Annotated in this window: 51 protein-coding genes (1 of these 51 only partly in view); 32 read left to right on the forward strand and 19 right to left on the reverse strand. The window is 66.9% G+C overall.

Annotation, left to right across the window (positions count from 1 at the left end):
• Positions 1-3: 3 nt before the first annotated feature.
• Genes hyfE through TSH64_RS20465 form a run of 5 tightly spaced genes read right to left on the reverse strand, consistent with a single transcriptional unit; the run spans position 4 to position 5,723 of the window.
• Entirely contained in the window at positions 4-657 is a 654-nt protein-coding gene (hyfE, locus tag TSH64_RS20445; protein ID WP_042694840.1) for a hydrogenase 4 membrane subunit, read from the reverse strand.
• A 14-nt stretch (positions 658-671) separates the two neighbouring features.
• On the reverse strand, positions 672-2,135 hold the full coding sequence (locus TSH64_RS20450) for a hydrogenase 4 subunit D (RefSeq protein WP_109447748.1): 1,464 nt from the start codon (positions 2,133-2,135) through the stop codon (positions 672-674).
• Positions 2,136-2,154: 19 nt separating this feature from the next.
• Complete coding sequence (locus tag TSH64_RS20455) at positions 2,155-3,093, reverse strand: NADH-quinone oxidoreductase subunit H (RefSeq protein WP_109447750.1); 939 nt, start codon at positions 3,091-3,093, stop codon at positions 2,155-2,157.
• Positions 3,094-3,105: 12 nt separating this feature from the next.
• Entirely contained in the window at positions 3,106-5,133 is a 2,028-nt protein-coding gene (hyfB, locus tag TSH64_RS20460; protein ID WP_109447752.1) for a hydrogenase 4 subunit B, read from the reverse strand.
• Complete coding sequence (locus TSH64_RS20465) at positions 5,130-5,723, reverse strand: 4Fe-4S dicluster domain-containing protein (protein ID WP_109452866.1); 594 nt, start codon at positions 5,721-5,723, stop codon at positions 5,130-5,132. The genes hyfB and TSH64_RS20465 overlap by 4 nt, the downstream gene beginning before the upstream one ends.
• Positions 5,724-6,287: 564 nt before the next feature.
• Here TSH64_RS20465 and TSH64_RS20470 point away from each other — a divergent pair.
• From TSH64_RS20470 to TSH64_RS20535, 14 genes are all read left to right on the forward strand, one after another.
• Entirely contained in the window at positions 6,288-6,833 is a 546-nt protein-coding gene (locus TSH64_RS20470; protein WP_109447754.1) for a 4Fe-4S dicluster domain-containing protein, read from the forward strand.
• A 69-nt stretch (positions 6,834-6,902) separates the two neighbouring features.
• Positions 6,903-9,074, forward strand: a complete 2,172-nt coding sequence (gene fdhF / locus TSH64_RS20475) for a formate dehydrogenase subunit alpha (RefSeq protein WP_109447757.1) — start codon at positions 6,903-6,905, stop codon at positions 9,072-9,074.
• A gap of 76 nt (positions 9,075-9,150) precedes the next feature.
• A complete protein-coding gene (locus TSH64_RS20480; protein ID WP_109447759.1) occupies positions 9,151-9,393 on the forward strand; it encodes a hydrogenase maturation nickel metallochaperone HypA in 243 nt (80 codons plus the stop codon).
• A 155-nt stretch (positions 9,394-9,548) separates the two neighbouring features.
• Complete coding sequence (locus tag TSH64_RS20485; protein WP_109447761.1) at positions 9,549-10,448, forward strand: LysR family transcriptional regulator; 900 nt, start codon at positions 9,549-9,551, stop codon at positions 10,446-10,448.
• A 173-nt stretch (positions 10,449-10,621) separates the two neighbouring features.
• Positions 10,622-11,233, forward strand: a complete 612-nt coding sequence (locus tag TSH64_RS20490; protein ID WP_109447763.1) for a glutathione S-transferase — start codon at positions 10,622-10,624, stop codon at positions 11,231-11,233.
• Positions 11,234-11,321: 88 nt separating this feature from the next.
• Positions 11,322-13,406, forward strand: coding sequence for a pyridoxamine 5'-phosphate oxidase family protein (locus tag TSH64_RS20495; protein ID WP_109447765.1), 2,085 nt, complete (start codon positions 11,322-11,324; stop codon positions 13,404-13,406).
• Between the two features lie 95 nt (positions 13,407-13,501).
• Positions 13,502-13,966, forward strand: coding sequence for a DUF1348 family protein (locus tag TSH64_RS20500; RefSeq protein WP_109447767.1), 465 nt, complete (start codon positions 13,502-13,504; stop codon positions 13,964-13,966).
• A gap of 388 nt (positions 13,967-14,354) precedes the next feature.
• Complete coding sequence (locus tag TSH64_RS20505) at positions 14,355-16,286, forward strand: sugar phosphate isomerase/epimerase and 4-hydroxyphenylpyruvate domain-containing protein (protein WP_109447769.1); 1,932 nt, start codon at positions 14,355-14,357, stop codon at positions 16,284-16,286.
• A gap of 40 nt (positions 16,287-16,326) precedes the next feature.
• Positions 16,327-16,776, forward strand: coding sequence for a type II 3-dehydroquinate dehydratase (aroQ, locus tag TSH64_RS20510; RefSeq protein ID WP_109447771.1), 450 nt, complete (start codon positions 16,327-16,329; stop codon positions 16,774-16,776).
• The gene (locus tag TSH64_RS20515; RefSeq protein WP_109447773.1) at positions 16,773-17,675 is read left to right on the forward strand and encodes a shikimate dehydrogenase; all 903 of its coding nucleotides are present in this window, start codon (positions 16,773-16,775) and stop codon (positions 17,673-17,675) included. Before aroQ ends, TSH64_RS20515 begins: the two co-directional genes overlap by 4 nt.
• Before the next feature lie 55 nt (positions 17,676-17,730).
• A complete protein-coding gene (locus TSH64_RS20520) occupies positions 17,731-18,345 on the forward strand; it encodes a TRAP transporter small permease (RefSeq protein WP_109447775.1) in 615 nt (204 codons plus the stop codon).
• 12 nt (positions 18,346-18,357) lie between these two features.
• Positions 18,358-19,638: a TRAP transporter large permease subunit gene (locus tag TSH64_RS20525; RefSeq protein ID WP_109447777.1), complete on the forward strand. Its 1,281-nt coding sequence runs from the start codon at positions 18,358-18,360 to the stop codon at positions 19,636-19,638.
• Between the two features lie 35 nt (positions 19,639-19,673).
• Positions 19,674-20,693 carry a TRAP transporter substrate-binding protein gene (locus TSH64_RS20530; protein WP_109447779.1) on the forward strand — a complete coding sequence of 340 codons (1,020 nt, stop codon included), beginning with the start codon at positions 19,674-19,676 and terminating at the stop codon, positions 20,691-20,693.
• Positions 20,694-20,815: 122 nt separating this feature from the next.
• A complete protein-coding gene (locus TSH64_RS20535) occupies positions 20,816-21,493 on the forward strand; it encodes a TetR/AcrR family transcriptional regulator (protein ID WP_109452868.1) in 678 nt (225 codons plus the stop codon).
• Positions 21,494-21,524: 31 nt separating this feature from the next.
• Here the strand turns inward: TSH64_RS20535 and TSH64_RS20540 are convergent, their stop codons facing one another.
• Positions 21,525-22,463 (reverse strand): LysR family transcriptional regulator, encoded by a 939-nt coding sequence (locus TSH64_RS20540; RefSeq protein ID WP_109447781.1) that lies wholly within the window; start codon positions 22,461-22,463, stop codon positions 21,525-21,527.
• A 93-nt stretch (positions 22,464-22,556) separates the two neighbouring features.
• On the opposite strand from TSH64_RS20540, the gene TSH64_RS20545 reads away from it, so the two are divergent.
• The 6 genes from TSH64_RS20545 (at position 22,557) to TSH64_RS20570 (ending at position 27,930) form a co-directional block, all read left to right on the forward strand.
• On the forward strand, positions 22,557-23,024 hold the full coding sequence (locus TSH64_RS20545; protein ID WP_109447783.1) for an ester cyclase: 468 nt from the start codon (positions 22,557-22,559) through the stop codon (positions 23,022-23,024).
• A gap of 296 nt (positions 23,025-23,320) precedes the next feature.
• Positions 23,321-24,517, forward strand: coding sequence for an ABC transporter substrate-binding protein (locus TSH64_RS20550; RefSeq protein ID WP_109447785.1), 1,197 nt, complete (start codon positions 23,321-23,323; stop codon positions 24,515-24,517).
• A gap of 33 nt (positions 24,518-24,550) precedes the next feature.
• Positions 24,551-25,483, forward strand: a complete 933-nt coding sequence (locus tag TSH64_RS20555; protein ID WP_109447787.1) for a branched-chain amino acid ABC transporter permease — start codon at positions 24,551-24,553, stop codon at positions 25,481-25,483.
• Complete coding sequence (locus TSH64_RS20560) at positions 25,480-26,469, forward strand: branched-chain amino acid ABC transporter permease (RefSeq protein WP_109447789.1); 990 nt, start codon at positions 25,480-25,482, stop codon at positions 26,467-26,469. Before TSH64_RS20555 ends, TSH64_RS20560 begins: the two co-directional genes overlap by 4 nt.
• Entirely contained in the window at positions 26,462-27,217 is a 756-nt protein-coding gene (locus TSH64_RS20565) for an ABC transporter ATP-binding protein (RefSeq protein ID WP_109447791.1), read from the forward strand. Before TSH64_RS20560 ends, TSH64_RS20565 begins: the two co-directional genes overlap by 8 nt.
• Positions 27,217-27,930, forward strand: coding sequence for an ABC transporter ATP-binding protein (locus tag TSH64_RS20570; protein WP_109447793.1), 714 nt, complete (start codon positions 27,217-27,219; stop codon positions 27,928-27,930). The genes TSH64_RS20565 and TSH64_RS20570 overlap by 1 nt, the downstream gene beginning before the upstream one ends.
• A gap of 69 nt (positions 27,931-27,999) precedes the next feature.
• On the opposite strand, the gene TSH64_RS20575 is transcribed toward TSH64_RS20570, so the two are convergent.
• Positions 28,000-28,728, reverse strand: a complete 729-nt coding sequence (locus TSH64_RS20575) for a GntR family transcriptional regulator (protein WP_109447795.1) — start codon at positions 28,726-28,728, stop codon at positions 28,000-28,002.
• Between the two features lie 125 nt (positions 28,729-28,853).
• Here TSH64_RS20575 and TSH64_RS20580 point away from each other — a divergent pair, with 125 nt between their 5' ends.
• From TSH64_RS20580 to TSH64_RS20610, 7 genes are read left to right on the forward strand one after another with little or no spacing between them, the layout of a single operon-like run.
• Positions 28,854-30,239, forward strand: a complete 1,386-nt coding sequence (locus TSH64_RS20580; protein ID WP_109447797.1) for a M20/M25/M40 family metallo-hydrolase — start codon at positions 28,854-28,856, stop codon at positions 30,237-30,239.
• On the forward strand, positions 30,236-31,810 hold the full coding sequence (locus TSH64_RS20585; protein ID WP_109447799.1) for an ABC transporter substrate-binding protein: 1,575 nt from the start codon (positions 30,236-30,238) through the stop codon (positions 31,808-31,810). The genes TSH64_RS20580 and TSH64_RS20585 overlap by 4 nt, the downstream gene beginning before the upstream one ends.
• 4 nt (positions 31,811-31,814) lie before the next feature.
• Positions 31,815-32,762: an ABC transporter permease gene (locus TSH64_RS20590; RefSeq protein WP_109447801.1), complete on the forward strand. Its 948-nt coding sequence runs from the start codon at positions 31,815-31,817 to the stop codon at positions 32,760-32,762.
• Entirely contained in the window at positions 32,755-33,585 is an 831-nt protein-coding gene (locus tag TSH64_RS20595; protein ID WP_109447803.1) for an ABC transporter permease, read from the forward strand. The genes TSH64_RS20590 and TSH64_RS20595 overlap by 8 nt, the downstream gene beginning before the upstream one ends.
• Positions 33,582-35,168: an ABC transporter ATP-binding protein gene (locus TSH64_RS20600; RefSeq protein ID WP_109447805.1), complete on the forward strand. Its 1,587-nt coding sequence runs from the start codon at positions 33,582-33,584 to the stop codon at positions 35,166-35,168. The genes TSH64_RS20595 and TSH64_RS20600 overlap by 4 nt, the downstream gene beginning before the upstream one ends.
• 18 nt (positions 35,169-35,186) lie before the next feature.
• On the forward strand, positions 35,187-36,413 hold the full coding sequence (locus TSH64_RS20605; RefSeq protein WP_109447807.1) for a M20/M25/M40 family metallo-hydrolase: 1,227 nt from the start codon (positions 35,187-35,189) through the stop codon (positions 36,411-36,413).
• Complete coding sequence (locus TSH64_RS20610; protein ID WP_109447809.1) at positions 36,410-37,549, forward strand: Xaa-Pro peptidase family protein; 1,140 nt, start codon at positions 36,410-36,412, stop codon at positions 37,547-37,549. Before TSH64_RS20605 ends, TSH64_RS20610 begins: the two co-directional genes overlap by 4 nt.
• A 74-nt stretch (positions 37,550-37,623) precedes the next feature.
• Here the strand turns inward: TSH64_RS20610 and TSH64_RS20615 are convergent, their stop codons facing one another.
• Positions 37,624-39,117, reverse strand: a complete 1,494-nt coding sequence (locus TSH64_RS20615) for a M20/M25/M40 family metallo-hydrolase (RefSeq protein WP_199237617.1) — start codon at positions 39,115-39,117, stop codon at positions 37,624-37,626.
• Between the two features lie 214 nt (positions 39,118-39,331).
• Complete coding sequence (locus TSH64_RS20620; RefSeq protein ID WP_109447813.1) at positions 39,332-40,057, reverse strand: SDR family oxidoreductase; 726 nt, start codon at positions 40,055-40,057, stop codon at positions 39,332-39,334.
• A 147-nt stretch (positions 40,058-40,204) separates the two neighbouring features.
• On the opposite strand from TSH64_RS20620, the gene TSH64_RS20625 reads away from it, so the two are divergent.
• Positions 40,205-41,113: a LysR family transcriptional regulator gene (locus TSH64_RS20625; RefSeq protein ID WP_109447815.1), complete on the forward strand. Its 909-nt coding sequence runs from the start codon at positions 40,205-40,207 to the stop codon at positions 41,111-41,113.
• An 8-nt stretch (positions 41,114-41,121) separates the two neighbouring features.
• Here TSH64_RS20625 and TSH64_RS20630 read toward each other — a convergent pair whose 3' ends face one another.
• Entirely contained in the window at positions 41,122-42,027 is a 906-nt protein-coding gene (locus TSH64_RS20630) for a LysR family transcriptional regulator (protein WP_109447817.1), read from the reverse strand.
• Positions 42,028-42,132: 105 nt separating this feature from the next.
• Between TSH64_RS20630 and TSH64_RS20635 the strand changes: the two genes are divergently transcribed.
• Together TSH64_RS20635 and TSH64_RS20640 are read left to right on the forward strand one after the other, a co-directional pair.
• Positions 42,133-42,999 carry an NmrA/HSCARG family protein gene (locus TSH64_RS20635; RefSeq protein ID WP_109447819.1) on the forward strand — a complete coding sequence of 289 codons (867 nt, stop codon included), beginning with the start codon at positions 42,133-42,135 and terminating at the stop codon, positions 42,997-42,999.
• A 67-nt stretch (positions 43,000-43,066) separates the two neighbouring features.
• Positions 43,067-44,008, forward strand: a complete 942-nt coding sequence (locus tag TSH64_RS20640) for an HAD-IA family hydrolase (protein ID WP_247873062.1) — start codon at positions 43,067-43,069, stop codon at positions 44,006-44,008.
• A gap of 72 nt (positions 44,009-44,080) precedes the next feature.
• Here the strand turns inward: TSH64_RS20640 and dctA are convergent, their stop codons facing one another.
• Together dctA and TSH64_RS20650 are read right to left on the reverse strand one after the other, a co-directional pair.
• Entirely contained in the window at positions 44,081-45,460 is a 1,380-nt protein-coding gene (gene dctA / locus TSH64_RS20645; protein WP_109447823.1) for a C4-dicarboxylate transporter DctA, read from the reverse strand.
• Positions 45,461-45,489: 29 nt separating this feature from the next.
• A complete protein-coding gene (locus tag TSH64_RS20650; RefSeq protein ID WP_109447825.1) occupies positions 45,490-46,626 on the reverse strand; it encodes a 4-oxalomesaconate tautomerase in 1,137 nt (378 codons plus the stop codon).
• A 142-nt stretch (positions 46,627-46,768) separates the two neighbouring features.
• On the opposite strand from TSH64_RS20650, the gene TSH64_RS20655 reads away from it, so the two are divergent.
• Positions 46,769-47,659 (forward strand): LysR family transcriptional regulator, encoded by an 891-nt coding sequence (locus tag TSH64_RS20655; RefSeq protein WP_109452870.1) that lies wholly within the window; start codon positions 46,769-46,771, stop codon positions 47,657-47,659.
• 14 nt (positions 47,660-47,673) lie between these two features.
• Here TSH64_RS20655 and TSH64_RS20660 read toward each other — a convergent pair whose 3' ends face one another.
• The 7 genes from TSH64_RS20660 to TSH64_RS20690 form a co-directional block, all read right to left on the reverse strand.
• Positions 47,674-48,054, reverse strand: coding sequence for a ribbon-helix-helix domain-containing protein (locus TSH64_RS20660; RefSeq protein WP_109447827.1), 381 nt, complete (start codon positions 48,052-48,054; stop codon positions 47,674-47,676).
• 63 nt (positions 48,055-48,117) lie between these two features.
• Positions 48,118-50,199: a sigma-54-dependent Fis family transcriptional regulator gene (locus TSH64_RS20665; RefSeq protein WP_109447829.1), complete on the reverse strand. Its 2,082-nt coding sequence runs from the start codon at positions 50,197-50,199 to the stop codon at positions 48,118-48,120.
• A gap of 227 nt (positions 50,200-50,426) precedes the next feature.
• Positions 50,427-52,067 (reverse strand): molecular chaperone GroEL, encoded by a 1,641-nt coding sequence (locus TSH64_RS20670; protein WP_109447831.1) that lies wholly within the window; start codon positions 52,065-52,067, stop codon positions 50,427-50,429.
• Positions 52,068-52,155: 88 nt separating this feature from the next.
• Entirely contained in the window at positions 52,156-52,512 is a 357-nt protein-coding gene (locus tag TSH64_RS20675; RefSeq protein ID WP_085086548.1) for an MmoB/DmpM family protein, read from the reverse strand.
• Between the two features lie 34 nt (positions 52,513-52,546).
• Positions 52,547-53,686: an aromatic/alkene monooxygenase hydroxylase subunit beta gene (locus TSH64_RS20680; RefSeq protein ID WP_109447833.1), complete on the reverse strand. Its 1,140-nt coding sequence runs from the start codon at positions 53,684-53,686 to the stop codon at positions 52,547-52,549.
• Between the two features lie 45 nt (positions 53,687-53,731).
• Complete coding sequence (locus tag TSH64_RS20685; RefSeq protein ID WP_109447835.1) at positions 53,732-54,790, reverse strand: 2Fe-2S iron-sulfur cluster-binding protein; 1,059 nt, start codon at positions 54,788-54,790, stop codon at positions 53,732-53,734.
• A 118-nt stretch (positions 54,791-54,908) separates the two neighbouring features.
• Complete coding sequence (locus TSH64_RS20690; RefSeq protein ID WP_109447837.1) at positions 54,909-56,573, reverse strand: aromatic/alkene/methane monooxygenase hydroxylase/oxygenase subunit alpha; 1,665 nt, start codon at positions 56,571-56,573, stop codon at positions 54,909-54,911.
• 510 nt (positions 56,574-57,083) lie between these two features.
• Here TSH64_RS20690 and TSH64_RS20695 point away from each other — a divergent pair.
• On the forward strand, positions 57,084-57,450 hold the 5' portion of the coding sequence (locus TSH64_RS20695; protein WP_109447839.1) for a c-type cytochrome. It continues 26 nt past the right edge of the window; 367 of the gene's 393 nt are visible here — the first part of the coding sequence; it begins with the start codon at positions 57,084-57,086; its stop codon lies beyond the right edge, outside the window.

The following is a 57,450-nucleotide window of genomic DNA, read 5'->3' on the forward strand; positions in this document are numbered from 1 at the left end:
CGGTCATCCCTTCAGGCTCGTGAGCTGGCGCGCGTCGAGCGTGTGCAGCGTGTCGAAGATCCGCGATCCCAGCGCCGCCATCACCACCACCGCGAAGATGGCGTCGGTGGCGATGCCGATCTCCACCAGCTCCGGCGCGTTGGGGGCCAGCAGGGCCAGGGTCAGGTGCGACCCATTCTCCATCAGGCAATAGCCGAACACCTGCTTCAGGATGTTCCGCTGCGCCACGATGCAGGCGAGGCCGATGAAGAAGAGGGCGAGCGACACCGCCAGCGCCGGCTTGATGGCGTCCGCCGCCGGCAGCGTCACCTTGGACGCCACGACGAAGCAGAGGATGAGGGCGACCGCCGCGCCGACGATGGACAGCGCCGTCGGCATCACCGCACCCGTGCCGATGGCCGGGTCGCTCAGCCGGCGGAAGGCACGGTACATGATGGCCGGGACCAGGATGACCTTGGTCAGCAGCGCGGTGAAGGACCAGAGATACAGCTCGCCCGACCCGGTGGCCCCCGCCAGCGCCACGAACAGCATCACCAGGATGAAGCTCTGCAGCGCGTAGAAGCGGGCGGAGTTGGCCGGATTGCCGGCGAGCGTGACCAGAAGGGAGCTGACGATCAGCAGGCCCGACAGGCCGTTGACGATGAGAAATCCGTTCATGACCGTTCCCTCCCTCAACCGAGCCACGAGGCGGCGATGGAGCTTGAGACCACCGTCATCGCCACCAGGGCCACCAGCACGAACTTCATGCCGGCCGGCAGCGGCGCCGCCGCGGCCATGGTGGTGGACGGCTTGCCGGGCACCGAATGGCCGAGCCATTTCAGGAACCAGGCGAAGGAGCCGACCGATTCCGCCAGTGCTATAACGACAAGCAGCATCAGCGCCCAGTGATGGGCCCCGACCTCGAACCCGCCGGCGAAGATGGCGAACTTGCTGAAGAAGCCGTTGAAGGGCGGCACGCCGGTGATCGCGAGCGCGGCGCAGACGAAGGCGACGCCCAGCAGCGGCGATTTGGTGACGATGCCGCGCAGCGACGGCAGCAGCCGGGTGCCGGCGGTGTAGCTCAGCGCACCGGCGACCAGGAAGAACAGCGTCTTGGCGAAGGCGTGGTTGAAGATGTGGGCGATGGCGCCCTTGAAGGCGAGGTCGGAGCCGAAGACCGACAGCGACAGCGCCAGCAGGATATAGGCCAGCTGCGTGATCGTCGAATAGGCGAGCAGGCGCTTCAGGTCGACCTGCGGCAGATACATGAAGAAGCCGTAGACCAGCGTCAGCACTGCCATGATCGAGCCGACCCAGCCGACGATCTCCGGCGCGCCGCCGGCCGACATCAGCCCGCGGGCGAAGATGTAGACGCCGACCTTCACCATGGATGCCGCATGCAGGTAGGCGCTGACCGGGGTCGGTGCCTCCATGGCGTCGGGCAGCCACATGTGGAAGGGCAGCTGGGCCGACTTGCCCCAGGCGGCGACCAGGATCGCCAGCAGCACGGTCGCCTTCATCCCCGGCGACAGGTCGGCGATGGCGGTCAGCGAGAAGGTGCCGGTCGACAGGAACAGCAACGCCGCCGCGACATAGAGGCCGAGCGAGGCGACATGGGTGACCAGCAGCGCCTTCGCCGCCGAGCGCAACGCCTTGGGCGATTCGTAATAGCCGATCAATGCCCAGGAGCAGGCGCCGGTCAGCTCGAAGAAGGCGAGCTGGCCGACCACTGTGGAGCTGAACACCAACCCGGTCATGGCGCCGATGAACACCAGCAGGAAGGCGTAGAAGCGCCGCCGGCCGATGTCGGGATGCTCGCGGTTGCCGGCATTCAGATAGGCGGCGGAATAGATCGCCACCAGGAGGCCGATGGAGATCACCGCCAGCGCGATCAGCACGCTGACGCTGTCCACCACCAACCCGAGGATCGAGACCGATCCGAAGGAGATCAGCTCGAAGGTGCCGCCGACCTTGCCGTCGCCGAGCAGCGACATCGCGAGGATGGCGATCACCGCGACGGTGGCCGCGGCGAAGCCCTGGCACAGCCATTTGGCCGATGCCCGTTCCGATGCCGCGATGGCCGCCGCACCGCCGAAGGGGACGAGGATGGCGGCCAGCGCCAACAGTCCGAGCGGTTCCGTGGGAAGTGTTATCATGATGCTGCCCCTCGCCGGCTCACAGGCCGACCAGATAGAAGACGAAGGCGAGCGAGGCGGCGCCGACCCCGACCCAGCTGTGCTGGGGGGTCAGGCGGAAGCGGACGCGCGCGACGCTGTTCTCGACCACGCCGACGGCGGCGAAGATCAGGACCAGCTTGATGGCGAAGGCGACCAGCCCGAACAGCAGCCCGAAGACCGTCATTTCGGGCGCGCTGCCGAAGGGCAGGAAGACGCCGACGAACCAGGCGACGACGACCGTCTGCTTCAGCGCCATCGCCCATTTGATCAGCGCCAGCGACGGGCCGGAATATTCGGTCAGCGGGCCTTCCTGCAGCTCCTGCTCAGCCTCCGCCATGTCGTAGGGCAGCTTGCCCAGCTCGATGTAGATGGCGTAGGCGAAGGACAGGGCGGCGATCACCGTCGCGGTCGCCGACCGCACATGGCCGTCGGCGATGGCACTGCCGATGGCGCCGAGGTTGGTCGAGCCGGCCAGCAGGGCCGCCACGAACAGCGACAGCAGCATCACCGGTTCCACCAGCACGCCCATGGTCAGCTCGCGGCTGCCGCCGATGCCGGAGAAGGAGCTGCCGCTGTCGATGCCGGACAGCGAGAAGAAGAAGCGGGCGAGCGCGAACAGATAGATGACCGTGATCAGGTCGCCGATGGGCGCCACCGGCGTGAAGCGGGTCAGCATCGGGATGCCCGTGGCGATGACCAGCACCGTCGTCAGCATCACCGCCGGCATCGATCGGAAGGCGAAGCCGCTGTTCGGTGGGGTCAAATCCTGGCGGGTCAGCAACTTGGCGATGTCGCGATAGTCCTGCAGCAGGCCCGGCCCGTGGCGGGTGTGCAGCTTTGCCCGGACCATGCGCGACAGGCCGGAAACCAGCGGGGCCGCGGCGAGCAGGAGGAGCGCCTGGAACAGTCCCAGGATCAGGTGTGAGAAGGTCAGCATGGCGTCCTCCCGTCAGACGGCCAGCGCCAGCAGCGCGATCAGCGCCGCGACGATGTAGAGGCAGTAGATGCGGAAATCGCCGGCCTGGATGATCTGCAGCCACTTGCCGCTGGCATCGACCGCACCGGCGATCGGGGCGATGACGCTGCGGTCGGCCAGCGGTTCGGTGCGCCGCGCCAGCGTGACCACCCGCTCGAAGCCGTGGGCGATGCCGGTCCAGCGTCCGGCAATCGCTTGGCGCATGGTGTAGAGCGGGGCGAAGAACATGCGGATCGGCTGGGCGAAGCCGCCGGCGCTGGCGGACATGTGCTGGTCCGGCAGATAGCCGGCCGCCCAGGGGGCCGCCACCTTGCGGTCGCCACCGCGCTTGGCGGCGAAGACCGCCTTCAGCCCGATGGGCAGGAAGGCCATGGCGATCAGCAGGATGGCGATCAGTGGGGTGGACAGCGTCGCCTGTTGGGCATCGCCCGGCAGCAGGGTGGCGCCGACCGCCAGCGTCACCGGAGCGGTGCCGATGGTCGCCGCCGCAATGCGGCCCATCACCGGCGCCACCAGCGGGGCCAGCAGGCCGAGTGCCACGCAGGCGACGGCCAGCACCGCCATGCCGGCGACCATCGCGGCCGGCGCCTCGCGCGCCTCTTCCGCATGATGGCTGCGCGGTGCCCCGGCGAACATGATGCCGTAGGCCTTGACGAAGCACATCACCGCCAACGCGCCGGTCAGCGCCAGCATGACGGCGGCGATGGGGGCGGCGAACTTCACCAGCGGGGTGCCGTCCAGCGCCGCGGCGAACAGCGCTTGGTAGGTGTACCATTCAGACACGAAGCCGTTCAGCGGCGGGATCGCCGAGATGGCCAGCGCACCGACCAGGAAGGACAGGGCGGTCCAGGGCATGTTGCGGGCCAGCCCGCCCATCTCCTCCATGTCCTTGGTGTGCGTGCGGAAGATGGTGGAACCGGCGCCGAGGAACAGCAGGCCCTTGAACACCGCATGGTTCAGCAGGTGATAGAGGCCGGCCATCAGGCCCAGCACCGCCAGCACCGGCTGGTGCAGCGCCATGCCGATCATGCCGGTGCCCACACCCAGCAGGATGATGCCGATATTCTCGACCGAGTGGTAGGCGAGCAGCTTCTTGATGTCGTGCTCGGCGAGCGCATAGACGACGCCCAGCACCGACGACACCGCGCCGAAGGCCAGCGCCAGCAGGCCCCAGCCCAGCATCGCCGGCCCGGCGCTGGCGCCCAGCAGGTCGATGCCGACCTTGACGATGCCGAAGACGCCGATCTTGATCATCACGCCCGACATCAGCGCCGAGGCGTGCGACGGGGCGGCCGGATGGGCGCGCGGCAGCCAGATGTGCAGCGGGATCATGCCGGCCTTGGCGCCGAAGCCGATGAAGGCCAGCAGGAAGGCGACGCTGTCCAGCGGGGCCGGCAGCGGATGGGCGCGGAAGGCGGCGAAATCGAAGCTGCCGGCCTGGTTCGCCATCAGGAAGAAGGCGGCCATGATCAGCACCGAGCCGCCATGGGCGACCAGGAAATAGAGGAAGCCGGCGCCCACTGCCTCGTCGTCCTGGTCGAAGATGACCAGGAAATAGGAGGCCAGCGACATCATCTCGAAGAAGATGAGGAACCAGAAGCCGTTGTCGGCCGCCACCACCAGCATCATCGAGACGATGAAGGCGTTCATGAAGAAGCCCATCGCCCCGACGCCGCGCCCGGCATATTCGCGCACATAGGCGAAGCCGTAGATCCAGGCGACCAGCGACAAGAGCGAGATGACCGCGATCATCAGCCCCGCCAGCGGGTCGAGCCGCAGGACGAAATGGGCGAAGGGGTAGGGGCCGGCGGCGTCGAGCACGGCCGGCTGGCCGGCGCCGATGGCCGTCAGACCGGCGCCGAGCCCGGCGAGTGCCGCGGCGATGCCGACGCCGCTGCCGCCAAGACGGATGTCCCCCTCCCGATGCTTCAGGAGGAGGCAGAGGATGGCGCCGCCGCAGGACAGCAGCAGCGACATGATGAGCAGGGAGAGTGGAATCATGGGTCCAGCCCCTCCAGCGAGGCGAGCGGCGTTTCATGACTGACCGGTGCCGCCGCGGCCAGCGTGCGCTTGACGGCGGCAGCCTGGCGGGTGGTATCGGCGTCTGCCGCGTAAAGGGCGGCGGTCGGGCACACGCGCACGCAGGCCGGGCCATCGCCGGAGAAGGCGCAAAGGTCGCATTTCACCGCCACGCTGCGCACGCCGATGTCCCAGGCCAGCAGCGGATCGAGTGCCGCCGAGTGGCTGGGCGTCGCCACGGCGATGCCGGCAACCCCGGCGATCCCGGTGCCGCTGGGCGTGATGGCGCCGAACGGGCAGGCCAGCGCGCACATCTTGCAGCCGATGCAGGCCTGCTCATCCAGCAGGATGCTGTCGGCGGCATGGGTGATGGCGTTGACCGGACAGACGCGGGCACAGGGAGCGTCCTCGCACTGGTGGCAGAGGACGGGGCCAGTGTCGTCGCCGATCCGCATGACGGTCAGCCGGGGATGCGCCTGCAGCCCCTGTTTCTTGTGTGCCTCGGTGCAGGCCGCCATGCAGGTGTTGCACCCGATGCATTTTCTCGGTTCCGCGATAACGAAGCGATTCATGTCCAAACCTCCGGCTTCCCGGGCGGGTGCGTCGAATCGGTCGATCAGGAGTTCCTTGGCAAAGCCCGGCAACAGGGAAAGCCCGATAAGAAAAGCTGATCGCCCAATAAGAAGACAGTATTGGCTCGCGCACGCCCCCACGCCGCCTGTTGTCACGGACGGTGTGGCGGAAGGAGAGCCAGCTGTTGCGAATCTTTGTCAAAATGGAGACCGCTTGTGCGGTCACTGTTGACTTGCTCACGCTATTCCTGTGGCTGACGTGATGTCAACTAGACACATAAAAAAAGTGGGTATAAGGTGCGCGACACAAAGACCGGGGGTCTGTGGGTGTTTTGTTTGGCAAAAGACATCCGGTGAACTCTGATAAAAAAGACAGGATACTCGATAGGATCGGCTTATCGGCATCGATTACTTTTAAATATCGGGCGATAAGCGATTTCAATCGGACGTGAAGCCACCGGTGCCCGCAGCGGCCAACCGGCGCGTAACGCCAGGGAACAGTGTAGCGATGCCGGGGCGGCTCCGTCCGACGGCCCCCTCCGGCTGCCAACAAGGACGACGGGAATGAACAAATTCGTCACTGCCAACCCGAGCAAGTGCATCGGTTGCCGCACATGCGAGATCGCCTGCGCGCTTGCCCATTCCGAAGGAGCCGGCGTCGAAGGACTGGCGCCGGGAAGCTTCAAGCCGCGCATCCGCATGGTGAAGACGGCCGACGTTAGCACTGCGGTGATGTGCCACCATTGCGAGGACGCGCCCTGCGTCAACGCCTGCCCGAACAACGCCATCGTCTACCGCCAGCACAGCGTGCAGGTGGAGCAGGAGCGCTGCCTGGGCTGCAAGAACTGCGTGCTGGCCTGTCCGTTCGGCGTCATGGACGTGGTGACGGTGCCGGCGGTCCGGCAATTCGCCGGCATGACGCTCAGTCTGGGCGTCAAGGCGCAGGCGCACAAATGCGACCTTTGCATCGAGCGCGGCGACGCCGGCCCGGCCTGCGTGTCGGTCTGCCCCACCAGCGCCCTGACCCTGATGGACCGGGAGGCGATGGACGAGACCCTGCGCCGCCGGCGCGAGCGCGCCGCGCTGGAAGCCGCCGAAGTCGCGGCCTGATCCACGGTCACCACCCCATCAACGCGGCCGGCGCACAGCCGGCACAATCGAGCGAACACCGAGGTCGAGATGGAAAAGCATATGGCGGTCTGCCCCTACTGCGGTACGGGCTGCAAACTGAATCTGCTGGTCGAGGGCGGGAAGGTCGTCGGTGCCGAACCCCTCAACGGCGTCACCAACGAAGGAGAGCTCTGCCTCAAGGGCTATTTCGGCTACGACTTCATCAACGACACCAAGCTGCTGACGCCGCGCCTGCGCAACCCGATGCTGCGCCGCTCGCGCGATGCCGCGTTCGAGGCGGTGTCGTGGGACGAGGCGATCCAGTACGCGGCGAAGAAGCTGGGCGAGATCAAGGCCAAATACGGCCCCGATTCGATCATGACCACCGGCTCGTCGCGCGGCACCGGCAACGAGACCAACTATGTGATGCAGAAATTCACCCGCGCGGTCCTCGGCACCAACAATGTCGACAACTGCGCGCGCGTCTGCCACGGCCCGTCGGTCGCCGGATTGCAGGTGACGCTGGGCAACGGCGCCATGAGCAACTCGATCCCCGAGATCGAGCACACCAAATGCGTCCTGGTCTTCGGCTACAACGTTGCCGACAGCCATCCGGTGATCGCCAAGCGCATCATCAAGGCGAAGGAGCGCGGCGCCAAGATCATCGTCTGCGATCCGCGCAAGATCGAGACGGCGCGTCTGGCCGATCTGTGGCTGCCGCTGAACAACGGTTCCAACATGGCGCTGGTCAATGCCTTCGCCAATGTCCTGATCAATGAAGGGCTCTACAACAAGGAATATGTCGCCAGCCACACGGAAGGCTTCGACGAGTACAAGAAGATCGTCGACAAATACACCCCCGAATATGCCGCGGCCATCACCGGCCTGCCTGCCGACGACATCCGCGAGGCGATGCGCATCTATGCCGCGGCACCCTCCGCCACAATCCTGTGGGGCATGGGCGTCACCCAGTGGAGCCAGGGCGTCGATGTGGTGAAGGGGCTGTCGGGGCTGGCGCTGCTTACCGGCAATCTCGGCCGTCCGAATGTCGGCGTCGGCCCGGTGCGCGGCCAGAACAACGTCCAGGGCAGTTGCGACATGGGCGTGCTGCCGACCGAGTTCCCCGGCTACCAGAAGGTTACCGACCCGGAGATCCGCGAGAAGTTCGCCAAGGCCTGGGGTGTCGACTCGCTGCCCGGCGAGATCGGCTACCGCCTGACCGACGTGCCGCATCTGGCGGAGACCGGCAAGCTGAAGGCGATGTATGTGATGGGCGAGGATCCGGCCCAGACCGAGCCGGACCTGACCCAGGTGCGCAAGGGCTTCGAGGCGATGGAGTTCGTCATCGTCCAGGACATCTTCATGACGAAGACGGCGATGTTCGCCGACCTGATCCTGCCGGCGACCTCCTGGGGCGAGCATGAGGGCGTGTTCAGCGCCGCCGACCGCAGCTTCCAGCGTTTCACCAAGGCGGTGGACGCCAAGGGCGACGTCAAGCACGACTGGGAGATCATCAGCCTGCTCGCCACCGCGATGGGCTATCCCATGCATTACAACAACACCAAGGAGATCTGGGACGAGCTGCGCGAGTTGTGCCCGATCTTCTATGGCGTCACCTACGAGAAGATGGAGGGGCTGGGGGCGGTTCCCTGGCCGTGCCGCGACCTCGACTCGGCCGGCTCAAAGTATCTCTATGAGGGCAACGTCTTCCAGCGGCCGGGCGGCAAGGGCCTGCTGTTCGCCACTGAATGGCGCCCGCCGCAGGACCAGTTGACCGAGGAGTTCCCGCTGATCCTCTGCACGGTGCGCGAGGTCGGCCATTACTCCTGCCGGTCGATGACTGGCAACTGCGCCGCCCTGCAGACGCTGGCCGACGAGCCGGGCTATGTCACCATCAACCCGAAGGACGCCAAGGCCCTGGGCATCCGTGACCAGGAGCTGGTCTGGGTGTCGTCGCGCCGCGGCAAGGTCATCACCCGCGCCAGCGTCACCGACCGCACCAACAAGGGGGCCGTCTACATGACCTACCAGTGGTGGATCGGCGCCTGCAACGAGCTGACCATCCACGCCGTCGATCCCATCGCCAAGACGCCGGAATACAAATACGCCGCCGTCCGGGTCGAGGCGATTGCCGATCAGATCTGGGCGGAGAATTACGTCCAGCAGGAATACGCGAAGCTGAAGGGCGGCCTCAGCAATGCGGTGACCGGTGCGGCGAAGAAGGCACCTGCCTACGCGTAAAGCTGGCGGGATTGCACACAACTCTCTTCTCCCCCAGGGGGAGGAGAGAGTTGTCCTGTTCTGAAGGACTCCTCCCATGCATGAGATCGCTCTGTGCCAATCGCTGCTTGAACAGGCGATGAGGGCGCGCGAGGCCAACCCCTTCGACCGGGTGGTGCGCGTCACCGTGTCGGTCGGTTGCGCCAGCCGGGTGCAGCCCGATGCCTTGCGCCATGCCTTCGACCTGCTCAGCCGCGACACCTTCCTGGAGGGGGCCGATCTGCGGATCGACCGTCCGCCGGGCGAGGCGTTCCGGCTCGTCGAGATGGAGGTGTCGTGAGGATAAAGCTTCGTGAGCCTACGATGCGTCGCATTGCCGCTGCGGCAGCCCGCGCGGAGACGCGGACACGTGATCGGTATCAATGATGTTGCTCGGGTCGTGATCGATACGTTCCCGATCCACGCTGCGCAAGACGTGGTGGGAGGAGACCCGGCATGCAGGAAAAACTCGAATTTCTGATCGCGCTGGCGACCGAAAAGCATTTCGGCCGCGCGGCACAGGTCTGCGGGGTGTCGCAGCCCAATCTGTCCGCCGCGATCAAGCAGCTGGAATCGACCATGGGCGTGCCGCTGGTCGACCGCGGCGCACGCTTCATCGGCTTCACCCCGGAAGGGGAACGGGTGCTGGAGTGGGCCCGGCGCATCGTCGGCGACTACAAGGCGATGCGCGCTGATGTCGAGACGATGAAGCAGGGGCTGACCGGCACGCTGCGGTTGGTGGTGGTGCCGACGGCGCTGCCGATGGTCCAGCGGCTGACCGCCACCGTCTGGTCGATGCATCCCGGCATCAAGATCACCATCGCTTCCCACAGCTCCACCGAGATCCTGTCCAGACTGGAAAATCTGGAGGCGGAAGCCGGGATCACCTATCTCGACAACGAACCGCTCGGCAATGTCGACGAGGTGCCACTCTATCACGAGCGCTACCATTTGATCACCTCGGCGGACAGCCCGTTCGGCACGCGCGACAGCGTGACCTGGGAAGAGGCGGCGACACTGCCCCTCTGCCTGTTGAACACCACCATGCAGAACCGGCGGATCATCGACCGCGCCTTCGCCGAGGCGGGAGTGCATGCCGAACCGATGCTCGAATCCAATTCCATCGTCGTGCTGACCAACCATCTCTGCACCGGCGTGTGGTCGACGATCATGCCGCGGATCATGGCGGATTCGCTGCTGCTTCCCCCATCGATCCGCGCCATCCCCATCGTGGCGCCGGAACTGTCGACCCTGATCGGCCTTGTGGTGTGCAGGCGCGATCCGCAGCCGCCGCTGACTGCGGCGCTGATCGCCGACGCACGCCGTCTCGCTCCCGAACTGGCGAATGCCGCCTGACGGCATCGCTCCGCCCGTGAAAGAACGCTCGCGGCAGCGGGTCGAGCCGGCGATTATTTCATTTCAGGCAAGAATGAACTGCGTAAGCCGGGCATTCTCTCAGCGGCGATGATCCAGCACTCTGGTGATGCGGAACGGGAATGCCCCCGTCCGGCAGATCACCGGAGCTGGACATGAAGCTGTATCATCATCCCCTGTCGGGCCACTCGCATCGCGCACGTCTGCTCGTCTCGCTTCTCGGCCTGCCGCATGAGCTGGTGGAGGTCGACCTCAAGGCCGGTGCGCACAAGAGCCCCGACTTCCTGAAGCTCAACCCCTTCGGACAAGTGCCGGTCCTGGACGATGCGGGCGTCATCGTCGCCGACTCCAATGCGATCCTGGTCTATCTCGCCAAGCGGGCAGGGCGGGGTGACTGGCTGCCGGAAGATGCCGCCGGTGCGGCGGCGGTTCAGCGCTGGCTTTCCGTGGCGGCCGGAGAGGTGGCCTACGGCCCGGCGGCCGCTCGGCTCATCACGGTGTTCGGGGCGGCCTTCAACGCCGACGAGGTCATCGGCCGGGCGCATACCCTGCTGGCCCGGCTCGAAAGCCACCTGAGTGCGCAGGACTGGCTGGTCGGCGATCACCCGACAATCGCGGACGTCGCGATCTACAGCTACGTCGCCCAGGCGCCGGAAGGCAACGTCGATCTCTCCGGCTACCCCTCCGTCACGGCGTTCCTCGGCCGCATCGAGCAACTGCCGGGCTTTGTTCCCTTCGTAAAGACGCGGGTCGGGCTGGCTGCCTGATCCATCGGGGGAGCCGGGGCGCTAACCCCACGGCCACATCCCGCCTCTGGACACTCCATCCGACCGCCCCCACCATGGGACACCGACCATGACCGCGACACTGAAGACACTGCCGCCCTGGCATGAGGGTGAGACGTTCATCCAGCGGAAGCTGGGGGTGGCCGAACGGATGGAGGCCGTCGGTCAGCGCGTGATCCGCGACCACATGCCCGACCAGCATCGCGACTTCTATGCCCAACTACCCTTCATCGTGCTGGGCAGCGTCGACCCTGCCGGCGATGCATGGGCAACGCTTCTCGTCGGCAAGCCAGGCTTCCTGTCGTCGCCGACGCCGACGAGGCTCGACATCGCCGCCCATGCCGATCCCGGCGATCCGGCGGGGGAGGGCATGCGGGACGGCGATCCCGTCGGCCTTCTGGGCATCGAGATGCACACCCGGCGCCGCAACCGCATGAACGGACTCGTCACCGCCATCGGTTCCGGTTTTCGGGTCGATGTCGACCAGAGCTTCGGGAACTGTCCCCGCTACATCCAGCTTCGCGATGTCGATTATGCGCGGGATCCGGCGGAACCGTTCACCGGCGTGGTGGAGGTCCTGCCGCAGTTGGACGAACAGGCGCGGGCCATGATCGGGGAGGCCGATGCCTTCTTCGTGGCCACCTATGCGGACCGGGCCGAGCGCCGTCAGGTCGACGTCTCCCATCGCGGCGGCAAGGCGGGTTTCGTCCGGGTCGCGGAAGACGGCACCCTCACGGTGCCCGACTTCAACGGCAACCTCTTCTTCTCGACCCTCGGGAACATCGTTCTCAACGGCAAGGCCGGGCTCGTCTTCGTCGATTACGGCAGCGGCGACATGCTGCAAATGACCGGCGATGCCGAGGTGATCCTGGAATCGCCCGAGATTGCAGCCTTCCAGGGGGCCGAGCGGCTGTGGACCTTCAAGCCGCGCCGCATCCTGCGCCGGGCCGGAGCACTGGCGCTGCGCTGGTCGTTCCGCAAGGAGGGCTGGTCGCCCAGTTCGCTGATGACGGGGGATTGGACGGAGGCGGCGGCCCGCATGCAGGCCAGCGAGTTGGCGACACGCTGGCGCCCATACCGGGTGACGAAGATCGTCGATGAAACCCCGGCGATCCGCTCTTTCCACCTGCAACCGGCCGACGGAGCCGGCCTTCTTCCCCATGCCGCCGGTCAGCATCTGCCGATCCGCGTGACGGTTCCAGGGTCGGACAAGCCGGTCATCCGCACCTACACCCTGTCGGCCGCACCGTCGGATGGCCTCTACCGGATCAGCGTCAAGCGGGAAGGGCTGGTGTCGCGCCACCTGCACGACCGCGTCCGAGCCGGCGACCTCATCGAGGCGCGCGCACCCGACGGCGCCTTCACCATCGACCCTTACGGGACAAGGCCGGCGGTCCTGCTGGCCGGCGGCATCGGGATCACGCCGCTGCTGGCGATGCTGCGCCACATCGTCTACGAAGGGCTGCGCAAGCAGCGGATGCGGCCGACCATCCTCATCCAGGCTGCCCGTTCGATGTCCGAGCGTCCTTTCGAGCGGGAGATCGCCGAACTGGTGAACACGGCGCAGCTTGCGGCAGGGCAGGGTGCCGTCAGATGGATCCGCGTGCTCAGCGAGCCCGGCACGGCCAGGGAAGGCGTCGACTATGAGGCGGCCGGCCGCATCGACATGGCCCTGCTGACCCGCTTCCTGCCCGTCGACGACTATGATTTCTACCTGTGCGGACCGCCGGCATTCACGCAGGCGCTCTACGACGGGTTGCGGAACCGAAACATCGCCGACGGGCGGATCCACGCTGAGGCATTCGGGCCGTCGTCCTTGCAACGCACGGCGGAAGTCGGAACCGCATCCCTGCCGGCCCGTCCCCTGCCGTCGAGCAAGCCGGTGCCTGTGGCCTTCATGACCTCGCTGAAGGAGGATCGCTGGATGCCGTCATCCGGCACGTTGCTGGAGTTGGCGGAAGCGCGCGGACTGGAGCCCGAATACAGTTGCCGGGAAGGCACCTGCGGAACCTGCCGGACCAAGCTGCTAAAGGGTGCCGTGACCTATATCCGCGAACCGGGTGCCAGCGTCGCCCCCGACGAGGTCCTGATTTGCAGCGCCGTGCCTGCCGAAACCGGCCCCGATGAGGAAAACAGCATCCAACTCGCCCTGTGAGCCTGTCACCGGCCACGCCTGACACGGGTCGCGTCCCGCCGTTCTCTTCCTTCCACCTTTTCCCGTGTCGTTTCATCTTCAAGAAGGAGCATGCCATGTCCCGTCCGCCGCTTCCCCCCTTCACCACTGAGTCCGCCATCGAGAAGGTCCGGCTGGCCGAGGATGGCTGGAACAGCCGAGATCCGGCCAAGGTCACTCTCGCCTATAGCGAGGACAGCCGCTGGCGCAATCGCGCCGAATTCGCGACTGGTCACGCCGAGATCCAAGCCTTTCTCACGCGCAAATGGAACAAGGAGCTTGAATACCGGCTGATCAAGGAACTCTGGGCCTTCGCCGGAAACCGCATCGCGGTGCGTTACGCCTACGAATACCGCGACGACAGCGGCCAATGGTATCGCGCCTACGGCAACGAGAATTGGGAATTTGCTGAGGACGGGCTGATGCGCGCCCGGCATGCCAGCATCAACGAACATCCCATCTCCGAGGCCGACCGCAAGTTCCACTGGCCGCTCGGCCGCCGGCCCGACGACCATCCCGGTCTCAGCCACTTCGGCTTCTGACGCCGGGCTTTCCGACCCGGAAACCCGATAGGGAAAGGCAACTGCTCCCAGACGCGACGAGGCCGTTCACAGCGACGGCCTCGTCACCATTTGTTATTGCCAGCGTTGCAAATCCGACGGAAGACTGACAGTTCTATGTTGCGAGGGACTGACATTCTGACATTGCGCTTACAAGAATAAAACGCATAACTTTCGTTATGGAAATTGAGCCGGCCGTCATGCGACGTCGCATGTCCACAGTCGGTGGATATCGGTTTGTCCAGCTCGCCCAAACCAGCGATGTTGTTCGATGTGCCGATCATTGGCAATCAAAGCGTCTTGCGCCAAAATGTACGAACTGGTACGTTTGTTGATATCTACGAACAATGCCGCTGCCGAAGGGGCTCCCATGCCGTCCAGCGCCTTTACCTTCAAAAAGTCGATTGCCACCGTTTCGCTGAGCGGCACCCTGCCGGAAAAGCTCGAGGCGGCGGCGGCCATCGGATTTGACGGGGTCGAGATTTTCGAGAACGACCTGCTAACATTCGACGGGTCGCCGGCCGATGTCCGCCGCATTGCCGAAGGCTTGGGACTGGAAATCACCATCTTCCAACCATTCCGCGATTTCGAGGCGATGCCGGATCCGATCCGTGCCCGCAACCTCGACCGTGCGGAACGCAAGTTCGACGTGATGCAGGAGTTGGGCACCGACCTCGTGCTGGTCTGCTCCAACGTCCAGCCCGCCGCCATCGACGATCCGGCCCGCGCCGCCGCCGATCTCGCCGAAATGGCGGAGCGGGCGCAGTGCCGGGGCTTACGTGTCGGTTACGAGGCGCTAGCCTGGGGCCGGCATGTCAACCGCTGGCGCCAGGCCTGGGACATCGTGCAGCGCGCCGACCATCCGGCGCTGGGGCTGATCGTCGACAGCTTCCACACGCTGGCCCTGAACGACGACCCGTCCGGCATCGCCAACCTGCCGGGCGACCGCATCTTCTTCGTGCAGCTGGCCGACGCCCCGGCGCTGTCGATGGACGTGCTGTCCTGGAGCCGCCATTTCCGCAATTTCCCCGGTCAGGGCCAGTTGCCGGTCCGGCGCTTTCTCGATTCGGTGCTGGCATCGGGCTATCGCGGTCCGCTGTCGCTGGAGATCTTCAACGACGAGTTCCGCGCCGCCCCGGCCCGCCTGACCGCTCTCGACGGGCTGCGGTCGCTCATCCATGTGGAGGCCGAAGCCGGCTTCGGTCCTGGCCTGCCGGCGCCGCCGGTCTGCCATGGCGTGGAGTTCCTCGAATTCGCCGTAGATGCGGCGTCCCGCGACCGGCTGTCCGCCCTGCTCGGCAGCCTGGGGTTCCGGCATGCAGGACGCCACCGCTCCAAGGATGTCGACCTCTACCGCCAGGGCGGCGTCAATCTGGTGCTGAACAGCGAGGAGGACTCTGCGGCATCGGAGCATTTCCAGATGCATGGCCCATCGGTCTGCGCCATGGCCTTCACGGTGGATGACGCCGCTCGCACCATTGCCCGTGCCGAGGCGTTGCGCTGTGTGTTGTGGCGCGAGCGGGTCGGCGACGGCGAACGCAAGATCCCGGCGCTGCGGGCCCCCGACGGCACACTGATCTATCTGGTCGACGGCAAGGAAGCCCGCCGCAGCATCTGGGAGGACGACTTCCACCTGTTCGCGGAGGAACCGGCCGGGCAGGAGTCCAACCCACCGCGTCCACATGGCTCCCCCCTGCTCGGCATCGACCACATCGCGCAGGCCCTGCCCTTCGGGCGGATGGACAGCTTCGTGCTGTTCTACCGCGCGGTTTTCGGCTTCGTGCCGGAAAGCCTGTGGGAATTGCCCGACCCCTACGGCCTGATCCGCAGCCGGGCGCTGGTCAGCCCCGATGCCGAGCCCGGCCGAGGCGTGCGGCTGCCGCTGAACATCTCGGAAAGCCGACGGACCGCCACCGGCCGTTTCGTCAGCGCCACCGCCGGTGCCGGTGTCCATCACATCGCCTTCGCCACCGCCGATGCCGAGGCGCTGGTGACGAACCGTCTTGCAGCCGGCGCCCCCTTCCTGCCGATCCCCGCCAACTATTACGACGATCTGGCGGTCAAGCACCCGCTGGACGATGCGACGCTGGCGACGCTGAAGGACCGCGAGCTGCTGTACGACCGCGACGAACAGGGCGAGTTCCTGCACGCCTACACCGACAGCTTCGATGATCGCTTCTTCTTCGAGGTGGTGGAACGGCGTGGCGGCTACCGGCAGTTCGGTGCGGTGAACGCCGCCGTGCGCATGGCGGTGCAGGCCCAACTGCGCGAAGGCGCCCGGCCCGAACTCTATCTCGACTGAAAATGAACGAAACAGTGCGTTTGTTTGGAGACGCCCAATCATGAGCCGCCCGATCCTCGTCCTCAACGGACCGAATCTCAATCTGCTGGGCAAGCGCGAGCCACACATCTATGGCCATGAGACATTGGCCGATGTCGAGGCCGACTGCCGCCGCACCGGTGAGGCGCTGGGCCTTGCCGTCGATTTCCGGCAATCCAACGCCGAACACGTGCTGATCGACTGGATCCACGACGCGCGGGAGACGATGGCCGGGCTGGTCATCAACCCGGCCGGCCTGAGCCACACCTCGGTGTCGCTGATGGATGCGCTGTCGGCCTGCGCCTTCCCCATCCTGGAAGTCCACATCTCCAACATCCACCGGCGCGAGGAATTCCGTCATTTCTCCTACGTGTCGCGCGTCGCCGCCGGGGTGATCTGCGGCTTCGGCACCCAGGGCTACACGCTGGCCCTCCAGCGCATGGCTCGGCTGCTGGAAAGTGCCGCGAAATGAACGCCTTGTCCCGGCCGGCCCCCGCCGTCGGCGATTCCGTCCTCGTCGGCCTGATCGGCGCCGGCATCCAGGCCTCACGCACCCCGGCGATGCACGAGCGGGAGGCCGACGCGCTCGGCCTGCGCTGCATCTACCGGCTGATCGACCTCGACCGCCTCGGCCTCAGACCCGATGCCCTGCCGGAACTGCTGTCGGGCGCCGAGCGCATGGGCTACACCGGGCTGAACGTCACCTACCCGTGCAAGCAGGCGATCATTCCGCTGCTGGACGAGCTTTCGGACGATGCTCGCGCCATCGGGGCGGTCAACACTGTCGTGCTGAAGGACGGCCGGCGGGTCGGCCACAACACCGACTGTTCGGGCTTCGCCGAGGGCTTCCGCCGTGGGCTGGCTGGCGCGCCGATGGACCGGGTGGTGCTTCTCGGCGCCGGCGGGGCCGGAGCGGCGGTCGCCCACGCCGCCTTCCATCTCGGGACCGGCCGGCTGGACATCTTCGACGCCGACCCGGCGCGGGCGGCGGCGCTGGCCGACCAGATCGACGCGCGCTTCGGCGACGGACGGGCCATGGCGATCCCCGACCGGGAGAGCCTGCGCGCCGCCGTGGCGGCGGCGGACGGGCTGATCCATGCCACGCCCACCGGCATGGCGAAGTTCCCCGGCCTGCCGCTTCCGGCAGAGATGCTGCACCCGCGGCTTTGGGTGGCGGAGATCGTTTATTTCCCGCTGGAAACCGAGCTGCTGCGCGCCGCGCGGTCCATCGGCTGCCGGACTTTAGATGGCGGCGGCATGGCGGTGTTCCAGGCGGTGGACGCCTTCCGGCTGTTCACTGGGGTTTCCCCCGATGCCGAACGCATCCGCGCCCATTTCGCGTCGATGGACGCCGGCCGATCCGCCGCCTGATACTGGCCCCAATCGATACAATAAGCCGGCGGGGCGCCGGCACCGGGAGGACCGCATGAGACAGCTGGTCGAGGCCTATTTCACCCTCATCAAGATTCTGATGGCGCTGTGCATGGCCGGCATGGTGGTGCTGGTGTTCGGCAATGTCGTGCTGCGCTACGCCTTCAACAGCGGCATCACGGTATCAGAGGAGATGTCGCGCCTGTTCTTCGTCTGGATGTGCTTTCTCGGCGCCATCCTTGGCTTGCGCGAGCGGGCTCATCTCGGCGTCGATACGCTGGTGGCCCGCCTGCCGCGGACCGGCAAGATGGTCTGCGCGGTGCTCAGCTGCGGCCTGATGCTGTGGGTCACCTGGCTGGTGCTGCAGGGAAGCTGGACGCAGACCCTCATCAATTGGAGCGCGCAGGCACCGGCCACCGGCCTGTCGATGGGGCTGCTCTACGGCATCGGCGTGGTGTTCGGACTGTCGACCGGCGCCATCCTGCTGCACGAGATGTACCTGCTGCTGACCGGAAAAATCTCCGACGACGATCTCGTGATGGTCTCTGAATCGGAGGATCTGCCGGAGGCCACCGCCCACGGAGCCCACACCGGCGGCCACCGGACGCACCAGAGCACCAACCGGACGGAGGCATTGCCGCTGCCTCCCCGCACCGTCTCCAGCCGCTGAGGGCGCCGGACCATGACCATCACCATTTTCCTCGGCTCCCTGCTGGGCGCCATGGCCATTGGGATGCCCATCGCCTATGCGCTGCTGCTGTGCGGCGTGGCGCTGATGATCCACCTCGACCTGTTCGACGCGCAGATCGTGGCGCAGAACCTGATCAACGGCGCCGACAGCTTTCCCCTGATGGCCGTGCCCTTCTTCATGCTGGCCGGCGAGATCATGAACACCGGCGGTCTCGCCAAGCGCATCGTCAACCTCGCCATGGCGATGGTCGGCCACATCCGCGGCGGGCTCGGCTATGTCGCCATCCTGGCGGCGACGGTGATGGCCAGCCTGTCCGGCTCCGCGGTGGCCGATGCCGCGGCGCTGGCGACCCTGCTGGTGCCGATGATGGTGGCAGCCGGCCATGACCGCAACCAGTCCGCCGGCCTGGTCTCGGCCAGTGCCATCATCGCGCCGATCATCCCGCCCTCCATCGGCTTCGTCATCTACGGCGTGGCCGGCAACGTCTCGGTCACCAAGCTGTTCCTGGCTGGCATCTTCCCCGGCATCCTGCTGGCCATCGGCCTGTGCGGCGCCTGGTGGTACGTGTCGCGCAAGGAGAACCTGTCGCCGCCGCCGCGCCGCTCCATGCGCGAGGTGCTGGCGATCCTGCGCGAGGGCGTGTGGGCGCTGATGCTGCCGGTGATCATCATCGTCGGGCTGAAGTTCGGCGTCTTCACTCCGACCGAGGCCGCCGTGGTCGCCGCCGTCTATTCGCTGTTCGTCGCCGTCTGCGTCTATCGCGAGATGTCGATCGCCGACATCTACCCTGCCCTGCTGGGAGCGGCGAAGACGACCAGCGTCGTCATGTTCCTGGTCGCAGCGGCGCTGGTGTCGTCCTGGCTGATCACCGTCGCCAACCTGCCGGGGATGGTGACCGATCTGCTGGAGCCGCTGATGGACAACCAGACCCTGCTGCTGCTGGCGATGATGGCGCTGGTGGTGGCGATCGGCACCGCGATGGACATGACGCCTACCATCCTGATCCTGACTCCGATCCTGGTTCCGGTGTGCAAGCAGGCCGGCATCGATCCCGTCTATTTCGGCGTGCTGTTCATCATCAACAACGCCATCGGCTTGATCACCCCGCCCGTCGGCACCGTGCTGAACGTGGTCTGCGGCGTGTCGAAGGTCAGCATGGAGGGTGTCATCAAAGGCGTCTGGCCCTTCATGCTCGTCCAGTTGGTCGTCCTTTTCCTGCTGACCCTGTTCCCGTCGCTGGTGATGGTTCCGGCGGCATGGCTCAGCCACTGATCCCATTCCGTAAGAAAAAACCCGGAGGAAACCCAATGAAGACGCACATGAAATCCCTGCTCGCCGGCCTGCTGCTGCCCGGCCTGCTGTTCGCGGGTGCCGCCGCCGCCGCGGACTACAAGGACCGTTCGGTCAAATTCGCCTTCCAGAACGTCAAGGAGCATCCGCAGGGCCAGGGTGCGCAGAAATTCGCCGACATCGTCGAGGCGAAGAGCGGCGGCAAGATCAAGGTCAAGCTGTTCCCCGGCGGCACGCTCGGCGGCGACGTGCAGACCGTGTCGGCTTTGCAGGGCGGCATCGTCGAGATGTCGGTGATGAATGCCGGCATCCTGGTGTCCCAGGCCAAGGAATTCGCGCTGGTCGACCTGCCCTTCCTGTTCAACAGCGCGACCGAGGCCGACGCCCTGCTGGACGGTCCGGTGGGCGAGCAGCTGATGGCAAAGCTGCCGGAAAAGGGCTTGGTCGGGCTCGGATTCTGGGACCTCGGATTCCGCAACCTGACCAATAACCGCCGGCCGGTGAAGACTGCCGCCGACATCGCCGGCCTGAAAATCCGCGTCATCCAGACGCCGATCTACATCGACATCTTCAAGGCGCTGGGCGCCAACCCGGTGCCGCTGGCCTTCCCCGAACTCTACAGCGCGCTTGAAACCGGCACCGTCGACGGGCAAGAGAACCCGGCAAAGACCATCGAGTTGACCAAGTTCAACGAAGTCCAGAAATACATGACGATCACGCGGCACATCTACAACCCGCAGTCGCTGATCATCTCCAAGAAGTTCTGGGACACGCTGAATTCCGACGAAAAGGCCCTGTTCCAGAGCGCTGCCGCTGAAGCCACCGTCTTCCAGCGCAAGCTGTCGCGCGAGCAGGAGGCTGACGCGCTGGCGTCGCTGAAGGCGAAGGGCATGACCATCGACGAACTGCCGGCCGACGAACTCTCCAAGATTCGCGAGAAGGTCAAGCCGGTGGTCGACAAGTACAAGGCCGAGATCGGCGATGCACTGGTCACCCAGGCCTATGCCACCATCGAAAAGAAGCGCGCCTCGAACTGACCGGCGAGTTCAAAGTGGAGCGTGTCCGCACGCTCCACCACTCCGCCATTGAGCTTTCTATCATGTTCGTCCATTACCTCCGTTGAAGGCGCTTTCTGCGCCGCATGAAAATGGAACAGGGCATGACGGCGGACGACGCGACCGGAACAACTCCAAAAGCCAAGCCGAGCCGCAAGAACGATCCGGAAGGCACCCGCCAGGACATCCTTGAGGTGGCAACGGAGGAGTTCGCCTCGCTGGGATTCAGCGGCGGCCGGGTCGATGCCATCGCAGCACGCACCCGCACCACCAAGCGCATGATCTATTATTACTTCGGCGGCAAGGAGGAGCTGTATCTTGCCGTGCTGGAGAAGGTCTATGGCGACATCCGCGCCATCGAGAACCGGCTGAACCTCCAGAATCTGGACCCGGAAGCGGCGATCCGCGCCTTGATCGATTTCACCTTCGACTATCAGGAGCAGCACGAGGATTTCATCCGGCTGGTCAGCATCGAGAACATCCACCGCGCCGAACACATGAAGAAGTCAAAGGCCATCGCCAATTTGAACATCACGGTCATCGACACGCTGGCCCGCATTCTGGAGCGCGGCCGGGCGGTGGGTGTGTTCAAGGCCGACATCCAGCCCATCGATCTGCATCTGATGATCAGCGCCTTCTGTTTCTTCCGGGTGTCGAACCGCCACACCTTCAACCTGATCTTCCATCAGAATCTCGCCGCCACCGACACGCGCACCCGGCACAAGCGCATGATCGCGGATGCCATCGTCAGCCTGCTCAAGACGGAAGCGGCAGGCTCCTGAACCGGCCTCGCCGAACAGGCTCACCGCCCGATCAGATAGCCGTCTCGGCAGAGGGACGAAGTCCGGCGCGGTGCGGAACCGACGCCAGCAGGTCGCGGAACCAGCGCTGTGCCGGGTGAACGTCGTTGCGGCGGTGCCAGGACAGGGCGAAGAGAATCGGCGGAAGGTCGAGCGGGGCCGGCATGATGCAAAGCCGCTCCGCATGTCCCGAGGCGGCGACCACGCCTTCCATCAGGGTGGCGATCAGGTCCGTTTGCGCCACCAGGGCCGGAGCGGCATAGAGTTGCGGCAGCGTCAGGGCCAGCCGGCGCTTCAATCCCTGCTTTGCCAGGGCTGCATCGACCACCCCGTAACTCTCATTCTCCGGCGACACCAGAAGGTGCGACTGCGCCAGGAAACCGTTCAGTTCGAGCGGCGGGCGTACAGTCGGGTGCCCCCTGCGGACGACGCAGACGAAACGCTCCTCGAACAGGATGCGGCTGAGAATCCTGCCGCTGGAGGTCGGCGGCACGCCGACCGTCAGATCGACCTCGCCGGCGTCCAGCATGCCGATGGCATCGTCCCGTGCGATGAAGTTGCGGATGCGCAGGGTGACGCCCGGCGCCTGTTCGCGCAGGATTTCCAGCAGGGCCGGCAGCAGGGCAAAGGTCGGGTGATCCGACAGGCCCAGGGTAAAGCTGGCGGTGGAGGTCGACGGGTCGAAGCTCTGCGTGAACGCCAGTGCCTGCTGGAGTTCGGTCAGGGCCCGGCCGATCGGTTGAGCCAGGTCGAGCGCCAGCGGGGTCGGTTGCAGCCCATGCGGCCCGCGGACGAACAACTCGTCCTTCAGCAGCCCACGCAGGCGGGCCAACGCGGCGCTCATGGCCGGTTGGGTCCGGCCGATGCGGGCCCCGGCCCGTGTGACGCTGCGCTCCGCCATCAAAGCATCGAAGGCGACGAGCAGGTTCAGGTCGATGCCATGCAAATCCATGGTATGGATGTTTTCATATATTGAGGATCGATTTCAAGCATGTCGGGTCATCGGGTAGCGTCCCCTCATCGCATCCCCGAAAGGACAAGCCCCATGGCACCGCAGGACGACACCGTGACCGGAACCGGGCTCACGCCGCAGGAACTCCGCGCCGTCGAGACGCTCTACCGCGCCTTCAGCGACGGCAACCCGGACCTTCTCGACGAGGCGGTGACCGAGGATTGGCAGGACATTCCCCTCAATCCCGGCCAGCAGCCGGGCCGCGAGGGAATGAAGCCGCTGATTCGCGGATTTCTCGCAGCGTTCCCGGACGCCAAAATCGAGGTTCTGGACATCATCGGTGCACCCGGCCGTGCCGCCGTGCGGGCGGTGATGACCGGAACGCACAGCGGCGACTGGTTCGGGATTGCCCCGACCGGGCGGTCCTTCCGGGTGGCGATCCACGAATTCCACCGAATCGCCGACGGCAGGCTGACCCACACCTGGCATCTCGAGGACTGGTTCGGCTGGATGAACCAGATCGGAGCCCGCCCCGTTCTTGCGGAGGAGGCCGGACAATAGCCTTCTGAGCCGGCATTCCTTCTGCCGGCGACAGTTGGAACGGGTTTCTCCCGCGTTCTTTTCAGTGTCGGCATGACGGCGCGCTGGCCAGGGCGAAGCATTTGCCCCCCGTAACCGGGCCATCGCCGCCATCGGGCGTCCTTCCAGACAGTCCGGTCCGGTTCGGAAGAACCGGATTTCGGATCTGGACAGTTCGCTTCCCACCACGGACAACCGGCGCACCGCACAGACACGGATGCCAAAAGCCGGACTGCGAGGGTATGCTTCCGACACATCAGGAACAGGGAAATCCATCAATGAATCGTCGCAGCTTTCTCACCACGACCGCATCAGCCGCAACCGTCGCCGCCGCCGGGGGATTCGCGTTCGCACCGTCCATCGCGCGGGCGCAGAATCAGGCGGTGAAGGTGGCTTTCGTCGGCACGCTGTCCGGTCCGGGGGCGGCGCTGGGGACGCATCTGCGCGACGGCTGGCTGGCGGGGGTGACGCGGCTGAACAACCAGCTCGGCGGCCGGGCGGTCGAGACGCTGGTGATCGACGACGAGCTGAAACCCGACGTGGCGGTGTCCAAGGTCCGCGCCGCGCTGGAGCGCGACAAGGTCGATTTCGTCGTCGGAGTCGTGTTCAGCAACATGCTGCAGGCCATCGTCCGCCCGGTGACGGAGAGCAACACCTTCCTGATCACCGCCAACGCCGGTCCCTCCACCCTCGCCGGCAAGGGATGCAGCCCCTTCCTGTTCAGCAGCGCCTACCAGAACGACCAGCCGCACGCGACCATGGGGCAGGCGGCGCAGGACCTGGGCTACAAGCGCGTGTTCATCCTGGTGCCGAACTATCAGGCCGGCAAGGACGCGGTGGCCGGCTTCCGCAGCCGCTACAAGGGCGAGGTGGTCGACGAGGTCTATGTGCCGCTGAGCCAGCTCGACTTCTCGACCGAGGTCACCAAGATCGCCGCCGCCAAGCCGGACGCCATCTTCACCTTCATGCCGGGCGCGCTGGGCGTCAATCTGGTGCGGCAGTACCGTCAGGCCGGGCTCGCCAACATCCCCTTCCTGTCCACCTTCACCGTCGACGAATCGACCCTGCCGGCCCAGGGCGAGTCGGCTCTCGATTTCTACACCGCCGCCACCTGGGCGCCCAACTTCGACAACCCGCACAGCCGCCGCTTCGTGCAGGAGTTCGAAGCGGCCTACGGCTATGTCCCGTCGAACTTCGCCGCCCACGCCTATGACGCCGCCCACATGCTGGACGCGGCGATCCGCCGGACCAAGGGCGACGTCGCCGACAAGGCGGCGCTGCGCACGGCGCTGGAGGCCGGCGACTTCCCGTCGGTGCGGGGCGCGCTGCGGCTGGGGCCCAACCATTTCCCGATCCAGGATTTCTGGCTGTGCAAGGTCGCCAAGCGCGCCGACGGCAAGTTCCAGACGGAAACCGTGCGCAAGGTGCTGAGCGCCGATGCCGACGGCTACGCCGCCTCCTGCAAGATGGGGTGATGGGCGGGACGGGCTGACGGGGGGGCTTTCGCGATGTCCATGCTTCTGGTGCAGGCTCTCAACGGCCTGCAATTCGGGGTGCTGTTGTTCCTGGTGGCGGCCGGACTCAGTCTGGTGTTCGGCGTCATGGATCTGATCAATCTGGCCCATGGCGTCCAATACATGCTGGGTGCCTATGTCGCCGCCACGCTGGGGGTGTGGACCGGCAGCTTCTGGCTGGGGGCGCTGCTGGCTTTGCCAGTGGCGCTGCTGGTCGGGCTGGCGCTGGAATGGCTGGTGTTCCGCCATCTCTACCGCCGCGACCATCTCGCCCAAGTGCTCGCCACCTTCGGGGTGATCCTGACGGTGGAGGAGGCGACGCGGGCGCTGTGGGGCAGCGCGCCGCAGACCGTGCTGGAGCCGTCCGGGCTGACCGGCGGCCCGATGGGCGGGGTGGAGATCGTGCCCGGGCTGCTCTACCCGACCTATCGGCTGGTCATCATCGGCATCGGCATCGTGGTGCCGCTGCTGCTGTGGTTCCTGGTGGAGCGGACGCGCGCCGGCATGCTGGTGCGGGCGGGGGCGACCCACCCCGCCATGGTGTCGGCGCTGGGGGTGGACATCCGCCGCCTGTTCACCGTCGTCTTCGCCTTCGGGGCGATGCTGGCGGGCTTCGCCGGGGCGCTGGCCAGCCCAATCTTCCCGGTGGCGCCGGGCATGGGCGACACCGTGCTGATATTGTGCTTCGTGGTGATCGTCATCGGCGGCGTCGGTTCCATCCGCGGCGCCTTCATCGCCGCCTTGCTGGTCGGACTGCTCGACAGCATCGGACGGGCAATGCTGCCCGACCTGCTGCGGCTGCTGCTCGACCCGTCTGCGGCCCGGCAGACCGGGGCGGCGCTGGCCTCCATGCTGGTCTACATCGTCATGGCCACCATCCTGTTCTTCCGTCCGGCCGGGCTTTTTCCGGGAGGACGCGCGGCATGACCGCCCCGTTCCGCAAAACCTTCCGCAAACATGGTCTGGCCCTGGTCACGCTGCTTGCCCTGGCGGCGGCCCCCTTTTTCGGCTTCGGCGACGGCTTTGCGCTCAGCCTGCTGGCACGCGCGATGATCCTGGGCATGGCGGCTGTCAGCCTGTCGCTGCTGGTCGGCGGCGCCGGGCTGGTCAGCCTGGGACATGCCGCGACGATGGGGATCGGCGCCTATGCCGTGGTCGCCTTCGATGCCGCCGGGGTCAGCGAGGGGCTGATCGTCTTCCCCGCCGCCATCGCCGCGGCGGCCGTCTATGCGCTCGTGACGGGAGCGGTGTCGCTGCGCACCAGCGGCGTTCATTTCATCATGATCACGCTGGCCTTCGGCCAGATGGCCTTTTTCACCACCTCCTCCTTCTCCAGCCTGGGCGGCGACGACGGCTACACGCTCTATGCCCGCACCGAGTGGCTGGGAAGCCGGATCATGGACAGCCGGCTGACCTTTCATTTCCTGTGCCTGGGCCTGCTGGCCCTGGTGTGGGTAGGCGGCACTCTGCTGCTGGGCAGCCGGTTCGGCCGGGTGCTGCGGGCGGCGCGGGAGAATCCGCAGCGGGCGCTGGCGGTGGGTTTCCAGCCCTACCCCTACCGTCTGGTCGCCTATGTGATGGCAGGGGCGGTCGGCGGTCTGGCCGGCGCCCTGCTGGCCAACGCGACGGAGTTCGTGTCCCCTGCCCTGCTGTCCTGGACCCGGTCGGGGGAGTTGCTGTTCATGGTCATCCTCGGCGGTGTCGGCCAGCTCGGCGGCGCGATCCTGGGGGCGCTCGCCATCGTGCTGCTGGAGGAAACGCTGTCGCACCTGCTGGTCTATTGGCGGCTGGTGTTCGGGCCGCTGCTGGTGCTGTCGGTGCTGTTCCTGCCGGACGGGTTGGTCGGCGCGCCGCTGCGCCTGCGCGCCGCCTTCCGGTTCGCCTCGCCCAAGCGGAGGAGCGCCGATGCCTGATCCGTTGCTGGAACTGCACGGCCTGAGCAAGAATTTCGGCGCGCTGACCGTGACCTCCGACGTGTCGCTGACCGTCCTGCCGGGGGAGATCCATGCGATCATCGGCCCCAACGGGGCGGGCAAGACCACGCTGATCCACCAGATCAGCGGCACGTTGCGCCCGGACCGCGGAACCATCCGCTTCGCCGGCCAGGACGTGACCGCCCTGCCGTTCGAGCGCCGCGCCCGGCTGGGGTTGGCCCGCAGCTTCCAGATCACCAGCATCGTTCCGGGCTTCACCGCGCTGGAGAACGTCGCTCTGGCGGTGCAGGCGCGCAGCGGCTCCTCCTTCCGCTTCCTGCGCCCGGTCGCGACCGAGAAGGCGCTGAACGAAGAGGCACGCGCGGCGCTGGACACAGTCGGGTTGGGACGGGTCGCCGACCGCACCGCCGCCGCCCTGTCGCATGGCGAGAAGCGGCAGCTCGAACTCGCCATCGCCATCGCGATGAACCCGCGCCTGCTGCTGCTCGACGAGCCGCTGGCCGGGGCGGGGCCGGAGGAGACCGAGCGGCTGATCGGTATCCTGCGCGAACTGCGCAGCCGCTACGGCATCCTGCTGGTCGAGCATGACATGCAGGCAGTGTTCGCCCTGGCCGACCGCATCTCCGTCCTGGTCTATGGCCGCGTCATCGTCACCGGCACAGTGGACGAGATCCGCGGCCACCCGGAAGTCCGCACCGCCTATCTTGGAGAGGACGCGCTGGCGTGATGCTGAAGATCGACAATCTCACGGCGGGCTACGGCCAGAGCCAAGTGCTGTTCGGCGTGTCGCTGTCCATCGAGGCCGGGCAGGTGCTGGCGCTGATGGGTCGCAACGGCATGGGCAAGACGACCACCATCTCCGCCGTGATGGGGCTGATCCCGCCCTGGGGCGGCACTGTCAGCTTCGACGGCCAGGGCATCGGCCGCATGCCGCCGCACCGGGTAGCGCGGCTTGGCGTCGGGCTGGTGCCGGAAGGCCGCCAGATCTTCCCGACCCTGACGGTGGAGGAGAACCTGGTCGCCACCGCCGCCGCCCGTGGGAATGGCCCAGGCGCCGGGGCTGCGCGCTGGACGCTGGAGGCGGTGTGGGAGCTGTTCCCCCGCCTGCGTGAGCGCCGCCGCAATCTGGGCAACCGGCTGTCGGGCGGCGAGCAGCAGATGCTGGCGATCGGCCGGGCGCTGATGACCAACCCGCGCCTGCTGATCCTGGACGAGGCCACCGAGGGGCTGGCACCGGTGATCCGCGCCGAAATCTGGGCGGTGCTGGAGACGCTGAAGCGCGAGGGCCAGTCGATCCTGCTGGTGGACAAGAATTTGTTGGCGGTTCTGCGCCTCGCCGACGCCTGCGCGGTAATCGAGAAGGGCCGCACGGTGTGGAGCGGCAGCAGCGCGGATCTGGGTCGGGCGGCCGACATTCAGGAAACATACCTGCACATCTGAAGCGTCGGGCGCTCCCGCACCGCGGGATATCGGTCAACCGCTGTCGACGGTGCCATGCCCTCTCGTCCGTCAGCGCACTTCGTTCACATAGCGGTGCTCGTCCGTCAGCGTCCTGTGGTGGCTGATGATGGTCAGGGTTCCGGTCTGGTCGAACGCCTCCTCGTCGATGACCAGAAGCGGCGTCGGGTCGGGGACGCAGAGGTCGGCGCGATCCTCGGCCGTGGCGAGCCCGGCCGAGACCCGCTCGCGCACGGCGGAAATGCGGATGCCGTGGACGTCGAGCAGGTGGAGGTAGAGCCGCTGCGGCACCAGTGACGGTTCCAGCGGGAAATCGGGCACCCGGCGGGCCACCAGCGCGATGTGCGAGCGCATCACCGCCCGCCCCTCCACCCGGCGCAGCCGCGCGATGCGGATCAGCGGCTCGCCCGGTGCCTCGCCCAGCAGGGCGGCCTCGTCTGCGGTGGCCGGGCTATGCCCGACCTCGGTCACCACCGCCTCGGACAACAGCAGTTGGCCGTCCCCGCCATGCAGGCGGTAATATTGGAAGAAGAAGCGCAGGCTGTGCTGCGGCGTGCGCCCGGTGACCACCGTCCCGGTCTTGCGCCTGCGCATCAGCATGCCATCCGCGGTCAGGTCGGCCAGCGCACGGCGCATCGTTCCCACCGCAACCCCATAATCGGCGGCCAGCGCGACCTCACCCGGCAGCACCATGCCGGGCGGCCATTCGCCCAGCAGAATGGCTTCCGCCATGCGGCGCTTGACGTGCTCGTAGAGCGGGATCGGCAGGTCACCCGCCATGTTTGCCGTCTTTTTGTTCACTACCGCCTCGAAAATAGCCAGAAATTGCTCGAATCTTGACGATTGACAAAGATTTGTGCGCCGGTCACATTTCTTTATAGAATATAGAAAACAGCGAGCCTGTCATGGACAATCGGCACGGAAGCGGCCAGACCACCGGCGACGATGGCCTCGATGCGGCGATGGCCTGGATCGCGCGGTCGGCGGAACCCGCCGTGGCCGATCTCGCCCGTATGATCGCTGTCGACACGTCCTTTCCCCCCGGTGCCGGCTACGACGCTTTCGCCGACCTGATGGATGAGCTGATCGCCCCGCTGGGCTTCCGCTCCAGCCGGGTCGTCGTCCCCGACGCCCTTTGGCGGGTGCCCGGCGGGCCGGCGTCCGGCCGGCGCACCAATCTCATCGGCGAACGCGAGACGGGCAAGCCGGTTCTCGGACTGTATTTCCATGTCGACACCGTGCCCGCCGCCGCCGGCTGGGACAAGGACCCGCTTCGCCTGACCCGCGAGGGCGACCGGCTGTACGGGCTGGGCGCCGCCGACATGAAGGGCACCATTGCCGCCGTGCTGCTGGCGTTGCGCGCCGCCAAGGCCTGCGGCCTGCCGCTCGCCTACGACCCGATGCTGCTGTTCTGCACCGACGAGGAGGGCGGGCTCTATCCCGGCGTGCGCTACCTTGCCGAACAAGGACTGCTGAAGGGCCATGTCCTGAATTTCAACGGCAGCGCGGCACCGCGCATCTGGTCGGGCTGCTTCGGCCTGTTCAACCTGATGATCCGGCTGCACGGCCACACCGTCCATGCCGGCGAGGGCAACAAGTCCGGCTCCGGCGCCAACGCCATCGAGGCGGCGCTGCCGCTACTCCAGGCGCTGACCGACCTCAAGCCGGTGGTGGCGCAACGGACCTCGGCCCTGCCGCCGCCGCCGACCGCCTCCGGGCCGCTGGCTGCCCGGCTCGACATCGCCGCCGCCCATGGCGGCATCTGCGGCGGGCAGGTCCCCTCGCTGTTCGAGATCCTGGTCTGCCGCCGCTATGCGCCGGAAGAGGATTACGAGGAGGCGCGGGCGGAGATCGAAACGGCCGTCGCCCGTGCGATGGCAGCGAGCCCCGGCATCGCGGTGGACATCCAGCTGGTCGGCCATCTCGCCCCGACCGGCGATCCGACCGGCCCGCACTGGTCGCGCTGGCAGGCGGCGCTGTCGGCCGGCTTCGGCTACCGCCCGGACGAGTTCCGCGCCTGGGGGGCGGCCAGCTGCTCCGACTTCGGCTGGGTCCAGCGCACCGGCATGCAGGAAGTGCTGCTGACCGGGCTTGGCCGGCCCGAGAGCAACGTCCATTCCCCCGACGAACACACCACCGTCGCCGACATCGTGGCGTTGGCGCAGAGCGTGCTGGCCTATCTGGCCGCCGGCTTCGCCCCCGACCTGATCCCCGAAAAGACCGACCAGAACACCTATCCGAACGCCGTGCCGACCCCAGGCCGCGGCCCGCAGAAGGAGTCCGACCGATGAGTTCCGTGACCCGCCGCCTCTTCCTCGCCGGGACCGCCGCCGGCCTCGGCACCCTGCCCGCCTTCAGCCTGACCGGTGCAGCACCGGCCTTCGCCCAGCAGAGCGCCGCGCGCCGCGGCGGCGTGCTGCGCATTTCGGTCGATCAGGCCGCCAGCGTCATCCACCCGCTGCGCACCCGCGTGAACCCGGAATATCTGGTGGCCGAGCTGCTCTATTCCGGCCTGACGCGGCTCGCCGCCGGCATGAAGGTGGAGCCGGACCTCGCCGAATCCTGGTCGCCGGATCAAACGCTGACCGAATGGACCTTCGTCCTGCGGCCGGGCCTGACCTTCCATGACGGCTCGCCCTGCACCGCCGCCGACGTGGTCGCCACCTTCACCGCCATCCTCGATCCCAAGACCGCCTCGCCGGGCCGCACCAATGTCGGCCCGATCAAGGAGGTGACGGCCAAGGATGAGCGGACCGTGCTGTTCCGCCTGACCTCGCCCTATGCCGACCTGCCGGTTGCGCTGGCCTACACCAACGCCCGCATCGTCCCGGCCAAGGTGATCGAGACCGACCTCGACAGCCTGTCACGCAGCGCCGTCGGAACCGGCCCGTTCAAGCTGGTCTCCTTCGAACCCGACCGCAAGATCGTGGTGGAGCGCAACCCGGCCTATTACGACCCGGCGCGCCCCTATCTCGACCGGGTCGAGGTGCTGGTCTATCCCGACCGCACCGCCGAGGCCTCGGCGCTGATCTCCGGCGACATCGACCTGATGCTGGGCACCGCCCCCGGCGAATACCAGCGGCTGGAGAAGGCCTCCGGCGTCAAGGCGCTGCGGGTGCCGTCGGGCCAGTTCCTGAACGTCAACATGGGCTGCGACCAAAAGCCCTTCTCCGACCCGCGCGTCCGCAAAGCGCTTGCGCTCGCCATTGACCGCGAGGCGATGGTGGGCTTCGTTGCCGGCGGCTACGGCACGCCCGGCAACGACACGCCGATCAGCCCGGCCTACCGCTTCTACCGCGAGCAGCCGCTGCGCAAGGCCGACATCGCCCAGGCGAAGAAGCTGCTGGCCGAGGCCGGCTATCCCAACGGCGTCGACCTGACCATGATCGCGTCGGACAAGCCGGGCACCCGCACCGAGCTGGCGGTCGCCATCCGCGAGATGGCGAAGCCCGCCGGCTTCCGCATCCAGGTGCAGACCATGCCGCACGCCACCTACCTGGATCAGGTGTGGAAGAAGGGCAATTTCTACGTCGGCTTCTACAACATGCAGGCGACCGCCGACGCCGTCTTCTCGCTGCTCTACACGTCCGACGCCGCCTGGAACGAGACGCGCTGGAACAACAAGGCGTTCGACGCCATGGTCGCCGAGGCGCGGACCAAGACCGACGAGACCGAGCGTGCCGCGCTCTACGCCAAGGCGCAGCAGCTGATGCATGACGAGGTGCCGTCGGTCATCCCGGTCTTCTTCGACCTGCTGGCGGCGCGGCGCGACTATGTCGAGGGCTACGACCTCCACCCGCGCGGCTCGGTGTTCCGCCTCGACTTCGTCTCGCTCGGGGCGGCTGCGCCCAAGCGGAGTTGAGGCCGTGAGCGCATCCTGGCTCCTGCGGCGGCTGGCGCTGATCCTCTACACGGTCTTTATCGTGTCGGTGCTGGTCTTCGGCATCACCCAGGCGCTGCCCGCCGACGCCGCCGTCACCCTGCTGGGCGAGAACGCCACCGCCGAGGCGCTGAACGCGATCCGCGAGCGCCTCGGCCTCGGCGACCCGATCTGGTGGCAGTATCTGCGCTGGGTCGGGCACGCCGCGACCGGCGATTTCGGCCTGTCGATGCGCACCGGCCAGCCGGTGGGGCCGGAGATGCTGACGGCGCTCGGCCGCTCGCTTCTGCTGGCCGTTGCCGCCATTCTGGTCATGCTGGTGATCGCCGTGCCGCTGGGCATGCTGGCAGCGGTGCGGCAAGGCAAGCTGGCCGACATGGCGACCGGGCTGATCTCCTATCTCGGGGTCTCCTTCCCGGAGTTCGTCACCGCGACGCTGCTCGCCATGCTGCTGGCCGACACCCTGCAATGGTTGCCGGCCACCGGCTACGTCTCCCCGCTGGAGGATTTCGGCGGGGCGGTTCGGCATCTGGCCCTGCCGGTGCTGACCGCCTCACTGATCCTGGTGGCGCATGTCGCCCGCATGGTGCGGTCGGAAACGCTCGACGTGCTGCACAGCGACTATATCCGCGCCGCCCGGCTGAAGGGGCTGCCGGAGCGCACGGTGCTGGTCCGCCATGCCCTGCGCAACGCGCTGCTGCCGGTGGTCACCATCGTGGCGCTGGATGTCGGCTATCTGCTGGGCGGCATCATCGTCATCGAGGAGATCTTCGCCATTCCCGGCATCGGCCGGCAGCTGATGGTGGCGGTCACCGCCCGCGACCTGCCGTCGATCCAGGCCGGCGCCCTCATCATGTCGGCGACCTACGCCGTCGCCAATACGCTGGCCGACGTCGCCTACGCCGTCCTCGACAAGAGGATCCGCTATGACTGACCTGCTGCGCCGCCTGATGCGCACGCCGCAAGGCGCCATCGGCCTGATTTTGCTGGCGGTGCTGGCCGCCGCCTGCCTGTTCGGCCCCTGGCTGGCCCCCCACGACCCGGAGAAGATGGACTTCCTCGGCCGCTTCCGTTCGCTCGGCGCCCAGAACTGGTTCGGCGCCGACCAGTTCGGCCGCGACGTGCTGAGCCGCCTGCTGGTCGGCGCCCGCTCCACCCTGCCGATGGCGCTGGCCGCCACCCTGCTCGGCACCGTCGCAGGCGCCGTGGTCGGCACCGCGTCCGCCTATCTCGGCGGGCGCTGGGACGAGGCGATCATGCGCACCATCGACGCGGTGATGGCGGTGCCCGGCCTGCTGCTCGCCCTGCTGCTGGTCAGCACGCTCGGCAACGGCGCCGGCAACGCGATGATCGCCATCGCCGTCACCTTCGCCCCCGGCATGGCCCGCGTCACCCGCGCGGTGGCGCTGACCGTGCGCGGCCAGGACTATGTCAAGTCGGCCACCGTGCGCGGCGAAAGCGCGTCCTGGATCATTTTCCGCGAGATGCTGCCCAACGTGATGGCCCCGGTGGTGATCGAGGCGACGATCCGCGTCTCCTTCGCGGTGATGCTGTTCGCCACCCTCAGTTTCCTCGGCCTCGGCGCCCAGCCGCCGGCTTCCGAATGGGGCCTGATGGTGGCGGAGGCGCGCCAGTACGTTCATCAGGCGCCCTGGATCCTCATAGCGCCGTCGCTGGCCATCGCGCTGACCGCCATCGCCTTCAACCTGCTCGGCGACGGGCTGCGCGACGCCATGAACCCGCGGGACGAACGATGACCGCAGTCCTCTCATTGCGCGACTACACGCTGGATTACCTCACCGGCAGCCGTCCCTTGCGGGTCCTGCAGGACATCAGCCTCGACATCGCACCCGGCGAGGTGCTGGGGCTGGTCGGCGAATCCGGCTCGGGCAAAAGCACGCTGGCCTGGGCGATCATGCGGCACCTGCCGAAGAACGCCCGCGAGCTGACGGGCAGCATCCGGCTCGGCGACACCGACCTGTGCAGCCTGCCACCGCGCGAGCTGACCCGCATCCGCGGCCGGCGCATCGGCATGGTGTTCCAGGATCCCTCGACCGCGCTGAACCCGACGCTGACCGTCGGCCGGCAGGTGACGGAGACGCTGGTCAACAACCGCGGCCTGACCCGGCGCGCCGCCTGGGATCTGGCGCTGGAACTGCTGGGCCATGTCGAGCTGCGCGATCCGGACGCGCTGATGCGGCGCTATCCGCACGAGATCTCAGGGGGCGAGAAGCAGCGCATCCTCATCGCCACCGCCTTCGGCTGCCGGCCGGAACTGATCGTCTTCGACGAGCCGACCACTGCGCTCGACGTCATCACCGGCGCCCGCATCCTCGACCTCTTCGCCCGGCTGCGCGCCGAGACCGGGGTCGCGGCGCTCTACATCTCGCACGACCTCGCCCTGGTCTCGCGCGTCGCCGACCGGGTGGCGGTGATGAAGAAGGGCCGGCTGGTGGAAGAGGCGCCGGCCGCCTCGATCTTCGCCCGCCCCGCCCACGAGGAGACCCGCAAGCTGGTGGCCGCGGTGCCGCGCCCGGAAAACCGGCTGGTTCATGACCGGCCGGGGGAGCGCGTCCTGCTCGCCGCCGAGGCGGTCTCGGTCCGCTATGCCCGGCCGCGCCTGTTCCGTCCGCCCCCGCCACCGGCGACCCACGCGGTCGGCTTCGACATCAAGGCCGGCGAGATCCTGGGCATCGTCGGCGAATCGGGCTCCGGCAAATCCTCCATCGCGCGGGCGCTGACCGGGCTGGCCGAGTTTTCCGGCGGCATCCGTTTCGACGGCCGGCCGATCGGCTCGGCCCGCGACATGGACGGCGCCTATCGCCGCGCGGTGCAGATCGTCTTCCAGCATCCCGACGGCTCGCTGAACCCGCGCCAGACGGTGGGGGAGATTCTATCGCGCCCGCTGAAGCTGTTCGGCACGGGGTCGGCCAATTTGAACGCCGAGATCGGCCGGCTGCTGGAGCAGGTGCGGCTGCCGGCCGCCTACGCCGCGCGTTGGCCGCACCAGCTTTCCGGCGGCGAGAAACAGCGCGTCGCCATCGCCCGCGCCTTCGCCGCCAAGCCCTCGCTGGTCATCTGCGACGAGATCACCGCCCCGCTCGACGTCTCGGTCCAGGCCTCGATCATCGAGCTGCTGCTGGCGCTGCGGGCGGAGACCGGGGCCGCCTATCTCTTCATCACCCACGACATCAACCTGATCCGCCAGATCGCCCACCGCATCGCCGTGATGCGCCGGGGCGAGCTGGTCGACCTGCTGCCCATCGACGCGGTCGACGCCGACCATGTCCACCCCTACACGCGCGACCTGATGGCCGCCTCGCCGACGCCCGTCGGCTGACCCTTTAGGATCCCTCCCATGGACACCGCAGAGATTCTCGCCCGTCTCGACACCGATGCCGCCCTCGTCTTCCTGGCCCGGATGGTCCAGCACAAGAGCTACAGCCAGACCGAGGGCGAGCGCGAACTGGCCCGCTTCATGGCCGCCTCCATGTCGGGCCTGGGGCTGGAGGCGGAACTGACGCCGGTGCCCGGCGGGCGGGTCAACGCCGTCGGCCGCTGGCGCGGTACCGGCGGCGGCAAGAGCCTGCTGTTCAACGGCCACATCGACACCAACCCGGTGACCGAGGGCTGGACCGTCGATCCCTGGGGCGGAAAGATCGACGACAAGTTTATCTACGGCATCGGCTGTTCCAACATGAAGGCGGGCGACGCCGCCTATTTCTGCGCGGTGAAGACCCTGATCGACGCCGGGGTGAAGCTGCGCGGCGACGTCATCCTCACCTATGTGGTGGGCGAGCTTCAGGGCGGCGTCGGCACGCTGGCGCTGATGGAGCAGGGGCTGCGCGCCGACTGCTTCATCAACAGCGAGCCGACCGACCTCCAGGCGATGACGATGCACGCGGCGGCGCTGAGCTTCGTCATCGAACTGGTCGGCGACACCCGCCACCTGTCCAAGCGCGAGGAGGCGGTCGACGCCGTCGTCGCCGCCTGCGACCTGATCCCGCGGCTGAACGCCCTGGCCCTGTCCGGCGCCAAGTCGCCGGAGCACGCGACGATCAACCGCGTCCATGTCGGCGTCGTCCACGGCGCGCTGGGCAAGGAACTGCACGAGTGGCGCTCGCCCCAGGTTGCCGACTTCGTGCGGATCAAGGGCTCGGCCCGCTACGCCACCGGCCAGAGCGAGGACGGGGCGCTGGCCGACCTGCGGCGCGAGTTGGACGCGCTGGAGACGCGCTTCCCCGGCCTGAAGGCCAGCGTCTTCTCCGAGGACCGCGGCGGCACCCCGACCATGCCAACCTTCGAGGTGGCGAAGGACAGCGCCATCGTCCAGGCGGTGAACCGCGCCTATCGTGCGGTGCGCGGCACCGACCAGCCGACCGGCGCCATCACCCCGCCCGGCTTCTACGGCACCGACGCCGGCCATCTCCAGCATTCCGGCGGCATGGAGGGCGTCGTCTGCGGTCCCGGCGGCCGCTACAACACCATGCCGGACGAGCGCGTCGACATCGACGACTATCTCGACATGATCCGCGTCTACATGCTGACCATCCTGGAGATCTGCGGCGTGGAGGATTGCGGATGAGCGGCGCAGCGGCCGAGCGTTTTGCGCCGCGGATGGCCCGGCTGCGCAAGGCCATGGCGGCCGGGGGCTGCGACGCCTTCCTGGCCGACCATGCCGAGCTGATCGCCTGGATCTGCGGCTACACCGTGTCGGAAACGCTCTACCGCGCCGTCATCGTGCCGATGGAGGGCGCCCCCTGCTTCGTCCTGCGCTCCATCGATGCCGGCCCCTGCCGGTCCGGGGTGTGGTTCGAAGAGGTGGCGACCTTCGACGACCACGAGGATCCGCATGGCGCGGTGGCGAAAGCGCTCGCGGCGCGCGGCTTCTCCGGCGCGAGGATCGGCGTCGATCCGGTCTCCTACGGCCACACCGCCTCCACCGCGCAGCGCCTTGCCGGGTTGCTCCCTGACGCCCGGTTCGTTCCGCTGCCGGGAGTGAGCGACCGTGTGCGCGCTTGCAAGTTCGTCGACGAGATCGACGCCATCGCAGCGGCGGCGGCCATCGCCGACCAATGCATGCTGGGGTTGGAAGGCCATGTCCCTCCCGGCCGGACGGTGCGGGAAGTGGCGGCCGCAGCGGCGGCGGCACAGCTCCGGTTCGGCGCCGACGACGGCGGACCGGGGCCGATCCTGGTGTCGGGCGGCCATGGAACCGGCGGCCACGTCGATTTCCTGCACGGCAGCGGTCTCGACCGGACGCTGATGCCGGGCGACATCCTGCATGTCGAACTGACGCCGCGGGTCGGCAACTACGGCGCACGGCTGATGCGGCCGGTCTTCGTCGGCGACCCGCCGGCCGGGGCGCGGGAGACCTTCCAACAGCTGGCGGAGATTCAGGACCGGCAGATCGCCGCCATGCGTCCGGGAGCGGCGGCGCGCGATGTCGATTCCCTGCTGCGGACGGCGGTGCTGGATGCCGGGCTGCGAAGCGACTACGGCAACGTGACCGGCTACGCCATGGGCCTCTATGCCCGCACGCCGCGGCCGAGCGACTTCTCGCAGTCCTTCCACCCCGGAGCCGACTTCCGTCTGGAGCCGGGGCAGGTGTTCCACATGTATGCGTCGGCGCAGGGCGTTGCCCTGAGCGAGACCGTTCTCGTGACCGACGCCGGGCCACGCCTGCTGACGACATGCCCGCGTCGGCCCATGAAAGGCTGAGCCCGCCACGGTGTCGAGCACATTCGGTCAGGCGGTGCGCCGCGCCAGGGAGCCCGGACGCACCGCTTCGGGGATCAGAACGGCTGCTGGAGCAGTCCGATCAGGCCCTTCACGCCCGATACGAAATTCCCGACGCGCAGGTTTTCGTCGTAGCTGTGCTGGTTGTTGTCGGCATTCACCAGCGGGACGATGACGAAGGGCACCTTCAGCGCCTCGACCGCCGCGCCGGTGGGCACGGTGCCGCCCATCATGCGGATGCGCACCGGCTCTTCGCCATAGGTCGCCTTGAAGGAGCGGTACAGCCAGTCGCCGACCGGAGCCTGCATGTCGGTCCGCGCCGCAGAACTGGAGGCCGATACCTCCTCCGAAGCCAGGGAGGCCAGCTTGTCGTACTTGGCCCGGTCCTCGTCCGTCGGATTGCCCTGGACCAGATGATAGCCCTGCGCCTCGATATGCGTCTTCAGCATGCCGATTAGCTGTTCAGGCGGCGTTTCCGGAACCGTGCGCAGGTCGAGTTCGGCGACGGCGCTTTCCGGAATGATCGTCCGCGCCTTGGCGCCGACATCGCCCGCCGCCATGCCGCGGACGTTGAGCGACGGGTATTGCAGCGCCTCCTGATAGTTCTTGCCGACCTTCTCCGCCTGCGCGATGCCCAACCGCTTGCGCAGCGCCGCTTCGTCATCGGGGACGGCGGCCATGATCTTTTCCGCCGCCGCATCGATCTTCACGGAGTCGTAATAGCCGGGAATGGTGACCCGGCCGGTCTCGTCCTTCATGGATGCCAGCAACTGCGCCAGCCGCATCGCCGGGTTGGCGGAATAATTGCCGAAATGGCCGCTGTGCAGGCCCTGCTTGGCGCCGAAGACCGTCAGCGTCGCCTGGGCGACGCCGCGGTTTCCGAACACCAGCGTCGGCTTGTTGGTCTGGTGCATCGGGCCGTCCAGCACCAGCAGCGCGTCATTCTTCAGCAGCTCGGCGTTCTGCCGGATGACCTCGCCCAGCGACGGCGACCCCTTCTCCTCTTCGGAATCGAGGATGATCTTGACGTTGACGCTGGGTTTCTGGCCGGCTTCCTTCAGCGCGTCGAACGCCGTCAGCAGCATCATGATCGGACCCTTGTCGTCCGACGACGACCGCGCGAACAGCCGCCAGTCCGGATCGACCTGATCGCCGTACAGCTTCTCCAGCGGGATCGTCTCCCACTCGCCCTTGTCGGTCTTCTGCTTCAGCGTGGCGTCCCAGGGGCTGTTCTGCTTCCACTGCTGCGGAGTGACCGACTGGCCGTCCAGATGGGCATAGAACAGGATGGTCTTCTTGGCAGGGTCGGCGCCGGGCAGTTCGGCAAACAGCATCGGCTTGCCGTTGTTCTCCAGCGCACGCGCCTGGAAGCCGCGCTTCCGGAAGGCCTGCTCCAGCCATGCGACGTTCTTCTGAATGTCAGCCGGAACAACTGCATCGTTGGGAATGGCGAGAAGCTCGACAAATTCCTTGTAATTCGCAGATGCATGCTTCGCGGCGAGCGTATCCGTGGATGGCGACGCGGCGCTCGCCTGCATCGGCAAGAACATGCACGCGCCGATGAGAAGCGCTTTTTTAAGAGAAAATTTCTCTCTGCCCGACATTTATTCCCCCTTGCGTGTTCATGACGCAATTTTTACGAAGGATTTGCGGGCATCGTCAAGTTTATCTACCGTTTACACAGGGCTGCCCTGTGCATGACGCGCGGCAGGCGGCCGGGGCGAACAGCCCCGGCAACTCCCGACGGATCGGCGGGTTCTGCCCTCAACCGCGGGCGACGGGGCGGACGGTGATCTCGTTGACACCGACATCCCGCGGCTGCTCGATGGCGAAAAGGACGGCACGGCCGATGGCGTCCGGTTCGATTGCGTTTCGGCGGTATTCGACCATCGCGCGGGCAGCCGTCTCGTCGGTGATGGTGTCGGCGAGTTCGGAGCGCGTCACACCGGGATAGATGCAGGTCGTGCGGATCGTCTCGCTTTCCTGCCGCAATCCGTCGGTGATGGCCCGTACCGCGAATTTGGTCGCGCTATAGACGGCGGAGGTCGGCACCACCTCGAAACTGCCGACCGAACCGATGTTGACGACATGCCCGCCACCCTGCGCCTCCATGACCGGGAGGACGGCGGCGATGCCATGGAGGACGCCACGGATGTTGACATCGATCATCCGGTCCCATTCCTCAACCTTCAGGGAGGCGAGCGGGGAAAGCGGCATCACGCCGGCATTGTTGACGAGGACGTCGATCCGGCCGAAGCGGTCCCTGGCTTCGGCAACGAAGCCTTCCATGCTGGCTCGGTCGGCCACGTCGAGGGCGCGGGCGGCGGCCTTGCCGCCCTTCGCCTGAATTTCCCGGACAAGCGCGTCGAGACGCCCGGTCCGCCGCGCGCCCAGCATCAGGGTGGCACCGGCCCCGGCGAGAATGCGCGCGGTGGCCTCGCCGATGCCGCTGGACGCACCGGTGACGAGAACGACTTGGTCGATGGTCATGACGATTTCCTGTGTCTCGGTGGTTGCGACGGCTGCCAGCGGCGGTCATTACGCCGTTCAGTCGCCGTCCGTGACCAGAAGTTGGCACTGAACCGCTGTCGAGATAACTTGCCTGTTGCTGGACGCTGCGGTTAGAACAGCTAACCAATGCAGATCGACCTGAATCTCCTGACCCTGTTCGCCGCGGTGGCGGAGACCGGCAATTTCCGTGCGGCGGCCGACCGCCTCGGGGTGACGCGCTCGGCCGTGAGCCAGGGCGTCCAGCGCCTGGAGGCGGCGCTGGGACAAGCGCTGTTCCTCCGCACCACCCGCAGCGTGCGGCTGACCGAAGCCGGGGAACGCTTCCTGGCGCAGATCTCAACCCCGCTGGCCGAAATCGCGAGCGCCATCGATGCGGCGTCCGGCTCGGCGGCAGAACCCCGCGGTCTGCTGCGGATCGCCGCCACCTCGATTGCCGAGCGCTTCCTGTCCGGGCCGCTGATCGCCTCCTTCAGCGAGGCCTATCCTGGCATCTCCCTCGACGTGACGGTGACCGATCTGGAGTTCGACATCGTCGCTGCCGGCTTCGATGCGGGCGTGCGTCTCGGCGAGGTCATCGAGCGCGACATGATCGCGGTGCCGCTGACGGGCGACCAGCGCCAGATCGCGGTGGCGACACCGGGCTATCTCGCCCGTCATGGGACGCCGGAGCACCCACGCGACCTCGTCAGCCACCGCTGCATCGGTTGGCGACCGCAGCCGGACACGGCCCCCTACCGGTGGGAGTTCGAGAAGGACGGACACGCGTTCGACGTGTCGGTCGAGCCGCAGATCACCACCAACGACATGCTGCTGATGCTGCGCACGGCGCTCGCCGGCGCTGGCATCACCTTCGGGATCGAGGAGACGTTCCAGCCCTATCTCGAACGCGGTGAGCTGGTCACGATCCTCGACGACTGGCTGCCGCCCTTCGCCGGCTTCTTCCTGTATTTTCCAAGCCGGCGGACGGTGACGCCCAAGCTCCGCGCCCTGATCGATCATGTGCGCCGCCACCGCGAAGGGGCGCAGTCCGGGTAACCGTCCCGTCACCCCTCGACATAGGCCGCAAGTTCTTCCGGGGTTCCGTGCGGAAACGCCGACTTCAGATGCTCCAGGAAGGCTGAGACGCGCGCGTTGAGCAGCCGCCGCGTCGGGTAGAGCACCCACAACTCCGTTTCGGATCCGGCCACATTGCCCCATTTCACCAGCCTGCCGGCGGCCAGATCGGGAGCGGCGAGCGACAGCGGCAGACGGGCGGCCCCTGCGCCCATGCGAACCGCATCGCGGACCATGATGAAGGACGATAGGCTGAGCATCGGCTCGACCACGATGGTCGACGGGCCGTCCGGTGTCGCAATCTCCCACAATGCGGACCTTCCTCCGACTTGCCCCGGCGATCCACGGGTGACGACGGGAACGGTGTCGTTGCCGGCGGGGAACGACAGGTCCGGGCTTGCCACCACGACGAGGCGATCCCGCAGGAAAACGCGTCCGACAAGGCCCGCGTCCGGGTCCGGATTGACACGGATGACCAGATCATAGGCTTCCTCGACCATGTCGACAGCCCGGTCCTCCGTGACGATCTCAAGCCGAACCTCCGGGTACTTGCGCAGGAATCCGGCCGCCAGCTTGCCGATGGCGGTCTGCGAGAACAGCAGCGGCGCGCTGATCCGCAACCGTCCACGGGGGCTGTGGCCGCCGGATGCAATCGCCTTCGCCGTCTCGTCGAGTTCGGTCAGCAATGCGCCGGTCCGCTCGAACAGCGCTTGGCCCTCCGCCGTCAGCTTGAGTGTCCGGGAACCGCGCTCGAACAGGCGAAGCTCCAGGCTCGCTTCCAACTCCGCGACGCGCCGCGACAAGGTCGCCTTTGGCCGGCCGGCCGCGCGCGCCGCCTTGCCGAACCCGCCGTGGCGGGCGACCAGATTGAAATCGGCCAAAGCAAGCAGGTCCATCCGTTCCACCAGTGAGACGATCTGTCCAAATTCGCCGCCTATCGGACCCTGCATGGATCGGTAAAGTCAAGGGCGTCAACCGAACCCCAAAGCGGAGTGAACCCCATGACCATCCTCGTTACCGGAGCCACCGGCCGTGTCGGCCGCCATGTCGTCGACCAGCTGGTCAAGCGCGGCGCCGAGGTGCGCGTGCTGACCCGCGACCCGTCGAAGGCCGCTTTCCCCGCCGGCGTGGAAATCGCCCAGGGCGACATGCTGGACATCGATGCGCTGCGCGCCGCCTTCCGCGGCGTCCGCGCCCTGTTCCTGTTGAACGCCGTCACCGGCGACGAGTTCACCCAGGCGATCGTCACCTTGAACATCGCGCGGGAGGCCGGCGTCGAGCGGGTCGTCTATCAGTCGGTGTTCGAGGCCGACCGTGCGGTGAACGTGCCGCATTTCGCCGTGAAGTTCGGCGCCGAGCGCATGCTCGACCAAATGGGCTTCAGCGCCACCATCCTGCGCCCGTCCTACTTCATCGACAACGAGCTGATGATCAAGGACGTGATCACCAACCACGACGTCTACCCGATGCCGATCGGCAGCAAGGGCGTGGCGATGATCGACGCACGGGACATTGCCGAGGTTGCGGCCATCGAACTGATCCGCCGTGACCGGGCGCCGGGAAAACTGCCGGTGGACATCATCAACCTCGTCGGCCCCGACACGCTGACGGGTCCGCAGGTGGCCGCGATCTGGTCCGATCTGCTGGGCCGCACCGTGGTCTATGGCGGGGACGATCCCAGCGGGTTCGAGCAGACCATGGCCTCCTTCATGCCGAAATGGACCGCCTATGAGATGCGCCTGATGGCCGAGCGCTATGTCAGCGACGGCATGATCCCCGAAGCCGGCGACGTCGAACGGCTGACCGGGCTGCTGGGCCGCCCGCTGCACAGCTACCGCAGCTTCGCCGCCGCGCTCGTCGCGGCCTGAAACCTCACGATCCTTGGGTCGGTTGCAAAGTTCGACGGAGGTGCCTGCGGCAGCGGAGGCTTTTTACATGTCTCCGTTTGCCGTCGAGGTTCGCAACGAAGCGGCACAAATGGCGCCTCACCCTGGACTTGCCGGTAAATTGACAGGCTTTGCCATAGCTCCCATAGTGCCAGCCGATCGAGATCAGGAGCCATCCATGGCGACGGTTGACCTCGCATCGTCGAGCGAAATGATGCGCAAGGTCGCTGCCGGCCTGTTGGCGATGGCGCAAGGTGCGCCCGATCCTTGTCCGGCTTCCCATGACCGGCATCGCTTCTCAACAATCGAGATCAGGAGACAGTACGGTATGGACGGCAGGCTGCAGGAACGGTGGGACGCGGTCATCTTCGATTTCGACGGCGTGCTGTGCGATTCCAACGACCTGAAGGGCGAAACCTTCGCCACACTGTATGCCCATGAGGGCCCGGAGGTTCAGGACGCCATCCGCGCCTATCACCGGGACAACGGTGGCATGCCGCGGCGGGAAAAGCTGGCGCGCTTCGAGCGCGACATCCTCGGCCGCGCCGTGGACGAGGAGCGGTTGGACCGGATGGTCGCCGGTTTTGCCGCAGCGGTGGAGGAGGCGGTGATCGCCTGCGCCGAAATTCCCGGCGCGACGGACTTCCTGGCCACCCATGCCGGCCGGCCCGCCCTTTTCATCATTTCCGCGACGCCGCATGAGGAAATGCTGCGCATCGCCGAGCGACGTGGCATGACCGACCGGTTCGTGTCCGTCCATGGCAGCCCGCCAAGCAAGGCGGAGACGGCAGCCATGCTGATCGCCCGCCACGGCCTGCGTCCCGACCGCGTTGCCTTCGTCGGCGATGCCGTTCAGGATTATGCGGCGGCGACGGCCCTCAACCTGCATTTCGTCGGGGTGCGCGATGCCGACGGCCGCCACCCCTTCCCGGACGGAACGCTGACCATCGCCGATCTGCGTGAATTGCCCACGGCCCTTGCTAGGCTTTGAAACCGCTCGATGGGTGCGGAGGGCCGGTCTGGACCGGTCCTCCGCACCCATCGTCAGGCCACTGTCGAGCGTTCAGTGAGACGGATGGGCGGGGGCGCGGGCGGCCAGCGGCATGACCGGGATGTCGCCCATCCCCTCCAGGACGCGCTCGGTGCCGGCACCGCTCTGGTTCAGTTCGCGGTGCAGAACCTCACGGTCGCAGGCGTCCTCCCAGATCGAGACCACGATGCTGACGACGCAGTTGCTGATGATGCTGGTCAGGGCGCGGGCTTCGGACATGAAGCGGTCGATGCCGACCAGCAGCGCGACGCCGGCAACCGGCAGGTCCGGCATCACCGTCAGCGTGGCGACCAGGGCGACGAAGCCGCTGCCGGTGACGCCGGCGGCACCCTTCGAGGTCAGCAGCATGACGCCGAGCATGGCGACGATCTGGCCGGCCGACAGGTGGATGTCGCAGGCCTGGGCGATGAACAGCGAGGCGAGGGTCAGGTAGATCGCCGTGCCGTCGAGGTTGAAGGAATAGCCCATCGGCAGAACCAGGCCGGAAACACCCTTCTTGCAGCCCAGCGCTTCAAGCTTCTGCAAGACCCGCGGCAGGACCGGCTCGGAGGACGAGGTGCCGAGAACGATCAGCAGCTCCTCGCGGAAGTAGCGCAGGACCTTCCACAGGCTGAAACCATGCAGGCGGGCCAGCGTGCCGATGATCGCCACCAGGAAGACGCCGCAGGCGACATAGAAGGTCAGGATCAGCAGGCCGAGCGAGCCGATGCTGTCGATGCCGTATTTGCCCACGGTGAAGGCCATCGCGCCGAACGCACCGATGGGGGCCAGCTTCATTATGAAGCCGAAGGCGGCGAACAGCACGTGGGAGAAGGATTCGATGCCCTGCACCACCGGTTCGCCGGCCTTGCCGACCCGCGTCAGGCCGAAACCGACCAGCACGGAGATGAGCAGCACCGGCAGCACCTCGCCCTCGGCGAAGGCGCCGAAGAAGGAATGCGGGATGATGTGCAGCAGGAAGTCGGTGAAGCCGACCGGGGCGGCCTGCTTGGCGTAGCGTGCGGCCACCGCGGGGTCGAGCGACGACGGCGACACATGCATGCCGACGCCGGGCTCGATGATCATGACCGCGGCCAGCCCGATGAGCAGCGCCGCCGCCGTCAGCGCGTAGAACAGCGCCATCGACTTGACCAGCGTCTTGCCGATCTCGCGGGTGTCGTTCAGGCTGGTGATGCCGCTGACGATGGTGCAGAAGACCACCGGCGCGATCATCATCTTGACCAGCTTGACGAACCCGTCGCCCAGCGGCTTCAAGCCCGCCCCGAAATCGGGCCAGAAGTGGCCGGCCAGGATGCCCAGGGTCAGGCCGACGACGACCTGGAAATAGAGCGCCTTGTAGATGGCCTTGGGCTTGCTCGGCGTCAGGGTATCGGTCCCCGTTTGTGGACGCATGGCGTTTCCTCCTCTCTGATGCTGTGGCGTCAGGCCGCCAGGGCGGTCCGCGACGGGGTCGAAGGGCGGGCGAACACGGTTCCCTCGAACAGGCGCCGCGCGGTGCGCAGGATGCTGGCGGTCGGTGCGGATTGGCCGTCACCGGTCTCAAGGCGGCCCGCCTCGAGACGGCCCACCTCAAGACGGACAGTCAGCCGGCCTGCCGGATGTTCGAAGGTGATGTCGCCGGGCATGATGAACCGTCCCACCAAAGCGGCGGCCACGGTTTCCGGAATGGTGCAGGCGGTGGCGGTGGCGACGGCGCCGGTGATGGCCATCGCCCGATGGCAATCATGCGGCATGAAATACCGGACGGTCAGCGTGCCGCCGCGGGTCGGTGGGGCCAGCAGGACCGGCTTGGGGATCACCATGCCGGCCGCGTTGGGAAAACCCATGCGGCGGCCGGCCTCGACGCGCAGCGCCTCCAGCCGGGACATGAACTCCCGGTCGGACCGGAAGCTGTCCACCGGCTCGTACCCCGTCTTGCCGAGGTCGGCGGCGCGGATCAGCATCACCGGGATGGCGGCATCGACGCAGGACACCGGGATGCCATCGATCAGGTCGACCGGCGATCCGGTGGGCAGCAGCCGGCCGGTGTTGGCGCCTGCGGCGTCGAGAAAAGCGAGATGGATGGGGGCCGCGGTGCCGGGCACGCCGTCGATGACGGCCTCGCCCTCATAGGCCACTTGGCCGCCGGGGGTCTGGATGCGGGCCTCGATCAGCTTGCCGGTGTTGACGTTGTGGATGCGCACCACCGTGACGCCGTTCGCCGCCGGGACAAGCCCGGACTCGATGGCGAAGGGGCCGACCGCGGCCAGCATGTTGCCGCAGTTGGGCGAGGTGTCGACCACCCCCTCCTGCACCCGCACCTGAGCGAACAGGTAATCCACATCCGCTCCGGCCCTGGTGGCTGGACCGACGATGGCGACCTTGCTGGTCAGCGGATTGCCGCCGCCGATGCCGTCGATCCCCAGATCGTTCCCCGCCCCCATCACCGAGAGCAGGAGGGCATCGCGCTCCGCCGGAAGGGCAGGAAGGTCGGACGCCAGAAAGAAGGGGCCGCGAGAGGTCCCGCCGCGCATCATCACGCAGGGAATGCCGATCTGGCGGTTCATCGAATTTGTCATGGCGCTTGGTTTCTCTTGGGTTCGCCGGTGGGCGAAGAAAGCCGATGCGCCGATATTCTGACTGCGAACGATATTTGTGAAATGCATTGATTCGCACTATTATTCCATTTCACGCATCAATGCGATTCCGATGGAGCCGGGCATGAATTTTGAGCTGGTCGATCTGAAGGCGTTCGTCGCCGTGGCGGAGCTGGGCAGCTTCAACCGCGCCGCCGAGCTTCTGAACCTGTCGCAGCCGGCACTCAGCCGCCGCATCCAGAAGCTGGAGGACACGCTGGGCGTGGCGTTGTTCGAGCGCTCGACCCGCCATGTCGCGCTGACGATGGTGGGGCGCGATTTCATGCCCAAGGTCCGCCGCTTCCTCGATGAATTCGAGACGTCGTTGCTGGGGATCAGCGATCTCGGCGCACGGAGCGGCGGCCAGATCACCATCGCCTCCGTTCCGACGGCGGTGTTCTATTTCCTCCCCAACGCGATCAGCCGCTTCAGCATCGCGTTCCCGCGGATCCGCATCCGCATCCTCGATCTCGGCGCCAACGAAGGGCTGGAGGCGGTGGCGCGCGGCGAGGCCGATTTCGGCATCAACTTCATCGGCACCTCGCACCCTGACATCGAATTCACGCCACTGGCCGAGGACCCCTTCGTCGTCGCCTGCCGGCACGATCATCCGCTGGCGGCCCATACGGTGGTGAACTGGGACGAGTTGGCCGCCCACCGCGTCATCACCGTGGGCCGGACCAGCGGCAACCGGGCGCTGATCGACAACGCGCTGGCGCAGCACGGCCTGAAGCTCAACTGGTCCTACGAGATCACGCATCTCGCAAGTTCGCTCGGTCTGGTGGAGGCCGGGCTGGGCGTCGCCGTGCTTCCCAAGCTCGCCACGCCGTCCTCCGGCCATCCCATCATCCTGACTCTCCCTTTGGGCCATCCGAAGATCTCCCGGACGATCGGCGTGGTCCGGCGGCATGGCGCCATCCTCTCACCGATGGCGGCACGCTTTCTCGAAGTCCTGCTCGGCTCCTGGCGGCTGTGACCGGCAGTCCGCCATCACGCCCTGTCCTGCTGCCGCCCGTCCCGCCGCAGCGAAACGACCGACGCACCGTCACCCGCGGACGATGTGTCCGCAACTTCCAGCAGGCCGCCGGACTGTCCGGGCAGAAGCATCTGCGGCTTCATGGTCAGGTAACGCACGCAGCTGACCCGCAGGAAAGAGGCGAGATTCTGCACGGCCCCATGGGCCTCCAGAACCTCGTCGTACAGCGACAGGATCAGCCTGTTCGTCGTCGTCCCCTGCTCCGCGGCGATATCGGCAAGGACGTTCCAGAACAGGTTCTCCAACCGGATGCTGGTGACCATGCCATGGATGCGCACCGACCGTGACCGTGCCTCGTACAGGATCGGATCGGCGTTGACGAAGATCTGGCACATGCGCCCATCCTTCCTTGAATGCGGTATCAAACCCGGCTGCGGTTACTTTTGACGGAGCGGCTTTTACGCCTTGCCGGCGGATATGCGCCGAATGCCGTGCTGGCTCATTTTCCGATACAGCGTGCTGCGCGAGATGCCGAGGACTGCCGCCGCATCGGACAGGTTCCCGCCGGTTGCCGCAATCACATCCTTGATTGTCCTCTGTTCGGTCTCCGTCAGCGCCATTGCCGTTGGAGGCGACACGACGGCGGCAGGCGCCACGATGGGCGGGGTCGGAGAGCCCAGCAATGGCCAACCGTCGGCAACCACGCAACCGCAGGCATCGCGCAGTTCGTCCGGCAGGTCGTCGATGCCGATGCTGCCGCTGGTGGACAGCAGGACCGCCCGTTCAACCGCATTGCGCAGCTCCCGGACATTGCCCGGCCAGTCGTAGCGTTGCAGGAGATCCAGCGCCGCCGCGGTGAAGCGGACGGGTGCCCGGCCATGCCGCTCCGCCAGCAGGCCGTTGAAGTGGGAGATCAGGCGGGGAACATCGCCATGGCGGTCGCGCAGGGGCGGCACGCGCAGGGCGGTCACGGCGAGGCGATGGTACAGGTCGCGGCGGAAGCGGCCGGCGGCGACCTCCTGCCGGAGGTTCCGGTTGGTCATGGCGAGCAGCCGCACCGACACCCGGCGCGGCACGTTGTCGCCGATACGGTACAGCACGCCCTCCTCCAGAACCCGCAACAGGTAAGGCTGAAGGTCGAGCGGCAATTCGCCGATCTCGTCGAGGCACAGCGTGCCGCCGTCGGCCAGTTCAAAGCGGCCGATGCGCCCCTCCGCCGCCGCACCGGTGAAGGCGCCGCGCACATAGCCGAACAGCTCGCTGCCCAGCATCTCGCGCGAGACGGCACCGCAGTTGAACGGTACGAAGGGACCGCCGGCCGCAGCGCTGTGGCCGTGGATGGCGCGGGCGAACAGTTCCTTGCCGACGCCGGTCTCGCCCTCGATCAGGATGGGGACCGGCAGCGGCGCCAGACGCTCCCCCTGCCCGATCACCATGCGCAGGCTGTCGCTGTCCCCGACGATGTCGGCGAAGCGCGACCGGCTGTGGTCGGATTCGTCCGGCACCGCACGGCGTCCGGCGGACGGTCGGCCCGATACCGCAGCGGGGATGACCAGCAGCGTTCCCCGCCGCTCCCCATCCAGAATCAGCGGCCGGACCCAGTCGGCCGGAACCGGCAACCGCTCCCCTGCCCCACCCCCGGGTCCACCTCCGACCCCAGCTATCGGCAGCTTCGTCCCCCGGTTCAACTGCGGCAGTTCCGACCCGAAACTGGCCTTCAACAGATGCGCCGCCTTGCGGCTGGCATAGAGCAGGCGCCCGCGGGCATCGAGTGCGATCAGCCCTTCGCCAACATATTTCTGGCTATCCTCCAGGCAGGCCTCCAGCAGCCGCACATGTTCGGCCTCCGTCTGGCGGGCGAGATTCCATTCCACCTGCCGGGCAGCGACCACGGCCAAGGCAAGCGCCTGCCCGCTGAAGCTCTGCTTCAGGCCGGAGATGTCGAGCAGGCCGACGACCGATCCGTCGACCGGATCGTGGATCGGCGCCCCGGCACAGCTCCATCCCTTGATGCCGGCGCAATAATGCTCCGCAGCCTGGACCAGCACCGGCTGCTTGGACGCCAATGCCGTGCCAATGCCGTTGGTGCCGGCACAGGTCTCGCCCCACTGGCCCCCGCAGGCCAGACTGATGTCGCGTGCCACGCTCAAGGTGGCACGGTCGCCGGCCGCCTCCAGCACGACGCCGTTGGCATCTGTGATCAGCAGAACGGTACGGGTGCCGGCCAGCAGATCTGACGCCTCCGCCAGGGTCGAGGCCGCTGCCTGGAGCAGATCGCGGTTGTCGCGTCGCAGAGCCTCGATATGATCGCGACCTATCACCGGGGCGGCATCCGCCCGCGCATCGACCAGGAAGCTTTGACATCGCGCCCAGGATCGGATGACCACGTCGCGCACCGGAAGATTGTCCCGGCGCGAGCCGGAAACGAAATCCTCCCATGCCTTCATCGTGGCCGTTTCGCCATCCACCAGAGCGTGAAGCGCTGGTGCCGGCAAGGCGGCGGCCAGACGGCCGGCACCGGCCTGTTCGTTGGCCAACATAGTCCCCTCCCTGCTTCCCGGCGTCTTTCGCGGATGGTTTCCGATGCGCCGATTGTCTTTGGACAAGGGATGCGGAGGCTCGCCCGGATATGCTCCGCATCAAGAATTGTTTGTATAAGAAACCATAAGCCGAACCGAAGCGGGAGCGGTAGTAGTGGATTACTCTATTGCTTTTTTCCTGCCTTTCTCTCCGAAGGGGGAGGTGGGGTGCTACGGCCGAAAAAGGATCAGGTTCGCCCGTACCGTTCCATTCCGCCGCCGCGGGCCGGGCCAGCGGTGGGATCGACATCGTCGGGGATGTCGGCGATCAGCGTGTGGGTGGTCAGCACCAGCTTGGCGACCGACACCGCGTTCAGCAAGGCCAGCGTGGTGACCTTGACCGGGTCGATGATGCCCGCGGCGAACAGATCGCCGAACAGGCCGCTGCGGGCGTCGAAGCCGGACCCGTCGGGAAGCGCGGCGACGCGCGCGGCGACGCCGTCCCCGTCCAACCCGCCATTCTCCGCGATGCAGACCAGGGGCTGCACCATCGCCCGCCGCACCAGCCGCACCCCGGCCCTCTCGCCCTCCCCCACATCCTCGGCCAGCCGGTCGAGCAGCGGGGCGACGCGGGCCAGCGCGGTGCCGCCGCCGGGGACCACTCCCTCCGCCAGCGCGGCGCGGGCGGCGGCCAGCGAATCTTCCAGAAGCTGGGCGGTGCGCTTCTGCTCCACCGGGGTGGCGCCGCCGACCTCGATCAGGGCGGTGCCGTGCGTCAGCTTCGCCAGCCGCTGGGACAGCTTGTCCCGCTCGATGTTGGGCGGCGCCTCCTCCCACTGGCGCTGCACCAGGGCGCGGCGGGCGGCCAGCGCGTCCGGATTGCCATGGCCGCGCAGGATGGTGGTCCGGCCGGCCGACACCTCGATGCGGTCGGCGCCCCCCAGATCCTCCGCCGCCACGCTGTCGAGGCGTCCGCCCAGGTCGCGGGCGATCACCCGCCCGCCGGTCAGGATCGCGATGTCCTCCATCGTCGCCTGACGCCAGTGGCCGAATTCCGGGGGATTGATCGCCACCACCGTGGCGCGCCCGTCGCGGCGCAGCGCCATCAGCGCCGCCACCACCTCCGGCGCCACGCTGTCGGCCATGACCAGCAGCGGGCGGTGCCCGGCGGCGATGCGGTCGACCAGACGCAGGATCGGTTCCGGATCGATGATCTTGTGGTCGGTCATCAGGATGTAGGGCCGTTCCAGCACCGCGCTCTGGCCGGTCGGTTCGGTCGCCATGTGGTGGGACAGGAACCCGCGGTCCAGCACCATGCCTTCCAGCACATGCAACGCCGTCGGCGCGCCCGGCTGGCCGTATTCGATGTCGATCACTCCCTCCGCCCCGACCCGGCGCAGCGCGTCCGCCACCAGACGGCCGAGTGCCGGATCGGTCGCCGCAACCGTCGCCACCTGCTCCAGCTGGGCATGGCTTTCCAGCGGCCGGGCGATGTGGCGGAGCCGGTCAACGACGAAGCCACAGGCGCGCTCCATCCCCTCCACCAACTCCACCGACCCATGGCCATCAGCAAGCACGGCGACACCGTCCTGGATCAGCGCATCGGCCAGCACGGTGGCTGTGGTGGTGCCATCGCCGGCCACGTCGTTAGTTTGTTTCGAGACCTCCCGCACCACCTGGGCGCCCATATTCTCGAAGCGGCAGGGCAGCTCGATCTCGGCGGCGATGCTGACACCGTCGCGCGAAATCATCGGCGTGCCGATGGGGCGGTCGATGATCGCGTTCGTCCCCTTCGGCCCCAGCGTGCCACGCACCGCCAGCGCCAGCTTGCCCACCCCACGGGCAAGCGCGGCCCGCGCCTCGGCACGGTGCAGCATCATCTTCGGCATGGCGACTTTCCCTCCCATTATTGATTTTGCGGATTTGAAAAAAGAGGCGGAGCCCGCCGGACCTGAAGCAGGCCCCGCCTTCCCGAGATCACTCGTAAGCCAGCGCGTCGTCCATGTTGCCGAAGAGGACGACGGTGTCCTCGTCGATCATGACCATGCGGCCGTAGTGGGTGGAGGTGGAGATCTCGAAGATGTGCGGGGTCATCTCGCGGCCCAGCGCCTCGCCGATCTCGCTCATCTTGAACTCGATCTTGCCTTCGCCGTCGATGCGGATCATCGCCGGCAGGTAGGTGACGGTGATGCCGGGCTTGCTCTCCATCACCTCGGCGATGCAGCGCGCCTCGACGCTGTCGTTCATCGTCACGCCGCACTGGTGCGAGATGGTGCCGTCCTGGGTGATGTCCTTCAGCGGCTTGAAAAGCTGCTGCACGGTGGTGACGCTCATGGTTTTCGTCCTTTTGGCGGAAATGCGGGAAGGGTCACTCGGCAGCAGTGCCGTTGACCGCGGCGGTGACCGCCGCCGAAGCGGCGGCCTGCCCAACCTCGACCGGCGGCAGGGCCGGCAGGTCTGCGTCGATGCCGATCTCCCGCCCAATGGCGGCGACGCGCCCGCGCGCCCGTTCGAACGCTTCGACGAAGTTGGCAGCCTTGACCCGCGGCAGCGACCACAGCGGCTGCAACTGCAAGGCCGCCTTCACCGCCAGTCCACCATGGTGGCTGAACCAGCTTTGCAGCATGGTCCGGTTGTCCTCGCCATGGACCGGATCGCGCAGCAGCAGGGCGAACAGTTCCACCGCGTTGGCGAGGTTCCGTTCATAGTCGGCCTCGGCCGCCGAAATGACCGACGGAGTGGAGAAGTCGTTCTGGGCCGCGGCCACCTGCATGACGAAGCCGCTGCGGAACAGCTCGCCGACCAGCGGTTCAAAGACGAGGTTGACGGCGAAATACTGCTCTAGGAAGTCGGTGGCGGCGCGGATATGCTCCACCGCCTCGCGGCAGGGCTGCCAGATCGGGTCGTCCAGCCAGTGCGCCTTGCCGGCGTCGAGGTCGAAATTCCCGATGTCGCTGCCGACCTCGGCCAGATAGAGCGTCAGATCCTGGGCGAAGCGCAGCTTGTAGGAGGCGTTGGTCAGGATGGCGTTGTTGACCATCTGGGTATAACCGTAGCGCTGCGCCCGCATCAGCGCGGTGCCCAGCCCATATTCGGCATGTTTGAAGGCGCCGACATGGTTCTGGAGCACGGCGACCCAGGCCTTGTCGAACCGCTGGGGCGCACCGGCGCGGCGCGCATTCTCCACCACATTCTGGATCATCCCGACGATGGTCGACTGGCGCTGGTAATGGGTGCGTTCCCATTCCTGGTCGGGCGCGCGGTAGCCGTGCCAGTCCGTGCATTTCAGCGCCGTCCAGTCCTTGGAATAGGTGGGCGTGCCGTCGCCGAAGGAGATGATCCAGTTCTGGAGCAGATAGCGCTCCGGATCGGGCTGGACGTCGACCGTCACGTCCTCGTAATGGGTCGCCTTGCGGCCCTTCGGCTCGAAGTAATTGTAGCGGCGACTGTCGGAACCCGGAAAGACCTTGGCCCCGGCGGCTGCGGATGTGGTTTCCTGCATGGTCATCGTCGTTCCTCCCGTGTTTGCATAAGCCCCCCTCAGCGGCCCGCCTCAGCGGGTCGCGGGAGTGAATTTGTCGAAATAGACGCGCGCGGATTCGACGCCGGCCATTTGCAGGACCGGCAGCACCGCATCGATCATCGGCGGCGGCCCGCAGGAGAAGACGTCGGCCTCCTCCACCTCATCCATGTCGGACAGGTGCCGGCGCAGCACCTCGTGGATGAAGCCGGTCTCGCCGGTCCAGCCGTCGCCCTCCTCGGCATGCGACAGGGCGGGGATGAAGGCGAAGTCCGGCAGGCTGCGGGCAAACTCCTCGAACAGGTCGAGGTGGAACAGGTCTTTGCGGCTGCGGGCGCCGTAGAAGAGCCGCACCGGCCGTGTCTCGCCGCTGGCGGCCTGATCGCGCAGGATCGACAGCAGCGGCGCCATGCCCGACCCGCCGCCGACCAGGATCATCGGCCCCTCCCGCCCCTCACGGCGGAAGCAGCTGCCGTAGGGACCGCGCACGCTCACCCGGTCGCCGACCGACAGTCCGCCGTCCAATTGGCGGGAGAAGGCGCCGTCCGGGTATTTCTTGATGATGAACTCAAGCCGGCTGCCGTCCGTCGGCGGGTTGCCCATCGAGAAGGAGCGAGTCAGGCCGATGCCGGGCAGCGTGATGTCGGCATATTGCCCGGCCCAGAACTTCATCGGCTGGTCGAGGTCCAACGCGATGGCGACGATGTCGTGGGTCAGCGGCTCCACCGCCGCCAGCCGCGCGGTGAAGTCCTTCACCGGGATGGAGCGGGACAGCAGATCCTCGTCGTAATTCAGCAGTTCCACCGCCACGTCGCTGTAGGCCAGCGAGCGGCAGAGCAGGATGTGGTTGCTGTCGCGCTCCGGATCGGAGAGCGCGAAGGTGGAGTATTTCAGCATCTCGACGTCGCCGTCGATCAGCAGGCATTTGCAGGCGGAGCATTGCCCCTCCTTGCAGCCATGCATCAGTGAGACGCCCTGGCGGAAGGCGGCGTCGAGGATGGTTTCCCCTTCCGCCACCTCCATTTCGATGCCGACCGGCTCCAACCGGACGGTGTGGACGGCCGGGCTGTTCTTTAGCGCTTGTGCGGTCATGGTCTGTCGATCTCCGCGGCGATGTCCGCCTGTGAAGTCCGCAGGGGATCCCGTTCCCCCTCTCCAGCCGGAAAGGGGGCCGGAAAGGGGGGGCGGGCCCGAGTGAAGGGGCGGGAGATCAGACCCGGCGGATCTTGAAGCCCTTGCGGTATTCCTCGACATGCGCCTGACGCTGTTGCGGCGTCATTTCGCGGAGCGCCAGCAGCGGGCTGCGGATGGTGTGGCCACGCACATGGTCCAGCGTCCACATGTCCTTCTCCTCGAAGGACAGATGCGGCTGGGCGACCAGCGTCTTCCCGTCGGGACGGACGAAGCCCATGTCCTGGATGGCGTCGGCGAGGTCCCAGCCGTCATAGACCTCCTCCCACTGGCGCCGGCCGGAGAAGCGGCCCATCGCCGGTGTCGGGCGGCCCTGGTATTCGGCGGCGAAGGCTTCCTTGTGGGTCCAGCGGTCGACCTCGGAGGCGTAGGTGAACAGCTCGCCGTCGACCTCGTCGATCGTGAAGTCCTCGCGGATCACGCAGGGCACTAGGCTCGACCAGCAGCGGTGCGGATAGACATAGCCGGTGTCGGCGAAGGTGATCGGCACGCTGCCGGGCTTGCTGAGCTTGGCGTAATTCTCCCACCAGACGCCGAACTCGTCGTACCAGCCCGGATACTTGCTCTCGAACCATTCGAAGTCACGCTCGGTCATCGCCTCGATGCGCCAGAAATTGGCCCACCAGCCGGCAGAGAAGAACTGGGCGATCTTGTGGACGTAGTTTTTCTTGACGATACTGTCGAAGGCTTCGTGAACGTCGTCATGGTGGATCTTGATGCCGTACTTCTCCAGCGGCAGCATGTAGGTGCGGTAGTAATCCTCGAAGATCCAGCGGTGCCACAGCTCGGCGTAGGATTCCTTGTTCTTGTCGCGGTGCTTGGTGCCGTATTCGATGATGGTGCCGATGGCGGCGTCGACGATCATGTGGTTCTGCCAGAAGGAATAGCGGATGTCGCGTTCCAGCAGCAGGTGGTTGTCCGGCTCCTTCAGCACCGACATCAGCATGGAATGGCCGTTGCCGATGTGGCGGGACTCATCGCTCTGCACCGACAGGAAGACGGTGGGCAGGGCATAGTCGCCGTTGCGCGCCGCCTCCGACGGCATGGCGACGAACAGAGTGTTGGTGAAGGCGGTCTCCGCCACGACCTGGAGGTAGATGTTCGACGCGGTGATGGCGTCGCCGGTCAGGAAGGCCTCACCGAATTGCCGGCCGATGGTGGTGGCGTAGCATTTGCCGAACGCCTTCTCGGTGATGTCGAACCCGGCCGGGTCGATGTAGTTCTCCATGTACCATTTTTTGAGGTTCATCTGGATCGTCGAGTGCCGGAACTCGTCGATCATCTGCATGGTGAAGCCGGTGCGCAGATCGTCGCCTGGCGCCAGCTGGCCCAGCGTCGCCATCGACCGCGCCGCCGAGATTTCCGGGAAGGGGATGATCGCCAGGAATAGCTTCATCCACTCGATCCAGCGCGGCTCGACATTGCGGAACATGTCGCCGCGCAGCGCCGCGTCCAGCGCGCCATAGACGCGGTTGTCCTTCTCCTCCTGCATCGGGAAGTAGGAGCGCAGAACCTGCTTCATCGGGTCGCGCGGTGCCTTGGAGATCTTATAGTCGGTCGGGAAGCTCATCGCCTCCTTGACGTAGGACGGCGTCCAGCCGAGATCGGCGACGCGGCGGGCCGCCTCGGTGATGCCGATGCCTTTCTGGCTGGTGATCTTGTTCAGCGTCAATCCATCCGGCATGTCGTCTCTCCCCATGATTTTGATGATGTTGATCCGGGCCTGAAGGATCGCGTCGGCCGCTTATGCCGGATGACGGGACACCGGCAGGTTCAAGGGCGGGATCGGCCGGACCGGGACCGCACAACGGCGCGGCGAAGATGGTCCGCAGCTTCAGGCTTTTTGCGGCCACCGAAGCGGGGCGGCTGCAACGCCACCCCCTAAAAGCAATCGACGTGCCAAAATGCCGGAGCCAGCCGGATGAGTGATTTTAAAGAATGTTCGCGTGGCACACCGTCTCATAATGGGACGATATGTCGCGCCGCCGGTGTCTCAAAATGAAACAGTTGGGACAGCCATCCCCCACGACACCGCACAAAACCTGCCCTTCCCCTTATCGAATGCGGCCTTGCGTAGGGTGGCACGCCCCTTGCTGAATTCACATCCACGGTGCCGCGTCGGCTGGACCGACGTGACGGCGCCCAAAGGCTCAAGCCGGAATTTCGGGAGGATTTTCAGACGATGAGGCATGCGATGCACGCGAGGATGTCGCCGCACCGCTGGGTGATGTTGCTGCTCCTTCTGTCCATACCCTTCTCGCCCTTCACGCGGAAATCCGCGGCGGCGGATGGCGAGACGCTGTTCCGCCAGCAATGCGGAACCTGCCATTCGGTGAAGAAGGGCGACGGGCCCCGCGCCGGGCCGCCGCTGTACGGCGTCATCGGCCGCAAAGCCGGCAGCGTCGACGGCTTCGACTATTCGGATGCGCTGCGCGGCGCCGGTTTCGCCTGGGACGCCGGCCATCTGGAGAACTGGCTGGCCAACTCCAACCAGTTCGTTCCCGGCAGCTACATGAATTACCACCAGGACGACGACGCCATTCGCAAGAGCATCGTCCAGT

Origin of the sequence: Azospirillum sp. TSH64 (genome assembly GCF_003116035.1) — a bacterium.
Lineage (GTDB): Bacteria > Pseudomonadota > Alphaproteobacteria > Azospirillales > Azospirillaceae > Azospirillum.

Coding starts and splice junctions, on each gene's coding strand:
- hyfE (WP_042694840.1), bottom strand. CDS start 657: ATGAACGGATTTCTCATCGTCAACGGCCTGTCGGGCCTGCTGATCGTC.
- TSH64_RS20450 (WP_109447748.1), bottom strand. CDS start 2,135: ATGATAACACTTCCCACGGAACCGCTCGGACTGTTGGCGCTGGCCGCC.
- TSH64_RS20455 (WP_109447750.1), bottom strand. CDS start 3,093: ATGCTGACCTTCTCACACCTGATCCTGGGACTGTTCCAGGCGCTCCTC.
- hyfB (WP_109447752.1), bottom strand. CDS start 5,133: ATGATTCCACTCTCCCTGCTCATCATGTCGCTGCTGCTGTCCTGCGGC.
- TSH64_RS20465 (WP_109452866.1), bottom strand. CDS start 5,723: ATGAATCGCTTCGTTATCGCGGAACCGAGAAAATGCATCGGGTGCAAC.
- TSH64_RS20470 (WP_109447754.1), top strand. CDS start 6,288: ATGAACAAATTCGTCACTGCCAACCCGAGCAAGTGCATCGGTTGCCGC.
- fdhF (WP_109447757.1), top strand. CDS start 6,903: ATGGAAAAGCATATGGCGGTCTGCCCCTACTGCGGTACGGGCTGCAAA.
- TSH64_RS20480 (WP_109447759.1), top strand. CDS start 9,151: ATGCATGAGATCGCTCTGTGCCAATCGCTGCTTGAACAGGCGATGAGG.
- TSH64_RS20485 (WP_109447761.1), top strand. CDS start 9,549: ATGCAGGAAAAACTCGAATTTCTGATCGCGCTGGCGACCGAAAAGCAT.
- TSH64_RS20490 (WP_109447763.1), top strand. CDS start 10,622: ATGAAGCTGTATCATCATCCCCTGTCGGGCCACTCGCATCGCGCACGT.
- TSH64_RS20495 (WP_109447765.1), top strand. CDS start 11,322: ATGACCGCGACACTGAAGACACTGCCGCCCTGGCATGAGGGTGAGACG.
- TSH64_RS20500 (WP_109447767.1), top strand. CDS start 13,502: ATGTCCCGTCCGCCGCTTCCCCCCTTCACCACTGAGTCCGCCATCGAG.
- TSH64_RS20505 (WP_109447769.1), top strand. CDS start 14,355: ATGCCGTCCAGCGCCTTTACCTTCAAAAAGTCGATTGCCACCGTTTCG.
- aroQ (WP_109447771.1), top strand. CDS start 16,327: ATGAGCCGCCCGATCCTCGTCCTCAACGGACCGAATCTCAATCTGCTG.
- TSH64_RS20515 (WP_109447773.1), top strand. CDS start 16,773: ATGAACGCCTTGTCCCGGCCGGCCCCCGCCGTCGGCGATTCCGTCCTC.
- TSH64_RS20520 (WP_109447775.1), top strand. CDS start 17,731: ATGAGACAGCTGGTCGAGGCCTATTTCACCCTCATCAAGATTCTGATG.
- TSH64_RS20525 (WP_109447777.1), top strand. CDS start 18,358: ATGACCATCACCATTTTCCTCGGCTCCCTGCTGGGCGCCATGGCCATT.
- TSH64_RS20530 (WP_109447779.1), top strand. CDS start 19,674: ATGAAGACGCACATGAAATCCCTGCTCGCCGGCCTGCTGCTGCCCGGC.
- TSH64_RS20535 (WP_109452868.1), top strand. CDS start 20,816: ATGACGGCGGACGACGCGACCGGAACAACTCCAAAAGCCAAGCCGAGC.
- TSH64_RS20540 (WP_109447781.1), bottom strand. CDS start 22,463: ATGGATTTGCATGGCATCGACCTGAACCTGCTCGTCGCCTTCGATGCT.
- TSH64_RS20545 (WP_109447783.1), top strand. CDS start 22,557: ATGGCACCGCAGGACGACACCGTGACCGGAACCGGGCTCACGCCGCAG.
- TSH64_RS20550 (WP_109447785.1), top strand. CDS start 23,321: ATGAATCGTCGCAGCTTTCTCACCACGACCGCATCAGCCGCAACCGTC.
- TSH64_RS20555 (WP_109447787.1), top strand. CDS start 24,551: ATGTCCATGCTTCTGGTGCAGGCTCTCAACGGCCTGCAATTCGGGGTG.
- TSH64_RS20560 (WP_109447789.1), top strand. CDS start 25,480: ATGACCGCCCCGTTCCGCAAAACCTTCCGCAAACATGGTCTGGCCCTG.
- TSH64_RS20565 (WP_109447791.1), top strand. CDS start 26,462: ATGCCTGATCCGTTGCTGGAACTGCACGGCCTGAGCAAGAATTTCGGC.
- TSH64_RS20570 (WP_109447793.1), top strand. CDS start 27,217: ATGCTGAAGATCGACAATCTCACGGCGGGCTACGGCCAGAGCCAAGTG.
- TSH64_RS20575 (WP_109447795.1), bottom strand. CDS start 28,728: ATGGCGGGTGACCTGCCGATCCCGCTCTACGAGCACGTCAAGCGCCGC.
- TSH64_RS20580 (WP_109447797.1), top strand. CDS start 28,854: ATGGACAATCGGCACGGAAGCGGCCAGACCACCGGCGACGATGGCCTC.
- TSH64_RS20585 (WP_109447799.1), top strand. CDS start 30,236: ATGAGTTCCGTGACCCGCCGCCTCTTCCTCGCCGGGACCGCCGCCGGC.
- TSH64_RS20595 (WP_109447803.1), top strand. CDS start 32,755: ATGACTGACCTGCTGCGCCGCCTGATGCGCACGCCGCAAGGCGCCATC.
- TSH64_RS20600 (WP_109447805.1), top strand. CDS start 33,582: ATGACCGCAGTCCTCTCATTGCGCGACTACACGCTGGATTACCTCACC.
- TSH64_RS20605 (WP_109447807.1), top strand. CDS start 35,187: ATGGACACCGCAGAGATTCTCGCCCGTCTCGACACCGATGCCGCCCTC.
- TSH64_RS20610 (WP_109447809.1), top strand. CDS start 36,410: ATGAGCGGCGCAGCGGCCGAGCGTTTTGCGCCGCGGATGGCCCGGCTG.
- TSH64_RS20615 (WP_199237617.1), bottom strand. CDS start 39,117: ATGTTCTTGCCGATGCAGGCGAGCGCCGCGTCGCCATCCACGGATACG.
- TSH64_RS20620 (WP_109447813.1), bottom strand. CDS start 40,057: ATGACCATCGACCAAGTCGTTCTCGTCACCGGTGCGTCCAGCGGCATC.
- TSH64_RS20625 (WP_109447815.1), top strand. CDS start 40,205: ATGCAGATCGACCTGAATCTCCTGACCCTGTTCGCCGCGGTGGCGGAG.
- TSH64_RS20630 (WP_109447817.1), bottom strand. CDS start 42,027: ATGGACCTGCTTGCTTTGGCCGATTTCAATCTGGTCGCCCGCCACGGC.
- TSH64_RS20635 (WP_109447819.1), top strand. CDS start 42,133: ATGACCATCCTCGTTACCGGAGCCACCGGCCGTGTCGGCCGCCATGTC.
- TSH64_RS20640 (WP_247873062.1), top strand. CDS start 43,067: ATGTCTCCGTTTGCCGTCGAGGTTCGCAACGAAGCGGCACAAATGGCG.
- dctA (WP_109447823.1), bottom strand. CDS start 45,460: ATGCGTCCACAAACGGGGACCGATACCCTGACGCCGAGCAAGCCCAAG.
- TSH64_RS20650 (WP_109447825.1), bottom strand. CDS start 46,626: ATGACAAATTCGATGAACCGCCAGATCGGCATTCCCTGCGTGATGATG.
- TSH64_RS20655 (WP_109452870.1), top strand. CDS start 46,769: ATGAATTTTGAGCTGGTCGATCTGAAGGCGTTCGTCGCCGTGGCGGAG.
- TSH64_RS20660 (WP_109447827.1), bottom strand. CDS start 48,054: ATGTGCCAGATCTTCGTCAACGCCGATCCGATCCTGTACGAGGCACGG.
- TSH64_RS20665 (WP_109447829.1), bottom strand. CDS start 50,199: ATGTTGGCCAACGAACAGGCCGGTGCCGGCCGTCTGGCCGCCGCCTTG.
- TSH64_RS20670 (WP_109447831.1), bottom strand. CDS start 52,067: ATGCCGAAGATGATGCTGCACCGTGCCGAGGCGCGGGCCGCGCTTGCC.
- TSH64_RS20675 (WP_085086548.1), bottom strand. CDS start 52,512: ATGAGCGTCACCACCGTGCAGCAGCTTTTCAAGCCGCTGAAGGACATC.
- TSH64_RS20680 (WP_109447833.1), bottom strand. CDS start 53,686: ATGACCATGCAGGAAACCACATCCGCAGCCGCCGGGGCCAAGGTCTTT.
- TSH64_RS20685 (WP_109447835.1), bottom strand. CDS start 54,790: ATGACCGCACAAGCGCTAAAGAACAGCCCGGCCGTCCACACCGTCCGG.
- TSH64_RS20690 (WP_109447837.1), bottom strand. CDS start 56,573: ATGCCGGATGGATTGACGCTGAACAAGATCACCAGCCAGAAAGGCATC.